We start from the raw sequence: 46,158 nt of genomic DNA on the forward strand, positions 1-46,158 counted from the left end.
CGATCTCAGCTGGGGCGCGTGGTGAGGCCGGGCGCACCATCTACATCGCAGACTTCTGTCTTATGTCTCATTCGAGCTATCCCGGCCTCATGCTGTGGGAATGACCCGCAACGCCCATCAAATACAAGGTCTCGTCGACGTGCCACCTGCCAGTGACGGCTCGCTTGCGTGCATTGAAGCGCTTCAGAAGTTCGGGCGAGTACCGGACAACCCATCTGTGAATGGTCGCGTGATCGACGGAGATCCCCCGCTCGGCCATCATCTCCTCCAAATTTCGGAGGCTGAGGTTGTAAGCCAGATACCACCGGACGCAGAGCAGGATCACCGACCGGTCAAAATGCCTGCCTTTGAACACCGTGTCCTCCACTACTGTGACCAACGTCCCAGTAGCTGAAACTCTGAGACAAAAAGTTTGCGACGGATCCATGAGTTCTGCCACTAAGGCCGAGGCCTTTCAGGCGGTAACTTAAAACAGAGCATCACCCATGTGGCACTTGTCGTCCGGAATCGCGGCGAAGCGATCGACTTTTATGTCAACAAGCTGCGCTTCGAGTTGGTGGAGGACACATATCAGCCCGAACAGGACAAACGCAGTGTTGTCGTTCACCCGCCGGGGAGGGCACGGCCCCCTGCTTCTGGCGCGCATCAACATCCAGTCGCTCCGGCAACAGGCGGCCAACTGTCTATCAAAGACCGCGAGTAAGACATACTGAGATGCGGCCGTGCAGGCTCGTTAGAGCCTGAAAGGATCTGTGAGGAGTTGCCGGACCGCGTTCTAGTGTAGGCTTGGGAAGGAGCACCCTTGGAGTAGGAAAACTCCTACCTGTGCTCGTCCTGTTCACCGACAACTGGGATGCAGCAACTGCCGCACTGGAGCAGCAACATGTCCGGCTTGTCGGCAGAACGGGTCGGTGGAGATTGGTAACTCGGGTGCCAGATGGGACTGCGTCAGCGCAGTCGAAAGTGACAAGAGAACTTCGCCAGTTTTCGCCTGAAAATATGCTCAATCGGCTGTGTCCTTAGGGAAACTTGTTGGCCTTACGGCGGCATTTTTTGAAGCAGCTTCCACCAACAATGTAGCAGCGGACGAAGGAGGCTGCTGTCTGCGGCAGCGCCTCATTCAGCGTTTTACCTATTCACGGAAGCCTTTTCCATAAACTATGGCCTACCTAGGTCATCATTTGGAATTGCTGTACCGTGGCAGGCCTGTTGACATTGCGAAGAGGCCTGCGAGCGGCGATGGCTCTGCTGAGCTTATGTCATAGGCACAAGGTACCGCAAGAATGCCGAGCGCAAGCATACCGGCGATGATGCGCTTCATCGAAACCTCCATTGATGGGAGTACCGCTCACGCGACATTCAGTTCTACATCGATGTTACCCCGTGTCGCCTTGGAATAGGGGCAGGTTTGATGGGCTTCTTCGATGAGCTCCCGGGCCAGTTCCCTATCGAGGCCCGGCAGGCTGACATTCAAACGGGCTTGCAGAAAATAGGCGCCATCCGTCGTGCCGAGGTCGACCTCCGTATCGACAGCAGTGTCCGCAGGGAGGCTCAACTTGCGCCTGCCCGCAGCAAGACCCATTGCGCCGATGAAGCAGGCTGACCAACCGGCCGCGAAGAGCTGTTCGGGATTGGTGCCCGGCGTGGCTGTGCCCGGAGGACACAGCTTGACATTGAGCTGTGCATCATCACTGCGCGCAAAACCGTCGCGCCCGCCGGTCGTGTGGGTCTTTCCGGTGTAAAGAACCTTTTCGATCGTCGTCATGGAACACTCCTTTGTTCCGTCGCTCACAGCGACATCCAGTGACAGAGAGTGATATGGATGGTCGACGTATCGGGCATATTTCTGGAAACGCCAGAAGTGTATCAAAGCGTAGCAACGAGCTGGTGAGAGATCGTCCCGTACAAGGTGCCAGGATCTCCCGTCAACGAAGGGTCACTTCAGCCACCAGCCCGCCATCGACACGATTATAGATCCGAACCGAAGCGTCGATTGTCTTCGCCAGCTGCTGGGCAATGGCAAGCCCAAGCCCTGTTCCGCCGGTCTCGCGGTTACGGGACGGCTCCAGCCGGACGAAGGGCTGCATGGCGGCTTCCAGCTTGTCTTCCGGTATACCCGGCCCACGGTCCAGTACCTTGATGACAGCGCATCCATCTCTTCGCTCAACGCCGATTTCGGCGCTGCCAGCAAATTTCAGGGCATTGTCAATGAAGTTCGTTAGAATACGACGCAGCGCATGCGGCTTGGTCACGATCGTGCCCTGCACAGCACCGAGGACGGTGACCGCCTAGCGTTGTCACATTAACTGACAGCGGGCGCATCGAGGCAAACTCGGTCACCTGACGAGCTCATGCAGCAACGCTGGTTGCAAACTTCCACTCCGCCATGGCGGTGAGGCGGTGAAGGTGGATAGAAAGGGCAGAGCGGCGGGAACGGGGCGGCACAATGAGGTTGCGAACCGCCGAGAAGACGCTGACGAACCTCTGTAGCCCTCCCGTTGATCGAAAGCCCTGCATTGCCCGCTCTCGTCGGCGCAGCGGCAGATGCGAATTCTCTGCCCGGTTGTTAAGGCCTTTGTGCGAGCGATGCTCGACCGCTGGCATGATCTGGCGCCGGGCAGCCGCGTAGGAGCCCAGCTGATCGGTGATCATTCGCCGGGGCGGACAGCCTTGCTTCTTCAACAGGCGCCTCAGTAACCGCTTAGCGGCTTTTGTATCACGTCGCGGCTGGACCATCTCATCGAGCACGTAGCCATTCTGATCGACAGCCCGCCACAACCAGTGCTTCCGGCCAGCGATGGTGATCACGACCTCGTCGAGATGCCAGATGTCGCGCCTGCTCGGCCTCTTGCGTCTGAGGCGGCGGGCATAGTCCGGCCCGAACTTCAGCGCCCAGCGCCGGACTGTCTCATAGGAGACGAGAATGCCGCGCTCCAGGAGCATCTCCTCGACCAACCGCAGGCTCAACGGGAACCTGAAATACAGCCATACCGCGTGGGCAATGATCTCAGGTGGAAAGCGGTGGCGCTTGTAGCTGACGAGTTTGGTCATGCCAGGCGATCTATACGCTTCGGCCTCATAGTCGGGTTAATGTGACATCACCCTCGCAAGGCGTCGCTGGATCAAAATCCAGATCTTCTTGGCTTGCATGACCGATGCCAGCAGAAACAGCATGACGACCGGATACAGGACCGGAACCACGAAAAATATACCAGCCCATCTGCGGGCTTTGCGCTCATAGAGCGAAACGATTGGGGCCGCGCCTCGCATTCGGCCGCCTCTACGAGTGGCTAGCGCACGAGTCGGACGATGCCACTCGGCCCCGGTGACTATGTCTTCAGGTGGGAGGTCACGGTACGCCGCCTGCATTCCGTCCCCTCGACATCGCTCGAGATGGACGTGCATCCCAAGCGCCTGCGCAAGCTCCCGCCCCCGGCTCGGCCGTCGAGTAGGAACTTCGTCCGACGGCATCGCGATGGGAGTGGTGCGGCCGAGCTTGTCAGCCGTGCCACCAGCTAGCTCGAATGAAGTCTAGGCACCGTTTCTCGCGCCACGTAGTATCCCGCCTCAGAACACGCTGAGGGTCAGATGGGTTCACAGGAGGTAAAGGTCAGCCGCCGGCTGGCAGCCATCTTCGCCGCGGACGTGGCAGCCTACTCGCGGCACATGGAACAGGACGAGGCTGGTACCATCCAGAGCTTGACCGCTCACCGTGAGGTGATGGATCGGCTCATTGCGGAGCACGGAGGCCGGATCGCCAATACCGCAGGCGACAGTGTCCTTGCTGAGTTTCCCAGCGCGGTCGACGCTGTCCGCTGCGCCATTCAGGTGCAGGAGGCTCTCGCGGCCGCAAACCTGGCCAATCCTGAGGAAAGACAACTCCAGTTCCGGATCGGACTGCATGTCGGCGACGTGATGCGACGGGACGGCGACCTGTTGGGGGCCGGGGTCAATATCGCGTCCCGGCTCGAAAGCATTGCCGAACCAGGTGGCATATGCCTCTCGGAAGTTACCTATGGGCATGTGCGAAAAAACCTGCCTCTCACCTATTCCGATCTCGGGCCACAGAGGATCAAGAACATGGAGGAGCCGATCCGGGCGTATGCCCTAAAGGCATCCTTGTTCGCCCGAGTCGGGGTAGAGGCCACCAAGCCGCCTCCCCTACCTGAGAGGCCCTCGATTGCTGTCATGCCCTTCACTAACATGAGCGGCGACCCTGAGCAGGAGTACTTTGCCGATGGGATGGCCGAGGACATCATCACGGGCCTCGCGCGTCTGAAGTGGCTGTTCGTCATCGCTCGCAACTCAACTTTCACTTATAAGGGCAAGGCGGTGGATGTCCGTCAGGTGGCACGGGATCTTGGAGTTCGCTATGTGCTCGAAGGAAGTGTCAGGGCCTCTGGCAGGCGCATCCGCATCACCGGACAGTTGATCGACGCCGAAACAGGCAAGCACATCTGGGCCGAGAAGTACGATCGGCAATTGGATGACATTTTTGCCGTGCAGGACGAGATCACGGAAAGTGTCGTGGCCGCAATCGAGCCGCATATCTACGCCGAGGAAGGCTTCCGCGCACAAAGCAAACCACCTGAAAGTCTGGATGCTTGGGGCTTCGTCATTCGAGCCCTGTCTCTCGTCTTCAGGGTCAGTCGCAGTGGGAACGCTGAGGCTCAAAGGCTGGCCCGCGAAGCCATCCTTCTCGATCCCAGCTATGCCAGGGCTTACGCTGTGCTCGCCTGGGCGGTGATGTGGCAAGGGCACTGCTTTTGGTCAGAGGATGCCCAGGCCTCGTACAGTGAAGCCCTGCAGTACGCCGAGAAATCCATCTCACTCGACACGTCCGAGCCGTGGGGACGCACCACCCTGTGCCACATCCTGAGTGCGAGGGGGCAGCACGAGCAGGCGCTTCACGAGGCCGGGGTGGCCCTGCGCCTCAATCCAAATTTTGCCCTTGCCCATACGATCTACGGATGGGCGCTTCTCCGTTCCGGCCGATTTGAGGAAGCTGTGGCCGAAACCGGGAAGGCGCTCCGCATCAGCCCGAACGACGACTTTGCAGGCTTCTACTCCGCCATCCACGGGCTGACTCTGCTTGGCGCACAGAGGTTTGAGGAAGCGCTTCCCCATATCCGCAGGTCGGTCTCGTCGATGCCGGAATTCTTTGGGAACTGGCGCACGCTTGCGAGTTGCTGTGGCCACCTCGGCTTGACGGATGAGGCGCGAGCGGCTGTTGCGCGGGCGGAAACGATCAGGCCGGGGATAACGCTGGCCATGGCGCGTAAGCATTTATGGGACTACGCCCACCGCGACATCTTCGTGGAAGGTCTGAGAAAGGCTGGGGTGCCTGAATGACGCGGGAGGTAACGGCACTTCTGCTCGCGCTGCAAACCTAGTTCCAGTAAGGCATCGTCACCTTCATCGCATTCGGGAACTTCGCGTTCATGAGCGGCTCCGCTCCCCCGAAAATGAGGCGCCTCCGAAACGCCGGTGGCGTTTCAACGATCTCGATGTCGCGAGCGGTTCCAAATTCGGTGCTGAAATAGGGCATCTTACCTCCCATGAAGGCCTCCTCCTGTGTCCACTCGGGAATCAGGAGGTTCCATCTCTGTGCAACATGCTCCCCAATTGCCCCGATCCAGGTGTCGTTTTTCCAATCCCCGGTCGGGATGGGAGTGGGATCGAGCATGACCTGTCGTGCAGCCCTGCTCTCCTCGGCGAAGAATGCCTCCATGAATGTGTACATGGCGCATCCGTACCAGTCGGGGTGACCCCTGATAGCGTCAGCCACGTCCCTTAGCGATCTCGGCTCCCGCTCAAAGGGCGGTCCAAGGCCAAAGAATCTGATGGCCTCCTCAAACTGCCAGACCTTCCTATCCACCTCCCGTTCGTGATCGCTGTAACTCACAGGCCGACTCTCGAGGTAGGGCGTGATCATCCCCGGAGGCGCTTGCCTGTCCTGATGCCATGGCGGGCAGCGATCTGGATCGCAGGCTCCATGTCCTGAAACGTCATTCCGTCCATCGGGCGTAACGTGGCCAGGAAAACCATCGGGATCATGAGTTGGGGCGGCGCCGAAACAACCCTCAGGCCCGGCTTCTCCCAAGAAGGATACATTCCGGATGGGAAGCCGCCTTCCCTGGCGATGCCGTCGCCGATGAGCCTTGGGAGAAGGCGTTCCGGCCAACCCTCCACAAGCTTGAGGTTGTTGCCTGCCCAGTCGCAGGCCTGCCGGATGGGCCCGTTCTTGCCGTCGAGGGAGATATCGATTTCTATCTTCGTGCCGTCGTCCCTCCAACCGTAGCGCAGCAGGAACGCGCTCCCCGAGCAGATCATGATCTCACCCAGGATCCTTTTCCCGCGGAGGTCTTCCCCTACGAGATCGAGCACCCTGCGGAGGGTGTCTGGATCGACAAGTGGTGAAACCGACATCGCTGGATATCCTGTCATGGCCGATCCCGGCAGAGATAGGGCGGTCGCAGGAGCGGGGACAAGACCTTGCCTTAGTCGGAAAACCTAAGTGCGGATGCGCGTGGGGCCTTCCGACCGAAGCTGGAGGATCAGGGTACTAGCGCTCCCTCGGGAGACTGGGATGCAGCGCCGCCGAATGGTCCGGATTGGATCAGGTACAGTCCGCAAGTGTTGCCGTGTGAAGGTCCGCTTACCCTCCAACTGCGTGCCCTCGGCCTACTTCGGCTTCGTGCCAGATCCAGACCTCCCGCTTGCGAGTTGTGAAGGCTTCCTTAGAGAGCCACATCGGCGAGAGGACGGTACAGAACTGCTTCGCAGATATCCTCAACTTGAGAGCAACCCAAATGGCCTAATGTTGTCCAGAATTCGCGATGCAGAAGTTCGAGCGTTCGACGTACTCCGTACTCTCCATCGGCCGCGAGACCAAGCGCAATCAGGCGGCCAAGGGCAACCGCATCCGCGCCCAGTGCGAGGGCTGTAACAACATCACTGCCCCGACGGATGCCCGAGTCGAAGATGATCGGTATTTCTCGTCCCACTGACTTGCGGATGGACGGCAAGACGTCCAAGGCTGCGGGCGTCCGGTCAACCGTGCGGCCACCATAGTTTGAGACATAAAGTCCAACCGCACCGGCTTCGAGTGCCGCGTGAGCGTCCCTAACGCTCGTGACACCCTTGACGATGCACGGGAGAGGCGCACGCGCGATAGCGCGCGCGGCTTTCTGCCAGTTCCAGCGCGGCTGCGTGAATTCTAGAAGTTCGACAAGGGCGGCTGGATCGGATCGTCCCGGCCCGAAGTTGGCAGGACCCTTCTCCCCACGAATGGAAAAGCGATCTTCCATCATCCGCTCCCGCCATTGCCTGATGGGGGAATATGTGACGCAGATGTATTTATAACCGGCGTTCTTGGCTCGCTCCATGAGATCAACGACGGCATCCTCATCGCCGACGAACGTCATCTGGAATATCGAGGCTACGGAGGAAGCTGCCGCGATATCTTCAAGCGGGAACGATGCGGCAACCGGCACCATCTGCTGAATGCCGACTGCTTCTGCCGCCCGCCCGATGGCAAGGTGTCCGTCAGGATGGAAGACCGCCTCTCCCCCAAATGGGGCTATGAAGGCGGGAAAGCTCAGCTCAAATCCCAGAACGTTCGTCCGGGTACCGGGATTGTCGATCCCGGCGAAGAGAGGAGCAACGAAGCGGTAACGGTCGAATGCTGCCGTGTTGTCCCTAAGGGTGACCTCGTCGCCAGTGCCGCACCAGAGATAATTCCATTCGACTTCCGACAAGTGCCGCTGAGCGTCGCGGTGGACCCCGCGTAAAGTCGTGTACTTCTCATTGGTCGAGTAGCGATCATCAATTCGGCTGGTCTTTTCTGCCATGCCTGGTGTCCTATGGCTCGTGTGGGATCGTGACGGCAGTCCTTAATCGATGCCCCTCAGAGAAATTGGCTGCGGACACAGGCAAAAGCCCGACAGCCAAGTCCCATTACGGAATTGACCGAAGCCCCGTCATCGTGCCGCGGTGATGATCACTTCAATCAGGCGATTGGGATCGCCGAGACTTGCAACACCGATCGTGGCTCGTGATGGGAGGTCATCCTCGGGAATCCATTCGAGCCAGGCCTTGTTCATCTCTTCCTTTTGCGCCATGTCGCTCAAATAGATCCGTGCTGCGAGGATCTTGGTCTTGTCGGAGCCGAGTTCGGCCAGGAACGTATCGAGTTTGGCGCAGACTTCCCGAGTCTGGTCCGCCATTCCCTGCGACAGGTCATTGGCGGCATGCCCTCCGAAGTAGAGCACTCCGTTGTGTTCCACGGCGCCGTGCATGATCTTGTGCTTCCGGTGACGGATGATGTCGGTCATTGGATGTCCTTTGGTTTGAATGGAGTGTGGTTCACGCCGAGGCGGGTGCGTAGGGCGCGGTGTCGGTGTCCGGCTTCTCGCCCATGCAGATCTGGGCGAGTAGGCGTCCGGCATAAGGCCCAATGGTCAGGCCGGCGGCTCCGAGGCCGTTGCCGACGATCAGTCCCTCCATGCCGGCGACACGTCCGAGGATGGGTTTGTGACCGTCGCCCGCGGGCCTGAAGCCGATCCGCGTTTCGATGATGGTCGCCGACGCAAGGCCGGGCGCGATTGCGAGCCCCGCATTGAGCACCTCGGCCTGGCCACTGGCCGTGACCCGATAATCGAATCCGGTGTTGTCCTCCCGCGTTGCGCCGATCACGACACGGGAATCGTCGAAGGCCAGCATGTAGTGACTGGTCATTGGAAGCAGCACGGGCCACGAGCGCGTTTCGATGCCCGACAGGCGCAGATGAACGATCTGGCCCCTTTGCGGGCGGACGGGATGCTCCAACCCGAGCGGCCGCAGGATCTGCGAGGCCCAGGCGCCCGCCGTGACGACTATCTCGTCCGCCTCAATCGGGCTTCCATCGCTGCGAATCCCGTATGCCTTGCCGTCCCGCAACTCGAGCGACACATGATCGTGACGGAGAACGGCTCCCGCCGCGATGGCTGCACGGGTCATGGCAGCGGCGAGAAGCCTGCCATCAACCCGTGAGCCGCCAGGAATGTAGATGCCATCGAGATCCTCTCGCAAGGGCGGGAACAGCCGCTTCGCTTCGGCGGCCGAGACGCGCCGCACGTCCCCGGCCTCGGGTGCATGGGCGATCCGGGACTGGATCCGCTGATCCGCGGCTTCCAGTTCAGTCCGATCCTCGGCCACGACAAGCGCTCCGACGCGCCCGTATCCGAGATCGGCTTCTCCGCGCCGCGTCAGCCCCTCGACGAGATTCGCGTAGTACTGCGCTCCGGCCGCGTAGAGAGCGTACCATTCCGGATCGGTGACCTTCGTGGCCCAGGGACAGACAATCCCCGCCCCAGCCAGGGTCGCCTTGCCCTGATGGACTTCATCGATCACCTCGACTTCAATGCCATTCACGGCAAGATGATAGGCGACACTGGATCCGAGAATCCCCGCGCCGATCACGACAACACGCATCTTCAAGCTCCGCATGAAGGAAATGGGCCGTGCGCCGACTTCTGAAACATGGCCCAAACGTCAATAAAATCGACGGGGAGGAACCCTTGAGTCCTCCCCGCCCGGCTCTTAAAAATCGGATCCGATCAGGGCACCGTTACGCCCGAGAAGCGGCTCGTTCCGAACACGGCTGGCACGAAGCCTGAAACCGATTTGCTGACGGCGAGCAGCGCCGAGGAGCTACCGAACAGGATAGCCGGCACCTCGTCGTTGAAGACGACTTGCGCCTGCTTGTAGAGATCCGTGCGCTGGCCTTGGTCGGTGATCTGTCCGGCCCGGGAAATCAGGTCATTGAACGTAGCGTTGCACCACGAGCCAATATTCGACGGGCTTGGTTTGCCCTGCGAATTGCAGGTGAAGTAGTTGTTCGGGATCTGGCTCGGATCCGGGAAGTCCCATATGCCTCCAAACATGGCAGTCTTGGCCTCTCCTAGGCGTGCGCGCTTGACGTACTCGCCCCATTCGTAGGTCACGATTTCTGCCTTGATGCCTACCTTAGCCCAGTCGGCTTGGATCAGTTCAGCCGCGCGGCGGCCATTCGGCATGTAAGGACGTGTGACGGGAAGCGCCCAGATCTGCGTCTCGAAGCCGTTGGGATATCCCGCCTCGGCAAGCAGAGCCTTCGCCTTTTCGATGTTGTACGAGTGGCCCTTCAGATCGGCATTGCTCCCCCAGAGAGCCGCTGGGATGAGCGCGCCTGTCACTGCGCCCGTGCCATCGAAGACGTTATCGACAAGGCCTTTCATGTTGATGGCATGCGCAAGTGCCTGACGGACGCGCTTATCCTGGAACGGCTTCTCCTTGAAGTTGAAGGCAAGGAACCCCGAGGATGCGACCGGCGTTTCAACAAGGTTGAGCTTGGCGCTGGTCCTGATCACCTCTCGGTCGGCCGGACTGGGCGCATTGGCAATGTGGCACTCCCCCGCTTGCGCGCGCTGCAGGCGAACCGGTGCATCCACCGTGATTGGCATGATAAGATCGTCGACCTTCGGTGTCCGTGAGGGGTCTTTCACCCTCTCCCCCCAGGTATCGTGGAAGGCCTTGAACCGTACGGCTGCATTCGTCTGATAGACCTGCAACTGGAACGGCCCTGTCCCGATCGGCTGCAGATCGAATTGTTCAGGCGTTCCGGCCTTGAGCAACTGATCGGCATATTCGGACGAGAGGATGACCAGAGATTGGTGAGACAGGATCCCGATGAAGGGCGCCAACGGTTCCTTGAGCGTGAACGCAACCGTATGGTCGTCGATCTTCTTCACGGAGATCAGAACGTCCGCGAGCTTAGTATTGAATGTAATGTAGTTTCCGCCGTTGACTTTGGCATAGGGATGATCGGCCTTCATCATGCGCTCAAAGCTGAAGACCACATCGTCTGCATTGAACTCACGTGACGGCTTGAACGCCTTGTTGGACTGCCATTTCACCCCGCTCCTCAACTTGAACGTATAGGTCTTGCCATCCTCGGAGATCGACCAGCTTTCGGCGAGGCTCGGCTCGAGTTCCGAACCACCAGCCTTGACCGAGACAAGCTGATCGTAGATCTGCCCCGTCACGATGCTCGTGGTCGCGTTGCTGGTCAGTTGCGGGTTGAAGGTCTCCGGGCTTCCTTCGATGCAAACGACGAGACTGCTGCTCAAAGCAGGTGACGCAGCCGACATCAAGATCGCCAACGCTCCCGCGGAAACTACTGATTTCATCACGCTCAATCCCCTTGGTTATTGTTGCCGCGGACACATAGTTTCCAAATGCTGATCTTCAGACGGGTCTCGCGCGGGCCGCCTCAGGAGAGGTTGGTGTTCGTTGTCGCCAGGCCCATCCAGCGGCATGAGGTCTACAACTCTTAAAGGATTAAAAGTGCTGATAATATGATTGTCAAATTGCTTTTCTGCTGTTCATTATAACCGAACGTCATGATCTAGAATTACATAGATAGGGCAGTGTGGTGAACATCAGGCAGATTGAAGCCTTCCATGCCTTCATGGAAACAGGCTCTGTCACGCACGCAGGCGAGAGGCTCGGCATCTCACAGCCCGCCGTCAGCAAGCTACTCAAGAGCTTCGGTGAAAGCTGCGGTTTTAAGCTCTTCATGCGCAGTAATGGACGCCTGGTTCCAACGCTGGAGGCGCGCCTCGTGGCGGCAGAGGTCGAGAAGCTGATCGCCGGCACGGAGCGGATCGAGCGTGTGGCAGCGGCGGTGCGGAACCGCGAGTGGGGTCAGGTCACGATCGCGGCCCTCCCGGCTCTGGCCTCTCGCTATCTGCCGCGGGCCCTTTCGCCGTTCCTGGCTGAACAGCGGGATCTGCGTTTGACGCTTCAAAGCCGGGCCTCCCCGCGCATCGCGGAACTTGTCATGGCGCGACAGGTCGATATCGGCCTCAGCATCCTTCCCTTCGACCATCCGGACGTGACGGCCGAGGCTGTCGTCAGATTCGATCTCATGTGCTTTCTGCCAGCACAGCATCAGCTAGCTGAGAAAGCCACAATCGGAGTGGAGGATTTGCGGAACGAGTCCTTCATCTCCCTGGAGCGGGACGACTGTTCCCTGATGACAATCGATCGGGCCTTCCAGATGCGTGGCGTCCAAAAGCGCAATCAGATCGAGGTGCCTATGTCCGAGACGGCATGCAGTTTCGTCGCCAACGGCATCGGCGTCTCGATTCTCCCACCCTTCGTCGGAATGGACTACCCATCGGATCAGTTGGTTCGTCGTCGATTGCTCCCCAAGACCTCGATGGATATCTGGCTTCTGACATCCAGCCGACGCCCGTTATCCCTTGCCGCACAGCAGCTCGTTGAATTCATCCGCGCCGCCTTGGTACAATTCCAACAGTTATGACCTGCGGCATCAATTGAGCAGCAAGCGGCTCACCGTGGAGCGCGATCCCCCATATGGAATGGCGGGAGAGTGTGCGAAGCGGCCTTGGTTTCGAGCCTCTGCCTGCGCGGAGCATCGTCACCTCGGATATGTTTCAGTCTGGCGTAAGGCACCTCAATTCCTGGAGCGGCGGCTGTTAAGGTCAGCGCGGGGTCATCCTCTGCTGGTCCCCTGACCCTGAAGAATGTCCGATGCTCCCTGCGAGAGCAGGCCTTGGGTCTCCTTCCGAGAGGTGCCACTATGCGATCTTAACGGCTTGCGTTCATTTATTGGATCGAGCCTGCCCCGATAGGAGCGCGAGTTCGTTCTTACGCCATTGTAGAGCCCTCGCACTGATCGAGAACGCTTCGGTACCTTCGCTACAGGGAGGTCACACAATCGAGGACAGGGCGCTCGGCCCATGAGACAGCACTGCGGCCAACACCCCCAGTCCTCGCTCCAGCACGGCTTGGCTCTGGGCTGCTCCGAGGGAGACACGGATCGCCTCCGGGGACGATCCGACCGCGAAGGCCTCGCTTGGCACGAGGGCAAGTCCCGACTGGCGTGCATAGAGGTTGAGGTCGGCCCGGCGCCAGCGCTCCGGCAGCGTCAGCCAGAGGTGATGCCCCTCCGGGTGAGCCTGGAACTCGAGGCCCTGCAATGCTCGGCTTGCGATGGCCTGCCGGACGGCGCTCTCCTGACGGATCGCACCCGTGACGGCTTCCAATGTGCCGTCCAGGATCGATCTTGAGGCCAGCGCCGCCATGAGCGGCGGCATCATCAGGGACATGGCCCGGATCTCGGCTGCCAGCCGTAAGGTCTCGGCCATGCCGGGCGTGCAGACGTAGGCCGTGCGCAGGGCGGGTGTCACGCATTTCGACAAGGTGGTGATGTGCCAGGTAAGGTCAGGCGCGATAGCGGCAATCGGTGCAGGCGCCTGGCGCGGCAGCGCCCCGTAGGCGTCGTCTTCGACGATGGCAAAACCGTAGAGATTGGTTAGGGGAGATGTGAGGAGTTTCGTATGTCCGGAGGTGTAAGGGCCCGTCGTAAGGCAGAACGTCCAGGAGAAATCCTGGAGGCCGCCTTTGAGGTGTTGTCATGTCTGGATGGCGCCCGTTTGGCAACGTGATTGTTGTTGACGTTTGGGCCTAGCGGGGCGGGTGCGGTCATGTCTCCGGCCTTTTAGCGCGGCATTTCATGAAGTAGTTTGGACTTAATCTGACAGACGGTGTCGTTAGGCTGAGGCATGAGCCGAGGCTGGGCGCGAAGTGGTCGGGGTGCGTAGCGCCCGGCCTCGGCGTTCACAAGGAGCACCGTCATGACCAACGAGCAGAAGATCATCCGCGCCAAGGTCGGCCTTTTGGAGCTGGCCAAGCAGCTCGGCAACGTCAGCCAAGCTTGTCACATGATGGGCTATTCCCGCGACAGCTTCTACCGCTTCAAGGAGCTCTATGAGACCGGCGGTGAACTGGCCCTGCAGGAGCTGACCCGGCGCAAGCCGCTCCTGGCCAACCGCACGCCACCGGAGGTGGAGGCCGTCATCGTTGAGCTGTGCCTGGAGCAGCCGGCCTTCGGCCAGATCCGGATTGCCAACGAGATGCGCAAGCGCGGCCATTCGATCTCGCCGGCTGGCGTGCGTGGGGTGTGGCAGCGGCACGACCTTGAGACGATGAAGAAGCGGCTCAAAGCCCTGGAAGCTAAAGTCGCACAGGAAGGCCTGATCCTGACGGAGAGCCAGGTGGCAGCCCTGGAGAAGGCCAAGGCCGAGAAGGACGCGCACGGCGAGTTCGAGAGCGAATGCCCCGGCTACTGTGGGGCGCAGGACACCTTTTACGTCGGCACCATGAAAGGGGTGGGGCGGATCTACCAGCAGACCTTCATCGACACCTACACCAAGGTGGTGTTCGCCAAGCTGTACGACCGCAAGACGCCGATCACCGCGGCCGACCTGCTCAACGACCGTGTCCTGCCGTTCTTTGATGCTCACGAGGTGAAGCTGTGTCGCGTGCTCACTGACCGCGGCACCGAGTACTGCGGCAATCCCGAACACCATGGGTACGAGCTCTATCTGGCGGTCGAGGACGTGGATCACACCCGTACCAAGACGAAGAGCCCGCAGACGAACGGCATCGCCGAGCGCTTCCACAAAACGGTGCTGGATGAGCTCTACCGTGTGGCCTTCCGCAAGAAGATCTATGGCTCGATCGCCGAACTCCAGACTGATCTCGATGCTTGGGTTCGGAGTTATAATGAGGAGCGGCCGCACCAGGTCCGGTGGTGCTTTGGCAAGACGCCGATGCAAACCTTCTTGGATGCAATTCCATTAGCGAAGGAGAAGATGATCGCCGTTTGAACACAACGTCGGACAGATGAGCCCGACCAACTCTCGGACGCCAAATGTCAGATCAAGTTCCAGCTACTACACATTACCTGGATGTTCACGACAGAGAAGGCCCGCACCAAGATGGGCCGTGCCTATCCCAAAACCGCTCCTCTCGAGCCACTCGCCAAAGGGTCATAATCCCTGGGCAAAGGATCTAGCGCATCCTGCGGGAAAGCGGATCCGGTTTTCGCTGACGCGGCCCTTCGGGTCCGCCCCGAATGATGCGCTCTTCAATGATTGGAGCACCGAACCCAAAAGTGGACCCTGGGTTCGGTGCTCTAGAACTCTAGGCAGAGACCTGAAGCTCGGAGCCAACCTGCACCACCGAGCCTGGACAGTCGGTTTGGGTCCATTTCTTAAAGCGAGTTGATCCCGAGAGGACTCATGGTCCGGCGGATCTCCAATTACAGGATGTTGATGGCATGGCTGACACCAGCTTGAGGGATTGAGCATCGGACCGAAAATGGTTCCACTTTCGGTCCGATGCTCTCGCGATGTCGTCGCGAGAGACCGGGACGGAGGCGTGCCCCGTCACGGCTCCCCGGCCCCACTTGGACCGGCTCACCTCTTATGCCGCGGCATTCTCGGCGCGGTCGGCCGCGAGTCCGTGCGCCGTGCGGATCATGTCGGCCGCGCGCTCGCCGATGACGACGCACGGAGCCATCAGATTGCCCGACGTGATCCGCGGCATGATCGACGCATCCGCGATGCGGAGATTGCCGATTCCGTAGACCCGGAGCTGATGGTCGACCACGGACATCGCGTCACAGCCCATCTTGGCGGTACCGGCCTGGTGCCAGTACGTTACCGCCGAGTTTCGAATGAACTGCTCGAGGCCAATGCGATCCCGTGGCTGCGGCACGGCTTCCCGCCGCGCGATCCTGCCAAACGCCCGGCTGTTGCCGAGTTCGCGGCACAGGTCGACGGTCGCCAGCGCAGCAGCCATGTCCTCGGGCTCGCTCAGAGCGTTCGGCTCGATCAGCATAGCGTCGCCGATGTCCGGCCCCGACAGCCGCACGCGACCCCGGCTCTTCGGCTGGGCCAAGCCGGCGAACATCGTCCAGCCGTGCGCGGGAGCCTGCAAGCCCACCTCGGCGGGCGGAGGCACGGCAAACCCGAGCTGGCAATGCAGGATGTCGGGAGATGCCAGGCGGCTGTCGCTCTTCCAGTAGAGCGTTGCCTCGCACCCGCCGCTGCCGATCTCCTGCGGCTCGAAATATTCCCACGTGCAGCCGAAAGCCACGTGGTCCTGATGGTTTTGCCCGACACCCGGGAGGTGTTGGACCACGTTGATCCCATGAGCACGCAGTTCATCCTGCGGGCCGATGCCGGATTGCATGAGAACCTTCGGCGTGTTGACGGCTCCGAGGGAGAGTATGACCTCGCAGCGTGCGGTGAGATTCAGCACCCTGCTGCCGAGCAGGACCTCCACGCCCGTCACCCGATGGCCATCGAGGAGAAGGCGCGACACATGCGCGTTGGTCAGCAACGTGAGATTCGGCTGGTGCATGCGCGGATAGGTATAGGATCGATGAACGGATTCCCGCCTCCCGTCGCGGATGCGAAGGTCGGCGATCGCCGCGCCTCCGGGCCCCTCCATCATCGCCCCGTTCGGGCTGTCGAACTCCGGGATCCCCATGAGCTTGGCGGCTTCGACCATGGCACGGGCGACCGGCCGTGGTGCCGTCGGCGGCGCCACATACACCGGTCCGCCCGATCCGCGGCGGAGCGGGTCGGCCTTTCCCTGCCAGTCCTCGATGCGCCGATAAGTGCCGAGCACGGACGCGTAGCCCCATGCCGGGTCTCTCGATTCCTCGGCGAAATGGTCCCAGTCCGCCTGGTGCCCGCGTGCCCAGACCATGACGTTGATGCTCGAGCCGCCACCGAGCCCTTTGCCCATGTTCAGGGGCAGGCGGCGCCCATTCAGATGGGAGCAGGGTTGGCTCTCGAAGGCCCAATCACGCTCCGAACCGAGATTCAGCGGCCACAGGGAGGGCTCGATGAGGGCTGGGGACAGGCTTCCGTCCCCGGCCTCCAACAGCAGCACGCGAGCATCGTGCCGCTCCGCGAGACGCGCCGCGACCACGCAGCCCGCCGAGCCGGCACCACAAACGATGAAATCGAATCCATCCGTGAGGGTGCGGGCAAGGCATGACTGGTTCTGCGCCACCGCCTGGGCGTGGCGCATGTCTTCATCGTTCTGTTCCATCGCAAAAACTCCTCGTTTCGAGATTGTCCGTGGCGGCATGGGTCATGCCGCCCGAGCGAGACCCGCTCCACCATTGCTTCAGCGGCCGGAAGGATCATTCGGCCCCGCCGGTTCGTCGTTCAGATCCTGTTGCTCGGCATCCCGGCTCTCACGGTGCGTCGCGGGTGAATGTCACCGCCCGGTCGCGGCATGAGCCTTGGCCGGTGGTCGAAACGCGCTAAAACGTCTCGCAGCACCGAGGATCATGCGGTGACCATCGGGCCGGCGCATGACGATGTCGTTGCAAGCCGCCGGTCCAGGGTTACAAATGAAACAAGGCAGGCTGGAAACGGAAGGTGCCCGGGGAGCCTCTCGAGCTTCGGCGAGAGTGGCGCGAACCACGGCCCTTTCCACGCGCGGCTCGCGTCGGCCCGAAGCGCCCCAGCATCAGTCACCGGCCTGGCTCGTTCGCAGCGGGATCCTCATGCGCCGACCTCGGCGAGATCAATCAGGAAGCGCTCGACCAGAGCGTTGAACTCCAACGAGGCATGCCAGAATGGGGCGTGCCCAGCCCTGTCCAGGCGATGGCATCGCGCCTCCCACAGGTTCGCGTAGGAAATGGAATCGACATAGTCCAGATTGATCAGCCGATCCTCGGCACCATTCACGACAGCCAGGGGAATCGGGCTTCCCTCGACAGCTCGGCGCTGGTCGCCTCCGTCCCGGCCGCCGGCCGCTTGAAAGAGGATTTCACGGAACCGTCCGTCCGCGCGCCTGATCGCCGCCTGGAGAAAGGGCTCGCTCGGCTCGCCGAATATCGCGGACGCGAACCGATCGGCCTCCTCATCTGAGAGGCTGCGACGACCCGCCAGCCCGAACCGTGGCGAGGCGACGAACCCCTCCGCCATTCCGCCCCGTCTGACGGGGGGCGTCCCCGTGATGACGAGGCCCTTCATTCCGGGAAACCGCCGCATCATCTCAATGCCGATATGGCCGCCCAGCGACCATCCCAGCACAACGACTTCGGAGATGCCGAGGCGTTCGAGCAACTCGATCGCAGCGTCCGCCAGACCAGCCAACGTGTATGTTCGCATCGGGTCCGGCGCATCGCCCGACTGGCCATGACCCGGCAGGTCGAACGCGACAAGCCTTCGCCTGCGGGAGAGCGGACTGTCGAGCTGCCGCTGGAAGATGCCACGGCACGACGAGTTGCCGTGGATCAGGAGCACAGGCGTCTCGCCCGAACCGCATTCCTCGACGACGAGCGAACCGTGGGATGTTCGAACGTCTCGGATCCAGGTGGGGTTGTTCATCGGATGGGTCCTTCCCTTCTTCTCTCAAGCACTCGGCCGAGTCCGTCCCAGCGGGTGCGGATTGCGCGCGGACCGGATCCCGCTGACCATGATCTCACCCGGTTCGTTGACGGCTTCCGCCAGAAGCGCCATGGGATCGGCGTGCGGGAATGCCAGTGCATGCGCCAGGCAGATGGATATCCCCTTCCTGCGGCCGCGGATGGGCACCTGCTCGCGATGCCGCAGGTTCCGGACAAGCCCGGGGACCAACGGGGCGGCCGCCCGGACCAGGTCCTCGCTGAGCACGATCTGCGCGCTTCTGTCCTTCGCGACTTCGAGGAGCCTCTGGGCGACATTGACCACGTCGCCCAGAGGCGTGGCCTCGTCGTCGCAGGCATGGGACAGTTCCGCCATCACGACCTCGCCGAGGTGAGCGCCGATCCTGAACCCGTCCGGCACCCTGTCCTCATCGCCTGCCGACATCCATGCCGTCATGCGCGACACCAGGTCCGTGCACGCGGCGACGGATCTCGCGGCGCTCTCATCCGGACTCCGGCAGCCGGAGAAGATCATCATCGCTCCGTCGCCGAGCCGGGCGGCAACCCGCCCGCCGAAGGCCGCCGTGGTGCTGCCGATGATCGAATGGAACCGGGTCAGCATCCTATGAGTGGCATCGAGCCCGACTTCTTCGCTCAGGCCCGTGAATCCCGTGAGATCGATGAACACGATCGCGGCCGTCGTGCGCGTTCCGGATGAGCGGGACATCGTGAAATCCCCGATCTCGTGCCGGTGAGGGACCGCCATCATAGCCATCCTCGCCACCTCGCTTCGTCGCAGGGCCTGCCAACGCGCACGACAGCCTCGATCTCCATTCGCATGAGCCCGATATCCTTGAGCATGTGATCATCGAGCCCTCTGAGCTGCTGGATCGATTGGTGAATGCGCCACTCATGGACCAACCAAGTGACCGCTGCTCTCAGGGGATAGGCCGAACCACGCCCAGGCAGGGAGCGATGATGGCCGGATCCCCGAGACGTGTTGTCGACCGCAAGTTTGTACATGGCGAGCCTCCGTGTTCATTCTGGGACGTAGGACGTCGATCAGCCGCCCTGGACCGATCGATCGTCTACGGCAGTGATTGTCGGGTTCTGCGATTGCAGAGCGATGTCGCGAGGCCGAGTTTCGTTTCGGCTGAAATGAAGCGCCGTGCCTGCGCGCCGGCCGTCCCCTCATGTGCCTGGCCGCCTGTCCTCCGGGCGCGACCACGGAATCGCCCGTCTCGCCGTGCTTCTCGACCCTGTGGCCGGCGGCGGACCCTATCCGGATGACTTGGCCGGGCTGAGCGTCGTCGAAATCGCCCATGCGAGCCGCGTGGTCGTCACGGGCTTGCGCAGGAAACGCATCCGTTCGGGAGATCGCCTGTCGATCAGGCCGGCGTTCGGGGCATCGCCGATCAGCAGGGTGGGAATCGGAGAGAAGTGCTGCGCGATCCGGGCCGGATCGGGCTCACCGGGCCACAGAGACATCTCGAAGATGATCAGATCGGCCGTGTTCTTGGGTTTGGCCAGCCAGCTGCGGAGCCTGTCCAGGCTCGAGAGCCCGATGGGCTCATAACCGAGGGCTGCCGCTTTCTCCTCGAACATCGACCGTGCCTCGTCATCGCGATCCGCGATCACTATGGTCTCCCCTGCCCCGGTGAGAACAGGTCGGTCGTTCAGGAACGTGCCGATGGCGACGGGACTTCTGTGAGTCAGCGGAAAATAGAGATCGAAGCGCGTCCCGATCCCGGGGCGGCTCTGAACATCGATATGCCCACCCATTCCGACGACGGTGCCATGCACGGCCGCGAGCCCGAGCCCTGTGCCGCCCACCTCGGAGCGGGTCGTGAAGAATGGATCGAAGATATGGGGGAGCGCCTTCGAATCGATCCCGCGCCCCGTGTCGGCGACCCGCAGGACGACATAGCTCCCGGGCGGCGCCGAACCATGGGACAGGGTCATCCTCGCGCGCAGGTCGACCGCCGAGATCGAGATCGTGATCGTCCCAAAGTCGCCACTGGCCTGAGCGGCATTCCGGCACAGGTTCAGGAGGGTTTGCTGAATTTCGACCGGGTTGCCGGTGACGGCGTGCGCCCGGGCGGGGATGTCCGTCTCAAGGGTGACCTGATCGGGAACGGACACCCGCACGAGAGGAAGGGCATCCCTCACGGTCTCGCCGAGATCGAAGGGCTCGCTGATCCGGTCGCCCTTCCGGCTGAAGGCCAGGATCTGGTCGATGACCAGCTGCGCCCGCTGGCCGCTGTAAATGATTTCGCGGATGTACCGGGTCACCTGCGGCGCTCCGCGACTGGCCTCGAGGGCCATCTCGCCGTATCCCATCATGGCGAGAAGGACATTGTTGAACTCGTGCGCGATGCCGCCGGCCAATGTTCCGATGGCTTCCAGGCGCTGAGAGTGCTCGAGTCGCATGAGAAGCGCTTCCCTCTCGTCCCGATCCCGCGCCGACCTCAAGCAGGATGCGAGACATTCGCAGGCTTGGCCGAGCAGCGCCCCGAAGGTGTCGCTCCGCCGCCGCAGGAGCCGGCCGGGTGCCACCCGCAACACCGCGTACGAGCGGGAGTCGATCAAGGCGACCGCCATGGCGGAACCCTGATCCTCCGCGAGAGCCACGGAACCCGCCCCTTCGGGAATGGAGACCCTCCTCGCCCCGGCGGCGAGGTTCTCGCGTTCCCCGCCTGCCGAAGCGCCATAAACGTGTTCGATCTGACGGCTCTCGGAATCGACGGTGACGAAGGCGCACGCCCGTGCGTCGAAGAAACGCTGGAGCGCATCCAGGGAACGCTCGACGGCGGTTTCCAGCGGTACATGTGCCTCGGAGAAGCGGTTCTTCACCTCGCTCAAGGCGCTCTCGAAATCCAGTTGCCGGGAGAGCGTCCGTGTCTGCTCCCGTAGCCTGTAGACGAACAGGGCGATCAATCCGCATAATCCCAGACAGATCGACCCGAATACCACCCTGCGCCTGGCGGAGCTGACGCTCGTGCGGCCGTATGCGTCGAGATAGAGCTGCCTGATGATCTCCGACTCCGACAGGGCGCGCGATGCCTGGATGGCCGTCATGGCCCGGTCGACGAGAGGCAGGGTGTCCAGAACGATGGTCGCGTGCGAGAGGAGCGCCCGAACCTGATGGGTCCGGCCGGCCTCGGAACCTCGCACGCGATCGAGCTCCATCCGGATGCGTTGCTCGAGATCGGACGACGGATTAGCGGCGAACCTCATCATCAGATTGCCCAGCCGTCCGGACCATTCGACCAGCTCCGGCCCCTCAGGATGGGATTCACTCTGCAACTGGCTCAGGAGCAGGCCGGAGACCTCCAGCGAATTCTGCAGAAGGGCGTTGCTCGTCTTGAACCTCTCGACAAGATCGTCGTCGGAGCCGATCTCGCCGACGAGTTTCGACCATGCGCCGTCAAGACCCGAGATGCCGTCCTGACGGCTGTCGTGAAGCAGCGTCCCGAGCTGCGCCGCGCCGTCATGCAGGCGCGACACCGATTCGACGAGCGGGTCGTAGTTTCTCAGCAGGCCGGCCCGCGCCTGCAGCACATCGCGCTGGAGGGAGGCATGCGTCGTGTCGACGACCCGCAGAGCGGTCAGGACCCTGTCGTAGGTCTCACGCCTCGGCGCGTCGCCAGCCGCGAGACAGCCGAAGGCGGCGGCCCCGACGGTAAGCACCGCGATCCGCCAGAGCTCAACGATTGTCGACCGCGACAGGGGGCGGGCCTGCGGGCTTGAGCTTGCGTCCATCATACTCACCCGTCAGCGTGTTCAGAAATGCCACGATTGCCGCGGTCTCGGCGGCGGACAGGCTTCGGCCGAGCTGGCGTTCACCCATGATCGACACCGCCTGGGGGAGGCTCTCGACCCGCCCGTCGTGAAAGTACGGCCCGGTGACGGCGACATTCCTCAGGCTGGGAACCCGGAACAGGCCCTCGTCCAGCTCGGGCCGGGGATCCGACTGCGGCTCCGCGCGGTCGTGATCCGGTCCCGACGCGGGACGCGGCGGGAAGATGCCGAATTTCTGCAGCATGTTGCCGCCGAGATTCATGCCCTGGTGACACGAGGCGCATCCGTAGCCCATGAAGATGGTGAGCCCTTCCAGCTCGGCGCGCGTCAGCGCGTCTTCGTCGCCGCGCAGGTATCGATCGAAACGCGCATTGGGGGTGATCAGCGATCGTTGGAACGTCGCTAGGGCATCGAGCAGGCCGGCCTTGTCCGGCGGGCGCTTGTAAATGCGCTTGAACCAGGATGAATAGCCTGGGCTTCGAAGAAGACGCGCCGTGAGCAGGCTCCAGTCGGCACCCATCAGGCCAGGATCGAGAAGGGTCTTCTCGTTCAGCGCTTCCAGGGATTTGAAGGCGCCTTGCCAGCCGAGAACAGAGTTGAGCGCGACGTTGTAGACGGTCGGCGCATTGAACCGGTGCTCGTTGTCGTCATCGCCTCTCGTGCGCGGCAGCCGCACCGTCCCGCCTTGCCCGAGATCGTGACAGGAGGCGCACGAGATCGATGTGCGTCGCGACAGGATGGGATCGGAGAACAGCATGCGGCCCAGAGCGACCTTCTCGGGATCGAGCGGTGTCGGCAGGGCGAGCGGCGCGAAGGTCCGGCGTTCCCTCGGCTCGGCCGCGAAGCCGGCCGCCGCCGCGCACACAAGGGCCGTGCTGGCGGCGATGAGCATGCGCAACGGCGTTGTCATGGCCTTCGACGATCGCACGGGCTTCCCCTCAATCGAGCCTGGTCGGGACGCGGTTATCGACGGCGACGTCCGTGTCGAAGATGTATCCGGCCCCACGCTCGGTCACGATGAGCTTCGGGTTGGACTGGTCGACCTCCAGCTTGCGGCGCAACCGCAGGATCAGGACGTCGATGCTCCTGTCGAAGACCTCTTCGTTGTGCACCCGGCTGGCGGACAGCAACTGCTCCCGTGACAGGACCTGCCGGGGGGAGCGAAGGAAGGCGACGAGTAGATTGAACTCCGCGGCCGTGAGCTTGACCTCCCCCAGGGAGTCCGAATGGAGCCTGCGCCGCTTGACGTTCAACGTCCAATCGCCGAAGGCGTATGTCCTCCGATCGGATTTGTCGGGCGAGGCGGGCTTGACCCTCAGGGCCGCGCGGATCCGGGCCACGAACTCCCGCAGGCCGAACGGCTTCGTGATGTAGTCCGACGCGCCGAGCTCCAGGCCCACGACCTTGTCGGCCTCGTCGAGGCGATCGCCGCTGATGATGATGATCGGAGCATCCGACCTGGTAGACAGGGCGCGGACGATCTCTAGGCCATCCTCATGACCTAGGTTCAGATCGACGATCACCAGATCGGCGGGATCGGACGCCAGGATCTGCCGGAGCTGATGGCTGTCCTTCGCGGCCGTCGCCCGGAAGGCATGCTGGGTCAGATAGTCGACCAGCATGCCCCGCAGCTTGCTGTCGTCCTCCACGACGAGGATATGCTTCATCGGACACACCCTTGCATCAGTTCGAAATCCGGCCTGCGTTCGTTCTCGGTCATGGCCCGCCCATAGGGGATGCCTTTGTTGAGGATCGAAGCAGCTTGGTCGAGGTCGCGCGAGCGTCTCGTGCGGCGCCCTCGAACGTCCCGCGACGGAGATCTCGCAGCTTCGTGTATCAGGTCTGTTTCGATTGCGGTCTTCGGATTGCAATCGAAACCAACCGTCATCCGTCGCCGTCCGCCCTTGCCGTTCGCCCTTGCCGCTCGGACATCGCGGGCGGCGGGGCCATGGCAGTCGCGCGTGCGACGTGCCTCCCGTCGCGGCGCGACAGGATGAGCTTGTGCCCGCGCGGCCGGGTCGTCCCGCCCCGGACGATCCGGGGCGATGACCTCAATTCGACAGGGCTTCGGCGGCGCTGCCGATGAGGTCGGCGACCGCATCGGGCCGGGACATGAACACGGCGTGGCTGGCCTTGACCTCGACGGTAGCGCTGCCGGCCCGCTGCGCCATGGTGCGCATCAGTCCGGGGTGGATGGCCCGGTCGTCCGACGCGACGAGCGCCCAACTCTTCTTCGTCTTCCACGCTGGCTGCTCGATCTTGGCTTCGAAGGCCGCTTTGGCCGGAAAGACCTGCGAGTTGGCCATGAACTCGGCATCGGCCGCGGGCAGGTCCGCCGCGAAGTCGGCCGCGAAGACCCGCGGGTCGAGATAGAGGAACCCGTCCGAGGTCGCGGCGATCCCGGTGGTGGCCGGCGGCGTCTTGCCGGCGAGGTCGATCAGGCTCTCGCCCGCATCCGGCTGGAACGCCGCGACATAGACGAGGCCGGCCACGGAATCGGCGTTGCCCGCCTGCGTGACGACCATGCCGCCATAGCTGTGACCTACCAGGAGCGACGGCCCGTCCTGGAGATCGAGGATGCGGCGTGTGGCGTCAACGTCATCCCGCAGGGACGTCATCGGCGGCTGGACGATCGTGACCCTGTAGCCCCGCTGCTTCAGGAGATCGTGCACTTTCCGCCAGCCGGAGCCATCGGCTAATGCCCCGTGCACGATGACCACGTTCTTGATCGGGGCCGCGGATGCCGGCGCGGCGGCCGCGAGCGCGCAGAGCATGCCGCCGGCCAGCGAAAGCGAAAGATGTGTCGGTCCCATGATAAATCTCCTTCGGTTTGATTGTGCGTCGCGTTCAAGTGGTCCGGCGCTCGGCCGCCCGGAGCGACGTGTCTCGTGTTCTCGGGATCCTGGCCGGGATCGCGGATGCCGCGCTCGCCGGAGCGTTGCCGGCCGGCCACTGCCGGGGCGCGATGAAGCGGGGCGCGAGAGGGTCGATGGTGTGTTGAAGTGCGGCCCTACCCGTCCTTGTAATAGCCGACATAGCCGTTGATGGCAGGCGCGCCGCCGAGATGGACATAGAGGATCCTGGAACCGTCGGGGAATGAGCCCTGGCGGACCAGATCGATCATGCCCTGCATGGATTTTCCCTCGTAGACCGGGTCGGTGATCATCGCCTCCGTCCGGGCGGCGAGGCGGATCGCGGCGTTCGTCTCGTCCGACGGGACGCCATAGGCCGGGTAGGCGTAATCCGGGTTGATCACGATCTCATCGTCCCGGACGGCTCGCCCGAAACCGAGCAAGTCCGCCGTGTGGTCGACGATCCGGCGAACCTGCGCGCGGGTTCGGTCGGGTGTCGCGGATGCGTCGATGCCGATCACGCGATCGGCCCTGCCCTCGGGGGCGAAGCCGACGATCATCCCCGCCTGTGTCGAGCCGGTCACCACGCAGACGACGATGAAGTCGAAGGCGAAGCCCAGCGCCTTCTCCTGTTCGACGACCTCTTCGGCGAAGCCCACATAGCCGAGGGCGCCGTATTTGTGCACCGAAGCGCCGGCGGGAATCGGATAGGGCTTGCCGCCCGCGTCCTCGACCGACCGGATGGCTTCATCCCAGCTCTCGCGGAGGCCGATGTCGAAGCCGGCATCGACGAGGCGGCTGTCCGCCCCCATCAGGCGGGTCATCAGGATGTTGCCCACACGGTCGTAGACGGCGTCGTGATGCGGCACCCAGGCCTCCTGGACCACCACGCATTTCATGCCGATCTTCGCGGCGGTCGCCGCGACCATGCGCGTATGGTTCGACTGGACCCCGCCGATCGACACGAGCGTGTCGGCTCCCTGTGCGATCGCGTCCGGCACGATGTATTCGAGCTTCCTCAGCTTGTTGCCGCCCATGGCGAGCCCGGAATTGCAGTCATCGCGCTTTGCGTAGATCTGCACGCGTCCGCCTAGGCTGGCGGACAGCCGCGGCAGAGGCTCGATCGGTGTTGGGCCGAAGGTGAGCGGGTAACGTTCGAACCTCTCCAGAAGGGACATCTTTCTGTCTCCATCGATGCTTGATGAAAGGAGAATAGGAGATTTATCGGGAAAGGTGCTCTCGAATTTCTTGCTTCTTTTATCGACTTGCGGGCGGAGATCGCGGTATATCTGCTCATCGTTGACCATTTACGGCTCCATGATGGAAGAATCTTCCAATTCCGCTCTCGATCGCACCGATGTCAGGATCCTGCGGGCCCTTCAGGCCGATGGAAGGCTGACCAACGCCGAGCTCGCCGCGCGCGTGAACGTCAGTCCCGCGACCTGTCATCGGCGGACGCAGCGCCTGTTCGACGACGGGTTCATCACGGGCGTTCGGGCGGAGGTCGCGCCGTCCCTGGTCGGGCTGGGCACGCTCGTGATGGTCGGGGTCGTGCTCGACCGTTCGACGCCCGAGAGCTTTGCTGCCTTTGAGGGCGCGGTGCTCGGCATGAAGGATGTTCTCGACTGCAATCTGGTGGCGGGCGACTTCGACTACCTGTTGAAGATCCGTGTCCGTGACATGGAGGATTTCAACACGCTGCACGGGCAGAAGCTGATCGCTCTGCCGGGTGTGCGCCAGACGCGAACCTTCTTCGTCATGAAGGCCGTCAAGGAGAATGCTCATTTGCCGTTCTGAGGGCGCGCGCACCGAGGTCCGATCGTCCGCGGAGTGGCTTCCGGCGCGAGGACCGCCATGGGGCGGCCGCGCCGTCGCTCAAGCGGTGGGAATGGTCCCACCGTCGATGACGTACTCGGTGCCGGTGATCGTCCCCGCGCGGTCCGAAGCCAGGAAGGCGATCAGGCTCGCCACCTCCTCGGGCGTCGAGGGCCGCCCGATTGGGATGCCGCCGAGCGAGCTCATGATGATGCGCTTGCCGCCCTCGTAATCGGTGCCCGCGTCCCGTGCCAGCCGCTCGGCCAGCCGCACCGACGCCTCGGTTTCGATCCAGCCCGGGGACACCCGCACCACGCGCACCCCCTTCGGCGAGACCTCCTTCGAGAGGCTCTTGCTGTAGGTCGAGAGAGCGGCCTTCGCGGCCGCATAGGCGGTCGTCGCCTCCGGCAGCGGCAGCTCCCGTTGGATGGACGTCACGTGGATGACGACTCCGCGACCCTGCTCGACCATCGCGGGCACGAGCGCGCGATCGAGCCGGACGGCCGCCATCAAGTTGAGATCGAGCTCCTTGGCCCATTCCGGGTCGCCCAGCGCCGCGAACCCGCCCGCCGGGGCGGAGGAGCCGCCCAGCATGTGGACCACGATATCGACCCCGCCCAGCCGTTCATGCGCTGCGGCCGCGAGGGCGGCGCAGCCCTCCGGGATCGTGAGGTCGGCGGCGACGAACAGGGACTCGGAGAGGCCGTCCGGCCGGGAGCGCGCCGCCGTCAGGACCCGCGCGCCGAGTTCGCGGAACAGCGCCACGGTGGCCGCGCCGGCGCCCCGCGTGCCGGAGGTGATGAGCGCTCTCTTCCCTTCGAGTGTGAGGAACCCGCTCATGCGCCGATCTCCAAACGCGCGATCCGGTCACCCTCGAGCCCGAACGCGAAGGTGAGCATCGCGGGACTGCCCGGGAATTGGCCGGTCACCCGGGCCCGGACGGTTCTGACGTCACCCTGCCCGGCGGCCTCGAGCGGCTCGATCACATGCCGATACTTGGCCTTCGCGCTGCGCCACCACAGGGAGATGGCCTGGTGCCCGGCATGGGTCCGGCCCTCGTCCGCCACCAGGGCGTCGGCCGCGAAGGCGTCGATCAGCGCGTCGCCGTCGCCTCGGCTGTCGGCGTCGAAATAGGTCTTGATCGGGAAAGGCAGGTCCATGGGGCTGCTCCTTTGGTGCGTGGGTGGTGTCCTGCTGATGTAGCCCTGGACACCTGCTCCGATAAGCGGGATAAACCTTGATGTGGTGTTTCGAAAATCAGGACAATGTACCGGCCAGGCTTGAACGATCTCGACGCGGTCGTCGCGGTCGCCCGCAAGGCCTCGTTCCGGGCCGCGGCGCTCGAACTGGGGATGTCGACGACCGCGCTCAGCAACGCCGTCGGCAAGCTTGAGGCCGACCTTGGCATCCGCCTGTTCAACCGGACGACGCGCAGCGTCTCCCTCACCGACGCGGGACGCCTGTTCATCGAACAGGTCGCCCCGGCCCTGCAGGATATTCACGGCGCCATGGAGGCGGTGCGGTTGCATCAGGCGACGCCGTCAGGCACGCTGCGCATCAACGCCTTCGCCATGGCGGCGCGCGAGATCCTCTCGCCGCTGGTGCTGGAGTTCCTGCGCCGCCACCCGAAGGTGCATGTCGATCTCGTCACCGAAGGGCGACTGGTCGACATCGTGGCCGAAGGCTTCGATCTCGGCGTGCGGGTCGCCGACCTGGTGCCCAGCGACATGATCGCGGTTTCGCTCGGGCGGCCGCAGCGCTATGCCGTCGTCGGCGCGCCGGCCTACATTGAGCGGCACGGGAAGCCGCAGGTTCCCCCTGACCTCCTCCGTCACCCGTGCATCCGTGTTCGCCTGCCCAACGGCGCCCTGTACCGATGGGAGTCCGAGAAAGGCGGCCAGAGGGTGCAGGTCGACGTGACCGGCCCGATCACCTTGGACGAAGCCAGCCTGGCCCGGACGGCCGTTCTCGAGGGCATCGGGTTCGGCTTCTTCATGGAACGGAACGTGCATGCCGAGATCGAGGCCGGACGGCTCATTCGCGTGCTGGAAGACTGGACGCCGCCTTTCGGCGGGCTCTGTCTCTACTATCCCGGGCGGCGCAATCCCTCGGCGGCCCTGAAGGCCTTTATCAGCCTAGCCCGCGAACTCAGTGCAACGTCAGGATAATGATCACCCACGCCAAAGTTGTTAGGCCGTCTTCATATGGATCAGCAGGAACGAGCGACCGCTTCCATCGCGTTCGGATCGACCGAGTTCCTGAAAATCGAGCCTTCTATAGAAGGCACGCGCACCCTCGTTTTGCTCATTAACATCGACTGTGAGAGCGCCTTCTCTTTCGCGAGCATACTGAACGAGCAGACGACCAATCCCTTTCCCATGCTGCCCTGGGGCGACAAACAAAGCATCGATCATGGCTCCTGTCATACCCATAAAGGCTACAGGAGCATCCGAGGTGTCAACTGCAACCCAGAACTCTGCATGGGGAAGTTAATCGTTGCGCACGAGGTTCGCATAAAACTCTATGTCGGCCTTACTCAGGAAGGCGTGAGTGGCCTGGACTGCTGAGTGCCAGATACTGAATAAGGTATCGAGGTCGCTGGCGCGGGACTGGCGAACAGTGAACATGGGTGGTTCGATAGACAAAACATTCCCTCATTCAATCCGGGCACCTAGCTCTTTAAGCGAGCCATATATCCGATAACGAGGCGGTATGGCATGCAAGAGCCTGCTCGGGGTCAAGGAGTAACGAACAGCGAATGAAATGAAAGTCTGCTCAGCGCTTCACGAGACGACCAAAGCGTTTTTTCCACGTCTGCCAGGAGTTGGCCTTTCCGGGGCCCAGGGTGAACCGGCCTTCAATTGCAGAGGCCACAACCGTCGCACCACCGCTCTTACATTGTGCGGTCGAGTTCCTCGACCACAGCCGAGAAAGCCTGAGCACTCTCCTGCGGCCAAAGATGACCGACACCCGGTACTTCCACGTGCCGGGCATGACGAATGCACCGTGCGGCAGCGCGTGACGGGATGGCGAAGACGGGTCTTGTCAACCTCCCGTGGACAACTGAGACCGGCATTCTCAATGTCGCGAGATCCTCACATGTGATGCTCGGTGGCGGCTCCTGAGCCATCAGGCGCGGCAGCGAGTGAAGGTTATCGCGGATGATCGCCTGGTACCCCCGGCTTTGGCGGTCTAAATAGCCCTCCCCACCGGAGCCGTCGATCATCAGGCGAGCGGCTTCTTCCATGTCGCCATTGTTTACGGCGGTGGCAATCGGTCCGTAGATGGCTTGGGCATCCCGGCCGAAGGCGGCCAGTTCCTCCGGAGCGGTGACATAACTCGGCACGCCCGGCTCGTAGACCATTACACGGCGGAACAGGTCCGGCCGGTACTGTCAAGTTGACGTAAACAGACGAAGCTATCGCTGGGGCAGTCATCACGCCAGCCCACATCAGTCGACGAGGGCAATACCAGTCGACTCGCGCCACGTAGCGAAGGCACGATCGCGAGCAGCGCGGTACTCACTGGCCGTGAGGCAATGGCGGCGGAGTTGGAAGTGGTTGTGGATCGGAGTGTGAGTGGCGAGAAATTGCTGGGCCTGCCGGACTGATTTGAACCGCCGCATGTGGCGCTCTCGTCTTCGGGTGGATTGGTGCGACACCTCACAGCGGTTGTTGAGATACCGGCTCTGCCGATGCTCAACACCCGGCAGGACCTCACGTTTCGCCGCACCATAGGATCCGAGTTTATCCGTCACGATGACCCTCGGCACGTAGCACAAGCCCTTCAGCAGCTTGCGAAAGAACCGCTTGGCCGCCTTCGTGTTCCGGCGGCTCTGGACCATCACGTCGAGCACGTTGCCATGCTGGTCAACAGCCCGCCAGAGGTAGTGCAGTTTGCCGCGGATGCGGACGAACACTTCATCCAGAAACCATTTGTTGCCGGGTTGCGGCCGACGGCGCTTCAGGGTCTTGGCGTAGGTTCGTCCGAAACGCAGGCCCCACGCGCGGATGGTCTCGTAGCTGACCACGATGCCTCGCGCCGCCAGGATCAGCTCGACCTCCCGCAAGCTCAGACTGAAGCAGTGATACAACCAGACGGCTTGGTGATGATCTCGGCCGGGAAGCCGTAGCCGCGGTACGGGTTAGACGTCGTGCTCATGCCCAGACCCTGTCACAGACCCGATCTCTGGCCAACTTGACAGTACCCTCCCGCTCCACCCCCCTCAGGCTGCGGACGCGGTGGAATCGCCTCATGGTACTCGGCGAACCCATCAGCCGGCTCGGTGGTAGCTTAAACCCGCTGAGCGACAGCAGGCGGCAGCCTCGCTGGTGGTATCGGGCGCGTGTCATGCTTGGTCTTGAGGAAGCGCCCGTTCCAGTGCGCAACAAGGCGCCGAGGTGACTGTCAGCAGTGCTGACGGTTAAATAAGAGCCGGAAGGATGTAAGCGGAGCCCATGCTCCTCCCAGCTCCCAAGCTGCTGGATTCAAAACACAAAGCTCAATTTGTTAGGTTCGGTTATGCTCGCATCGCTTCCTAACGACTAGATCTTAAGAATAAATAACTCCTAACTTGCGCATGTGTTTGCTTTTTGATAGGGTTTACCTAACAAAACATAACAACGCTTAAGGCGGCGTGGAGGAAACATCGGTGAGTAAGCACGTCGTGGCTCCCGTCACGGAATTTTTGGACGGAACCCACAGGCTGGTCCACATCAACGGTCGGACGATCGCCGTCTTCAACATCGACGGCGAGTTCTTTGGGATTGCCAACGCGTGCCCGCATCAGGGAGGCAGCCTTTGCGACGGCCATCTCGGCAGCCTCGTCACCTCCGACTCTCCCGGGCAATACCGCCTCGAGAGAAAAGGCGAAATCCTCCGCTGCCCCTGGCACGGTTGGGAATTCGACATCCGGTCAGGCCAGTCCTGGTGCGACCCAAAGAGGATCCGTACCCGGAGCTACCAGGTCGACGTGAAAGAGGGCTTTGAACTAGTGAAGGGGCCCTATGTCGCCGACACGTTTACGGTGTCGGTCGAAGACCGATATGTCGTCATCGAGGCTTGAAGCCACAAACAGGCAGGAGATTGCCTTGGACCAACGCGTCAGTTCCTACGTGCTCGATGTGCCTGAGAGGGACTTGAGAAAGTCCACCAGCAAGCGTTTCGGAAGCACATTGTCGTCTTGGGTCGACAGACACTTTGCCGTCCTGACGGTCATGCCGACGCTGACCGTCACGATTCTCGTCTTCGGCCTGCCTCTGGTCCTCTCCCTGATATTGAGCTTTCAGGGTTGGAACGCACAGCAAAGCCTGTTCGGCGGCCGCTTCGTTGGATTTGCCAACTATATCGATCTTTTCAGCGATCCCCAGTTCACCCAGGCCCTGTGGCTCACCATCGCCTACACGGTGATCACTGTCTTCCTGGAGCTGGCGATCGGATTGGGAGTGGCACTCCTGCTCAACAAGGATGTTCCCTTCGTCAAGGCGTTCCGCACCGCTCTGATCGTTCCGATGATGATCACGCCGATCGTCGCGTCAATGTGCTGGAAGCTGTTGCTCGATCCGAATTACGGTATCGTCGATTACTTCATCGGCAGCCCGCTCCTCTGGCTCGGCGATCCGACGTTGGCGAGGATTTCCGTCGGGTTCGTGAATGTGTGGCAGAATGCTCCATATGTTGCGATCCTGCTCCTGGCTGGCCTGCGGTCCCTACCATCCGAACCCATCGAGGCCGCGGCTATCGACGGTGCCACCCGCTTCCAGATCTTCCGGCATGTGACTTTCCCGCTTCTCACCCCGTACATCGTTGTCGCCCTGCTGCTGCGGACCATCTTTGAATTCCGCACATTCGATAATGTCTGGGTCATGACGGGCGGCGGCCCCGCCGATGCCACGAAGCTTCTGTCGGTCTACACCTTCATGACGTCCTTCTTTGCCTTCGATATGAGCCTCGGCGCTGCCGCATCGTGGATCATGTTGCTCATCGTCTTCGTCTTCTGCGTCCTCTTCGTCGCAGCATCCCGTCGCAAGGAGAACGCCCTATGAGCGTCGCAACGAGCCGCCGGAAACGCCTCATCGGCATCAGCCTTACTTATTTCGGGCTGATCATGCTGCTGGTCGTTTTCATTGGACCGCTCCTGTGGGTCCTCGGATTGTCACTCAAGACCCGCGCGCAGATCTTCGTCACCCCGCCGGTTCTGGTCTGGGCGCCGACATTCGAGCACTACGCCAGAGTTTTGACGCAGGCTGATTTCATCGCGTCCTTCATGAACAGCCTGACCGTGACGTCGGCATCGGTTGCCCTGTCCCTGGTGATCGGCGTCCCGGCCTCCTATGTCTTCGCACGGTTCCGGTTCTTCGGCAGCGGCGCAATGTTCTATACTCTGCTCCTCATGCGGATGCTTCCACCTGTGGCCATCCTGCTGCCGATCTTCATCCTGTTCACCCGCCTTGGATTGGCCAACAGCCGGATCGGCCTGATCATTGCCTATACGACGTTCAGTCTTCCCCTCATTGTGTGGATCATGCGCGACTTCTTCGAAGGATTGCCGAACGAGCTCGAAGAAGCCGCCTATATCGACGGAGCTTCGCGCATGACGACGTTCTTGCGCATCGTGCTCCCTCTTGCGCGGCCCGGCATCGTCACCGCATCCATTCTGTGCCTGCTTCTCGCCTGGAACGACTTCATTTTCGCGGCCATCCTGACCAACAACGCCACACGCACGTTGCCCGTTCTCATGGCGACCTATGCAGGGGCGGAGACGGGGACGGATTGGGGATCGATGACGGCCTCGGGTGTACTCGTGGTCATCCCGGTGATCATCTTCTCCCTTATGGTGCAGCGCCATCTGGTGGCGGGCCTCTCGGCCGGCAGCGTGAAATAGGCTGGCGCTCACGACGCCGGCGAAGGAGCCCGAGATGCATGCTACACTGACATCGGGTGCGATCGATTGCGATCTTCATCCGGCCGTGCCGACCATCAAGGCTCTGATGCCCTATTTGGAAGAGCATTGGCAGGATGCGTTCATCGCACGCGGCATCGATCACTTCAATCCGATGAGCTACCCGCCCAATGCTCCGCTGACCTGCCGACCGGATTGGAGGGAACCCGGTGTCTTTCCGGGCAGTGACTTAACGGCCCTGCAGAAGAACGCCCTTGACGCCTTCGGCACGCGCTATGCGATCTGCAACACCGTCTATGGCGGGCAGATCGCCACGAGCGAAACCATGGGGGCCGCCATGTGCCAGGCGGTCAACGACTGGATCAGGGCCGAATGGCTCGACCGAGATCACCGCCTGCGGGCGTCGATTGTCGTTCCCCCGCAGGATCCCGCCGCGGCCGTGGAGGAGATCGAGCGTTGCGCGGTCGATCAACGCTTCGTCCAGATCATGCTTCCCGTCGGCGTCGAGATGATGCTGGGGCGCAAGTTCTACTGGCCGATCTACGAGGCCGCTCAGCGGCACAATCTCCCGGTCGGGCTCCATGCCGGCCTGATGTACCGCTTCGCCCCGACTTCGACCGGCTGGCCGTCGCACTATCTGCAGGACTACGCGAGCATCACGCAGACATTCGAGGACCAGCTGCTGAGCCTCGTCTCACAGGGCGTGTTCTCCAAATTCGAGGATCTGACGGTGGTCCTGATCGAATCCGGTGTCACATGGCTTCCGGGCTTTCTCTGGCGCGCGGTGAAAACCTGGCGCGGAGTGCGTCCCGAAGTTCCGTGGGTGAAGGAGTCTCCTGCCGAGACCATCCGCCGACACGTCCGGCTCACGGCGCAGCCCATCGATGCGCCGGCCGATGGCGCTCAGCTCGGGCGGATCATGGATCAGATCGGAAGCGACGATATGCTGCTTTTCGCAACCGATTTTCCCCATTGGCAATTCGACGGCCGCGAGGTCCTGCCCCCGGGACTCCCGGACCGGCTGGTCGAGAAGATCATGATCGAGAACCCGTTGAGAACGTACACCCGGCTGGAGGGGACAGTTCAATGACCCTGCACTCGAACACGCTCGATCATGCGTCCGCAACCCGCAGCCGCCTCGGTGTCGTGGATTGTGACATCCATCCGACTCTGGCGCATCCTAAGGTGCTTCACCCTTACCTTTCGCAGGTTTGGCGAGATCACCTCGATCAATACGGAACATTCCAGCACACCATCTATGCCGGCCGAGGCACCTACCCTCGCTTCACGCCCAACACTGCACGGCGGGATGCCTGGCCGCCAGCGGGAGGACCTCCCGGCTCGGATCTTGCTTTCATGCAAAGCCAGCACCTGGACCCGCACGACATCGCGTTCGGCATCCTGGAACCACTGGTCGAGGCCAATGTCACCCGCAACACCGACCTCTCGACTGCCATGTGCGCCGCGGTGAACGAGTGGCAGCTCGATGTCTTCGCATCGAAGGAGCCGCGGCTGAAGGCGTCGATCCTCATCTGCGCGGAGGACGCCGCAGGGGCCGTGGAAGAAATCGAGAAACATGCAGGGGATCGGCGGTTCGCCCAGGTGCAGCTCGGCGCTCGCTCCCTCGAGCCCATTGGGAGAAAGCGATATTGGCCGATCTTTGCGGCAGCGCAAGCCGCAGGTCTTCCCCTCGGCTTCCATGTCGGCGGCCCGTCGGGGTACGCACCCTCCGCCAGCGGCTGGCCCTCCTTCTATGTCGAAGACCATCATGTCCTGATCCATGGTGCCCAGGCACAGGTGACGAGCATGATCCTGGAAGGCGTCTTCGAGCTGTTCCCGAAAACGCGGATCGTGATGATCGAGAACGGCTTCGCCTGGGCTCCTCCTCTCTCATGGCGTCTGGACCGGTTGTGGTCGCGTATGCGCAGCGAGGTCCCCCACGTGAAGCGCCCTCCTTCGGAATACATGCGTGAGCATGTCTGGTTCGCAACGCAACCGGTGGAGGAGCCGGAGCGGCGGGAGGATCTGCGGGCCCTCTTCGACTGGATCGGGTGGGATCGCATGATGTTCTCCTCCGATTACCCGCATTGGGATTTCGATGATCCCAAGCGCGCGATCCAAATGCCCATGTCGGAAGCGGAGAAAGCGATGCTGTTCCGCGACAATGCCATGGCCTTCTACAACCTCGCTGCCTAGAGACACACATCCATGAAGAAGCTGCTGAATGCGCCCACGGCCTATGTCGATGAGGTGCTTGACGGTCTCACTCTCGCTCATCCCTCGCTCGTGCGTGACGGCACTGCCGGTCGGGTCATCCGTCGCGCGAGCGGTATCCAATCTGGAAAGGTCGGCATCGCATCGGGCGGCGGCTCCGGCCACCTGCCTCTCTTCACCGGCTATGTGGGGTCGGGCCTGATCGATACCTGCGCGATCGGCAATGTGTTCGAGGGCCCCAATATCGACTCCTGCATGGATGCCATCCGCTTGGCCAATGGCGGGCGAGGCGTGCTCCGTCTCTACGGGAACTACGGTGGCGACCGCATGAATTTCGACATGGCGGGTGAGTTCCTGGAGGAAGAGGGAATCCGCACCACCACGGTGCTCGGCACCGATGACATCGCGAGTGGAACCCGGTACGAGCGACAGAAGCGCCGCGGTGTCGCAGGCCTGATCTACGCCTACAAGGCCGCAGGTGCGAAGGCGGAAGAAGGTGCCGACCTCGATGAGGTCACGCGCATTGCCCTCAAGGCGGTCGACGCGACGCGCACGATCGGCGTTGCTCTTGCTCCCTGCCGGGTGCCGACAGCCGATCGGACGACCTTCAGCCTTGCCGAGGATGAGATCGAAATGGGGATGGGCATCCATGGCGAACCAGGCATCTGGCGGGATAAGCTTAAATCTGCCGATGCGGTGGTTGACGAGATGATCGATCGCCTTCTCTCTGACCAACCCGTGACCACCGGGCGGGTTTCCCTCCTCGTCAACGGCCTCGGTGCGACGCCGCTGGAGGAATTGCTCATCCTCTACCGCCGGGCCGCCGAGCGCCTGCGGCAGGCCAGGATCGAAATCGTACAGCCACTCGTCGGCAATTATGTGACCTCGATGGAGATGGCAGGGGCTTCGATCAGCCTTCACGCCATCGACGACGAACTTGCAACGCTCCTGGCAGCGCCGGCCGATTGCCCGTTCTGGAGGGTCCCATGACCGCCATTACGATACAGCACATCGCTGCCGCCGTCAGCAGCGCGAAGGTGGCCATGGGCGACCTCGAGCAGGTCCTGAACGAAGCGGATTCCAAGCTCGGCGATGGAGACACGGGCAGCATGCTCGCCCGCCTGATCGACCGGCTCGCGGAGGCTGACACCGCGACGGAGCCTTCCATAAGCGATGCGTTCAGCAAGCTCGCCCGCGCTGCCATGGGAGCGACCGGGTCGAGCCTCGGCACTCTCCTCGCCACAGGCCTCATGACGGCATCGCGAATGACGAAGGGGCGCGAGGCGATCCCCTGGTCCGAGCTAGCCCCGCTTCTGTTGGCGTCCCGCGATGCGATGATGGCGCGCGGTGGCGCGAAGCTCGGCGACAAAACCGTTCTTGATGCCATTCACGAAGTCGCCCTCGCGGCCGAGGGACTGAACGACCGGGTGTCCGTCGCTCAGTCGGCGAAACAGGCGGGGCAGGTCGTTCTCGAGCGCTTCTTCAACGAGAGTTGCAAGGTCGGCCGCGCTCGCATGTTCGCGGAGAAGAGCGTCGGGATGCATGATCCCGGAATGCTCGCCTTCGTCAGACTCGTCGATGCAGTCGCCAGATAGCCTGGGAGATTGGCGGCACAATGGAACGAGCCACTTTCCCGGTGATCGTCACGGCTGTGACCGCGGAAACCGAGACGGTCAACAGCTACGAACTTTCGGCCGTCGACACTGACACACTCCCTGCCTTCTCGGCCGGATCGCATATCGACCTGCATCTCGGAAATGGCTTGGTCCGCAGCTATTCGCTTGTGAACTGCCAATCCGAAAGACGCCGCTACGTGATCGGGGTCCATCGCGATGCCGAGGGTCGTGGCGGATCGCGGCTCGTGCATGACAGTCTGCATGTCGGCCAAACCGTTGTTCTGAGCGGCCCGCGCAACAATTTTCCACTGCGTGAAGATGCCCGCCATACGGTGCTTATGGGGGGCGGCATCGGGATCACCCCGCTCCTTGCGATGATGACGCGCTTATCCAAGCTCGGGCGGCCCTACGAAGTTCATTATGTAGCCCGTACCCGGTCAAGCGCCCCTTTCCTCAATCGGATCGCCGAGCTCCGCAAGTCAGCAGGAGCCGATATCCGTGTCTCCTTCAGCCAGGAAGAACCCGCCACGCGTCCCGACATTGCGAGCATCGTGAATTCTGCGCCGGATGATGCGCACCTCTATTGTTGCGGTCCAAGCTCCCTGCTCGAAGCATTCAAGGAGGCGACCGCCCGACGCCCGGCAGAGTTCGTCCACCTGGAGCATTTCGGATCGGCTGAAACGCCGACGAGGGAGGGAGAATTCCAGGTTGAGCTCGCGCGCTCGGGCGTCAAGCTGGATGTCAAGCCAGGACAGTCGATCCTCGACGTCCTGATCCAGGCCGGAATGGACGTCGCTTTCTCCTGTGAGCAAGGGGTCTGCGGCACCTGCGAGGTCGCGGTTCTGGAAGGCATTCCCGATCACCGAGACACATACCTGACGCCTTCCGAGCGTGAGAAGAATGCCTCGCTGATGATTTGCTGTTCGAGATCCTTTTCAGACAGGCTTGTGCTCGACCTTTGAGATATCTGAAATCACAAAAAATGCCCGGCGACACCGGGCACTTCTGTTATATCTCTGCAGACAGGATCAGTTCTGCCCGGTGCGGACCATCACACGCTTCCAATTGGACGCGACGTTCTCCATCGCCTGCTTGGCCGTGGTCTGTCCCAGCATAGCCTGGGAGATGCCGGAGCGCAGGTGCTGCTCGAAGGCGCCCCAGTTCGGATCACGCGGATTCATGACTGCCGTCTTCAGCGAGGCGGCGGACGCAGGAGCCCAGCCGTATTCCTGAATGATCATGGGATCGTTCAGGACGGATTGACGGGCCGGCGCGTTGCCCTTCTCCATCGAACGACGCGACCATTCGGGTCCCGTGATGTGCTGGACGAACTCCCAGGCCCATTCTTTGTTCTTCGTGTCCTTCGGCACGGCGAACGCCCAGCCGCCGTTGAGGCTCTTGGACTGCTCCGAGGTATTCATGCCGGGCACCACCGTCCAGTTCCACTTGCCTGCCGTCTTGGAGGACGGATTCCGGTTCAGAGGAGTCGCCGAGGCATTGACCGTCACGGCCATCGCATAGCGGTCATTCTGTCCGTTGGCGATGATCTCGTCCCACTCCCAGGTCACGGCATCCGGCGGTACGACCTTGTGCTTGGCGAGCAGGTCGCCATAGAACTGCAGCGCCTCGATCGCTTCCGGCTTGGTGACGAAGATCTCGCCCGTCTGCGGATCGTAGAGATCGCCGCCGGCGGAACGCAGCCATGGAAGGAAATGGTCGACGATGGCACCGCCTTGGCGCGCGCATGTCCCGAGCCCGAAACGGGTCCCGTTGCCCTGCTTGGTCAATGCCACGGCGGCTTCGAGAAGTTCTGGGAAGGTCTGCGGCGGCTTCGTGATCCCAGCTTGTTCCAGTAGCTCCTTTTGGTAGTGCAGGATATAAGTCGTGCTGCGATAGGGTACGCCGACATAGCGCTTTTCCTTCTCATGAAGGTATAGCTGCTTGACGCCCTCCGGAAAGTCGCCCCAGTTGAAGTCCGGATGCTTGTCGGCGGTCTTCTTGATGAGCTCCTGCACATCCTCGAGATAGGGGCCCATCCAGCCGACCTGGGAGGCACCGAGCTGGATCACGTCGATGGTATTGGAGCCACCCATCAGCTCCGCCTTCATGCGCGTCACCATCGCCTCATTGGGTAGCTGGGTGTATTCCACCTCGATTCCGTGCTGCTTTGTGAAGGCCGGAATGGCATCCTGGATGATCGTGCCCTTCCAAGGCGCACTGTCACCGACAACGAGCAGCTTAGCGGGCTTGCCCTGAGCATACGAGCGACGCGGAGACCCGATCGCCGCGAGACCAAAGCCGGCGGCGGCGGAAGCCATGAGCGTACGCCGTGTGATCACGCCATTTCGCGCGACATATGTTTCCTTGGACATTTCTTTCACTCCCTTCATGACCGTCTTCACCGCGATCATGCTTGTTATGAGGCTGACATATGCGGCTCTTGAGTGAGATCAGGGATAAACATCCTCTCTGCCGAGCCGGGACACCGCTTCACAATGTTAGGTTTTGTTAGGCGAATTCTACCGACGCCTAATCAAATCTGGCATCATCTCAAAATTAAGCAAGCTCCTTTTGTTGAATTGGCAGGGCAAAGGAAGATATTTTGTGGCCTAGAGGGTACGATTCACCTAACAAAAACCGCAACACTCGTTCTCCACGCAGTCCCCCATTTGAATGCGATGGTCCGACGCCGGACTGATGCGCGCCTAAGGCGTCAACGCAGCAGCGATTGACCTCCGTCGATCCAGATCGGCGTTCCGGTGATATGGCGCGATCGCGGGGAGGCGAGAAAAACCACCACGTCGGCCACGTCCTCGCTCTGCCCAGGCCTTCCTCCGGTAATGGGAATATCTCCGTCGGGCCAGACGACCGGAACACGCGCCTCGTCCACATTGCGTTTGAAGGTGTTGTCCGGAATGGCCGTATCGATTTGCCCCGGGCAGACGGCATTCACGCGGATGCGATGCTTGCCGAGCTCAAGGGCGAGTTGCTGTGCGAGAGCAAGTTGTGCCGCCTTCGTGGCCGAATAGGCACTCGCACCGGCCGTGGTGAAGGTGCGCGTGCCATTGATGGAGGACATGATGATGATGGATCCGCCGCCGGCCGCCTTGAGGTGAGGCACTGCGTAATGGAGCGTCAGGTAAGTCCCGCGCAGATTGATCGCGATGGTTTTGTCCCATTCATCCGGGCGCAGATCGTCGATCGGCGCCCAAACGCCATTGATTCCAGCATTGGCGACCACAATGTCGATCCTGCCGAAAGCCTCGACCGTCCGTGCGACAGCCTCTCGCATCCCATTCTCGAGAGCGACATCGGCGACGAGGGCGATGCCGCGCCCTCCCGCCCTCTCGATCTCGCTGACGGTTTGAAGCAGTTCGCTCTCGGTGCGCCCGATTGCGGCGACAGCAGCCCCCTCCTGGGCGAGCTTGATGGCTGAGGCTCTTCCGATGCCCGAGCCTGCACCCGTGACGAGCGCGACGGATTCCTGCAGTTCCATGTTCAGCTCCCTAGACAAACCCGTGCGGCTTATGCGGCACATAAGCCTTGGTCATGTCCTCGATATCCTCGGCGGTCAGAGTCACTTCCGTTGCAGTTACCGCATCGTCGATCTGACTTTCGCGGCTCACACCCACGATGGGAGCGGCGACCGCAGGCTGTGCCATGAGCCAGGCGAGCGCGATGCTGGCGCGCGGAACGCCATGGCGCCGGGCGACGGCTGCGGCCGCATCGATGATTTTGGCATCGACCTCCTCCGTGTCGCCATAAAGCACCGGCCGCAACAGATCGGTATTTTTGCGGACGCTCTCGGGCTCGCCCTGCTCGCGAGCCAGCAATCCGCGCGCGAGAGGCGCCCAGGGGATGAGACCGACCCCTTCGGCCTCGCACAGCGGCACCATTTCACGCTCCTCCTCGCGATTGAGGAGATTGTAGTGGTTCTGCATGGATACAAAGCGCGCATAGCCCTTGCGGTCGGACAGGTAGAGCGACTTGGCGAACTTCCAGGCATGCATGGAAGAGGCACCGATATAGCGAACCTTGCCGATCCTGACGAGGTCGGTCAGCGCCTCCAGGGTTTCCTCGATAGGCGTCGTGGGATCCCAACGGTGAATCTGGTACAGGTCCACATAGTCGGTCTGGAGACGACGCAGACTGTAGTCGATTTCCGTCATGATCGCCTTGCGCGAAAGGCCGGCGCCATTCGCCCCCGGCCGCATGCGGGTATTGACCTTGGTGGCGATTACCACGTCGTCACGCTTGGCATATTCCTTCAAGGCGCGCCCGACGATTTCCTCGCTCGATCCGAGCGAATAGCTATTCGACGTGTCGAAGAAGTTGATGCCGACGTCGAGGGCCTTCTTGATTAACGGCCGGCTCACGTCCTCAATCAAAGTCCACTTTGGCTCCCCCCTGTCCGGCTCGCCGAACGTCATGCACCCGAGGCAGATGCGCGAGACCTCCAGCCCGGTCCGTCCCAACTTCGTGTATTTCATGATGTGCCTCTTCTCCCTTGTTCAACTTGATTCCGGACGAAGCTCCGCCTTGTCCACAGAACGATGCCTGCGGAGCCATTCTCGGTGGACAATCAACGGACCGACTATGCGATCGTCACGCAGCCCGATCCGAGGCCGCCAATGACCATTCAAGCCATCGAAATTCTATCCGGCGGCCGCGAGGCACCTGGCGCGCCATTTGGTCGAGGTCGCCGGTCCCGTGGACTCCCGCTCGATCAGTTCCGAGACGAGAGCAATCCGCATGGGCGGCACGGTCCGGAAATCCGGATTGAGGGCTCGGTCGGCGATGCAGCGCATCATGGCGGCGCCCAGTTCCAATTGCGGCGTCCGAACAGTCGTAAGCCGAGGCACGACTTGTGAGGCGGAAATAAAGTCGTTGAATCCGACCACGGAAACGTCTTCCGGTACCCGCACGTCGAGGCGAGCGAGTTCGGAAATGACGTTCACGGCGATGCCGTCATGAGCACAGAACAACGCCGTCGGAGCACTGCCGGCGCGAAGATGGGCGAGGAAGGCTTCACGAAACCCGACCGACTCGTCGAACACGATGTCGTGCACCGTCGCGCCTTCGACCTCGCGCATGGCGTCGCGCAAACCACGGAAACGTTCGGCGCGCCCGAGAAGCTTCGCGTTGCCGTGCACGAAAGCGATCTCGCGGTGGCCCCGCGTCATTAGAAAGCGCCCGACGGCGACCCCGGCCTCCCAATCCGTCCCGACCACATGGTCGACAGGTTCCAGCGCACCAACATAGCCCGCACAGACGACAGGCAGGCCGATCTTCGCCGCGATTCCACTCAGTTCGGCCGGGTACGGCACAGCGAGAATGAGCCCCACAACCGTGCTGTCGATGCTCGCGGGGTCATTGAGATAACGCGCCTGACGGGGCACGACCGACAATCCGCGCCGCTCCCCTTCCATTTCGGCTCCGTGAAGCAGGTTGAGCCACAATTCACTGCTGACGGGGTCAACCTCCTGCCGAATAAACAGAACCTGCCCGTTTGTCTGCGCGAATTCCTGGCTCACACGATAGCCCATGCTGTGCGCAGCGCGCAGGACCCGGTCTCGCGTGGCCTTTCCCACTCCCGGTTTACCCGAGAGAGCGCGCGAGACTGAAAACTTCGACAGACCGAGCCGGTCGGCGAGATCCTGAATTGTGACGCGGCTTGAGCTCATGGATGCCCCAGATTGCGCTTTGAAAGCGCTGTTGTGAGCAGTTGGCGGAAGAGCGTCAAGCGCCTGCCCGGCCAAGAGCCCCGCGAGACGCAGGATCAGCAGCTCCTGTTATGCGGCTCTGCTAATGACCTAACATAAGCAAACAAAAAGTCAACCAACGCAGGAAGGCGATATCCTGAGAACATACGGGTGTTTGTGAGATAGCGGGCCCGTAAATGCATGCCATGAGATTTCCTTATTGCCCGTCCTGTTTGGTTATGGTAAGCAGCAAACATAACAAAACAAAACAGATCCTAATTCTGGGGAGGAAGGCCAGCACATCGGCCATCGCGCCAACAGGTTGCACCCCGCAGCGACCGGATGATTGACCGACCTCCCCGCCGACAGGCCGAGCGCCCGCAGTTTTTCGACGATTCCGACTCCGTATTCGCGCGCGAAACGGGACCTCCACAGGAGCATGAACGTGCTACATCAGAAGCCCACTTTGAACGCCGCCGAAGCCGTGGAGAATGCTGTCTCTACGTATTCCAGCCCGAGCGACCTGCGCATCACCGACATGCGCATCGCCGTGGTAACCGGCATCTGCTACTACCCGATCATCAAGATCGATACGAACCAAGGGATCTACGGGCTCGGTGAGGTGCGGGATGGCGGCCATCCCGAGAACGCGCTTCAGTTCAAGCACATGCTCATTGGGCAGAACCCCTGCAACGTCGACATGATCTTTTCGGCGATGCGTCGCTTCGGTGGACATGGCCGCGAGGGCGGCGGCGTTTCCGGGATCGAGATCGCCCTGTGGGATCTCATTGGCAAGGTCTACGGCGTCCCCTGCTATCAGTTCCTCGGAGGCAAGTACCGCGATCAGGTCCGCATCTATGGCGACACGCCCGCGCCGGATCTTCAGACCCCGGAGAACTACGCGGAAGCGGTCAAGAGCCGGGCCGATATGGGGCTCAGCTTCATCAAGTTCGACCTGCCCCCCCGCCTGTTCGAAACAGCGGAAGGTGCCCTCGTCGGCCAACCGACGAAGCACGAATATGATCTCGGTAGGGCTTGGCGCGTTCCGGGGCGGGGGCCGGGAGCACGCCTCAGCGAAAAGGGAGTTTCCGCGGCTGTCGATATCGTCGCTGCCGTTCGCGAGAAGGTCGGCCCCGGCATCTCACTGTGCATCGATCACTTCGGCGAAGGCTTCATGACCGCCGACGAGGCAATCCGCCTGGGTCGCGCCTTGGAGCCATTCAATCTCGCCTGGCTGGAGGATCCCCTGCCCTGGCACGATATCGCAGGGCACAAGAAGGTGGCCGACGCGTTGCAGACCCCGATTGCAGGAGGCGAGGACCTTTATCTCTGGGACGGATTCCGCGAGGCCATCGAGACAAATGCCTTTGACGTCCTGCATCCTGATCTCCTGACCTCCGGTGGGATGCTGGAGACGAAACGCATCGCCGATTACGGCGAGCGCTACGGCGTTGCCACGGCCCTGCATTGCTGCTGCTCGCCCATCGGCTTCATGGCCAATGTCCATTGCGGTGCGGCCATACCAAGCCTTCTCGCCGTCGAGCACCATGGCCTCGACATCCCGTTCTGGGCAGATCTCGTGACCGGCCTCGACCCCAGCTACATGGTTGATGGGTATGTCAAGGTTCCGGATGCCCCGGGGCTTGGCCTTGATCTCAATCACGAGGTCATCGAGGAGAACCTGCGCGTGAAGGGCACGATGTTTGCGCCGACCGATGCGTGGAACGCCAAGAAGCTCGGTTTCGAACGGGTGACGGCACGCTAGGCCCGTGCCGGAAATCCCAAAGCTCCTGAACATCACGTCGAAAATGAGGATACGCCGCCAATGATCGAAACAAAGGACATCAGCCGCCCTCCCAAGGAATGGTGCGAGGCGCTGGCCGAGATCGGTGCCGCAACCGCGAGCAGCACCTTGAGCCGGATGGGCATCCGCAACTCGCATATCTTCGGTCCGAAGGCCTGGACGAAGGGCAAGGCGATCGCCGGTCCCGCTTTGACTCTCCAGTTCATGCCGAAGCGCGAGGACCTTTACGGAGCCGATGAATATGCGGAGCCGGAGAAGCAGCTCCACCGTCATGTCCTTTACCACACTCAACCTGGCGACATTGTCGTGGTGGATGCGAGAGGCGACATGCGCAGCGGCATCTTCGGAGAAATGATGATGACATTTTTCCAGGGACGCGGTGGACAAGGGATCGTCGTCGATGGATGCCTGCGCGACATGCCCAACACCAAGCATCTTGATCTCGGCCTATGGATCAACGGCGTGACGCCGAACTTTCACACCCAGACCGAACTCATGCCGTTCGGCGTGAACGTTCCGATCGCATGCGGCGGAGTGCTGGTCATGCCGGGCGACATCATCGTGGCTGACGACGACGGTGCGGTGGTGGTGCCGGTCAAACTTGCGCCTGAGCTGATCAAGCAGGCCTCCCATCATCATGAGTGGGAGGAGTTTTCCAAAATCAAGCTTCTCCAGGGTGGCGACCTCAGGCGCTACTACCCGCTCTCCGAAGCGGCATGGCCGGAATACGAGGACTGGCTGCGGACGAACGGCAGGGCCGCTGATCCCGCATAAGATCAAGAGAGCAGAATGCTCCGTCGAACCGAGGAAACCCCAACAAAGGAGACGACGCCATGGCATCGGTAGTCATTCGCGACGCTAAGAAATCATATGGAGCCATGAACATCCTGCACGGGGTCTCCGTCGACGTCAAGGACGGCGATTTCGTTGTCCTGGTGGGTCCGTCCGGTTGCGGGAAGTCGACTCTGCTCCGCATGATTGCGGGCCTGGAAGATATCACATCAGGCGAGATCCGCATCGGACCCCAGGTTGTGAACGAGGTCCCCCCCAAGGATCGGGACATCGCCATGGTGTTCCAGAACTACGCGCTCTACCCGCACATGACGGTGGCCGACAACATGGCCTTCTCGCTCAAGCTCAAGCGGGCGCCCAAGAGCGAGATCAAGTCGCGGGTCGACCGCGCGG

At 62.0% G+C, this 46,158-nt stretch carries 44 protein-coding genes and 3 pseudogenes; 17 read left to right on the top strand and 30 right to left on the bottom strand.

All coding sequences use genetic code 11. The features are described 5' to 3' along the window. Positions 1-127 precede the first annotated feature (127 nt). Positions 128-355, bottom strand: a pseudogene (locus tag OCW50_RS25860) (IS6 family transposase); the annotation flags it as partial. A gap of 132 nt (positions 356-487) precedes the next feature. Here OCW50_RS25860 and OCW50_RS33660 point away from each other — a divergent pair. Further along, a complete protein-coding gene (locus OCW50_RS33660; protein ID WP_262299541.1) occupies positions 488-703 on the top strand; it encodes a VOC family protein in 216 nt (71 codons plus the stop codon). Positions 704-1,177: 474 nt separating this feature from the next. Here the strand turns inward: OCW50_RS33660 and OCW50_RS25870 are convergent, their stop codons facing one another. The 4 genes and pseudogenes from OCW50_RS25870 to OCW50_RS25885 form a co-directional block, all read right to left on the bottom strand. Next, entirely contained in the window at positions 1,178-1,321 is a 144-nt protein-coding gene (locus tag OCW50_RS25870) for a hypothetical protein (protein ID WP_262299542.1), read from the bottom strand. Positions 1,322-1,348: 27 nt separating this feature from the next. Next, complete coding sequence (locus OCW50_RS25875) at positions 1,349-1,765, bottom strand: organic hydroperoxide resistance protein (protein ID WP_262299543.1); 417 nt, start codon at positions 1,763-1,765, stop codon at positions 1,349-1,351. Between the two features lie 160 nt (positions 1,766-1,925). After that, positions 1,926-2,288 (bottom strand): annotated as a pseudogene (locus OCW50_RS25880) (ATP-binding protein); the annotation flags it as partial. Positions 2,289-2,349: 61 nt separating this feature from the next. Next, complete coding sequence (locus OCW50_RS25885) at positions 2,350-3,051, bottom strand: IS6 family transposase (RefSeq protein ID WP_262265784.1); 702 nt, start codon at positions 3,049-3,051, stop codon at positions 2,350-2,352. Positions 3,052-3,588: 537 nt separating this feature from the next. On the opposite strand from OCW50_RS25885, the gene OCW50_RS25890 reads away from it, so the two are divergent. Further along, the gene (locus OCW50_RS25890) at positions 3,589-5,352 is read left to right on the top strand and encodes an adenylate/guanylate cyclase domain-containing protein (RefSeq protein ID WP_262299544.1); all 1,764 of its coding nucleotides are present in this window, start codon (positions 3,589-3,591) and stop codon (positions 5,350-5,352) included. Positions 5,353-5,389: 37 nt separating this feature from the next. Here the strand turns inward: OCW50_RS25890 and OCW50_RS25895 are convergent, their stop codons facing one another. From OCW50_RS25895 to OCW50_RS25920, 6 genes are all read right to left on the bottom strand, one after another. Then, positions 5,390-5,905 carry a hypothetical protein gene (locus OCW50_RS25895; protein ID WP_262299545.1) on the bottom strand — a complete coding sequence of 172 codons (516 nt, stop codon included), beginning with the start codon at positions 5,903-5,905 and terminating at the stop codon, positions 5,390-5,392. A gap of 26 nt (positions 5,906-5,931) precedes the next feature. Further along, positions 5,932-6,429 carry a hypothetical protein gene (locus tag OCW50_RS25900; protein ID WP_262299546.1) on the bottom strand — a complete coding sequence of 166 codons (498 nt, stop codon included), beginning with the start codon at positions 6,427-6,429 and terminating at the stop codon, positions 5,932-5,934. A 311-nt stretch (positions 6,430-6,740) separates the two neighbouring features. Continuing rightward, positions 6,741-7,853, bottom strand: a complete 1,113-nt coding sequence (locus tag OCW50_RS25905; protein WP_262299547.1) for an alpha-hydroxy acid oxidase — start codon at positions 7,851-7,853, stop codon at positions 6,741-6,743. A 129-nt stretch (positions 7,854-7,982) separates the two neighbouring features. Further along, on the bottom strand, positions 7,983-8,336 hold the full coding sequence (locus OCW50_RS25910) for a RidA family protein (RefSeq protein WP_262299548.1): 354 nt from the start codon (positions 8,334-8,336) through the stop codon (positions 7,983-7,985). Positions 8,337-8,367: 31 nt separating this feature from the next. Next, the gene (locus OCW50_RS25915) at positions 8,368-9,474 is read right to left on the bottom strand and encodes an NAD(P)/FAD-dependent oxidoreductase (RefSeq protein ID WP_262299549.1); all 1,107 of its coding nucleotides are present in this window, start codon (positions 9,472-9,474) and stop codon (positions 8,368-8,370) included. Between the two features lie 125 nt (positions 9,475-9,599). Further along, positions 9,600-11,171 carry an ABC transporter substrate-binding protein gene (locus OCW50_RS25920; RefSeq protein WP_262299550.1) on the bottom strand — a complete coding sequence of 524 codons (1,572 nt, stop codon included), beginning with the start codon at positions 11,169-11,171 and terminating at the stop codon, positions 9,600-9,602. A gap of 284 nt (positions 11,172-11,455) precedes the next feature. Between OCW50_RS25920 and OCW50_RS25925 the strand changes: the two genes are divergently transcribed. Further along, on the top strand, positions 11,456-12,349 hold the full coding sequence (locus tag OCW50_RS25925; RefSeq protein WP_262299551.1) for a LysR substrate-binding domain-containing protein: 894 nt from the start codon (positions 11,456-11,458) through the stop codon (positions 12,347-12,349). Positions 12,350-12,758: 409 nt separating this feature from the next. Here OCW50_RS25925 and OCW50_RS25930 read toward each other — a convergent pair whose 3' ends face one another. Next, on the bottom strand, positions 12,759-13,238 hold the full coding sequence (locus OCW50_RS25930; RefSeq protein WP_262299552.1) for an aminotransferase-like domain-containing protein: 480 nt from the start codon (positions 13,236-13,238) through the stop codon (positions 12,759-12,761). Positions 13,239-13,685: 447 nt separating this feature from the next. On the opposite strand from OCW50_RS25930, the gene OCW50_RS25935 reads away from it, so the two are divergent. Next, positions 13,686-14,720: an IS481 family transposase gene (locus OCW50_RS25935; RefSeq protein WP_262299553.1), complete on the top strand. Its 1,035-nt coding sequence runs from the start codon at positions 13,686-13,688 to the stop codon at positions 14,718-14,720. 598 nt (positions 14,721-15,318) lie between these two features. Here OCW50_RS25935 and OCW50_RS25940 read toward each other — a convergent pair. The 9 genes from OCW50_RS25940 to OCW50_RS25975 all read right to left on the bottom strand — a co-directional run bounded on the left by OCW50_RS25940 (position 15,319) and on the right by OCW50_RS25975 (position 26,099). Next, entirely contained in the window at positions 15,319-16,938 is a 1,620-nt protein-coding gene (locus tag OCW50_RS25940) for a GMC family oxidoreductase (RefSeq protein WP_262299580.1), read from the bottom strand. Positions 16,939-17,420: 482 nt separating this feature from the next. Further along, positions 17,421-18,251 (bottom strand): alpha/beta fold hydrolase, encoded by an 831-nt coding sequence (locus OCW50_RS25945; protein WP_262299554.1) that lies wholly within the window; start codon positions 18,249-18,251, stop codon positions 17,421-17,423. Positions 18,252-18,275: 24 nt separating this feature from the next. Then, positions 18,276-19,034: an adenylate/guanylate cyclase domain-containing protein gene (locus tag OCW50_RS25950; RefSeq protein ID WP_262299555.1), complete on the bottom strand. Its 759-nt coding sequence runs from the start codon at positions 19,032-19,034 to the stop codon at positions 18,276-18,278. Next, entirely contained in the window at positions 19,034-19,291 is a 258-nt protein-coding gene (locus OCW50_RS33475) for a DUF1127 domain-containing protein (RefSeq protein ID WP_373371513.1), read from the bottom strand. Before OCW50_RS33475 ends, OCW50_RS25950 begins: the two co-directional genes overlap by 1 nt. Before the next feature lie 255 nt (positions 19,292-19,546). Next, positions 19,547-22,030 carry a two-component system VirA-like sensor kinase gene (locus OCW50_RS25955; protein WP_262299556.1) on the bottom strand — a complete coding sequence of 828 codons (2,484 nt, stop codon included), beginning with the start codon at positions 22,028-22,030 and terminating at the stop codon, positions 19,547-19,549. Then, positions 21,975-22,997 carry a cytochrome-c peroxidase gene (locus tag OCW50_RS25960; RefSeq protein WP_262299557.1) on the bottom strand — a complete coding sequence of 341 codons (1,023 nt, stop codon included), beginning with the start codon at positions 22,995-22,997 and terminating at the stop codon, positions 21,975-21,977. The genes OCW50_RS25955 and OCW50_RS25960 overlap by 56 nt, the downstream gene beginning before the upstream one ends. A gap of 10 nt (positions 22,998-23,007) precedes the next feature. Beyond that, positions 23,008-23,736 carry a response regulator gene (locus OCW50_RS25965; RefSeq protein ID WP_262299558.1) on the bottom strand — a complete coding sequence of 243 codons (729 nt, stop codon included), beginning with the start codon at positions 23,734-23,736 and terminating at the stop codon, positions 23,008-23,010. Between the two features lie 384 nt (positions 23,737-24,120). Further along, positions 24,121-24,843: an alpha/beta fold hydrolase gene (locus OCW50_RS25970; RefSeq protein WP_262299581.1), complete on the bottom strand. Its 723-nt coding sequence runs from the start codon at positions 24,841-24,843 to the stop codon at positions 24,121-24,123. A gap of 236 nt (positions 24,844-25,079) precedes the next feature. Then, positions 25,080-26,099 (bottom strand): 1-aminocyclopropane-1-carboxylate deaminase, encoded by a 1,020-nt coding sequence (locus OCW50_RS25975; RefSeq protein ID WP_262299559.1) that lies wholly within the window; start codon positions 26,097-26,099, stop codon positions 25,080-25,082. 142 nt (positions 26,100-26,241) lie between these two features. On the opposite strand from OCW50_RS25975, the gene OCW50_RS25980 reads away from it, so the two are divergent. After that, positions 26,242-26,718, top strand: coding sequence for an Lrp/AsnC family transcriptional regulator (locus OCW50_RS25980; RefSeq protein WP_262299560.1), 477 nt, complete (start codon positions 26,242-26,244; stop codon positions 26,716-26,718). A 78-nt stretch (positions 26,719-26,796) separates the two neighbouring features. Here the strand turns inward: OCW50_RS25980 and OCW50_RS25985 are convergent, their stop codons facing one another. Continuing rightward, entirely contained in the window at positions 26,797-27,576 is a 780-nt protein-coding gene (locus OCW50_RS25985) for an SDR family oxidoreductase (RefSeq protein ID WP_262299561.1), read from the bottom strand. Further along, a complete protein-coding gene (locus OCW50_RS25990) occupies positions 27,573-27,896 on the bottom strand; it encodes a nuclear transport factor 2 family protein (protein WP_262299562.1) in 324 nt (107 codons plus the stop codon). The genes OCW50_RS25985 and OCW50_RS25990 overlap by 4 nt, the downstream gene beginning before the upstream one ends. A gap of 105 nt (positions 27,897-28,001) precedes the next feature. Between OCW50_RS25990 and OCW50_RS25995 the strand changes: the two genes are divergently transcribed. Further along, complete coding sequence (locus tag OCW50_RS25995; RefSeq protein WP_262299563.1) at positions 28,002-28,904, top strand: LysR family transcriptional regulator; 903 nt, start codon at positions 28,002-28,004, stop codon at positions 28,902-28,904. 21 nt (positions 28,905-28,925) lie between these two features. Here OCW50_RS25995 and OCW50_RS33480 read toward each other — a convergent pair whose 3' ends face one another. From OCW50_RS33480 to OCW50_RS26010, 3 genes and pseudogenes are all read right to left on the bottom strand, one after another. Then, entirely contained in the window at positions 28,926-29,168 is a 243-nt protein-coding gene (locus tag OCW50_RS33480) for a GNAT family N-acetyltransferase (RefSeq protein ID WP_373371514.1), read from the bottom strand. A 461-nt stretch (positions 29,169-29,629) separates the two neighbouring features. After that, positions 29,630-30,082 carry an alpha/beta fold hydrolase gene (locus OCW50_RS26005; protein WP_262299565.1) on the bottom strand — a complete coding sequence of 151 codons (453 nt, stop codon included), beginning with the start codon at positions 30,080-30,082 and terminating at the stop codon, positions 29,630-29,632. 105 nt (positions 30,083-30,187) lie between these two features. Further along, a pseudogene (locus OCW50_RS26010) lies at positions 30,188-30,897 on the bottom strand (IS6 family transposase). Positions 30,898-31,387: 490 nt separating this feature from the next. Here OCW50_RS26010 and OCW50_RS26015 point away from each other — a divergent pair. From OCW50_RS26015 to OCW50_RS26050, 8 genes are read left to right on the top strand one after another with little or no spacing between them, the layout of a single operon-like run. Next, a complete protein-coding gene (locus tag OCW50_RS26015) occupies positions 31,388-31,801 on the top strand; it encodes a Rieske (2Fe-2S) protein (RefSeq protein ID WP_262299566.1) in 414 nt (137 codons plus the stop codon). Positions 31,802-31,826: 25 nt separating this feature from the next. Next, on the top strand, positions 31,827-32,780 hold the full coding sequence (locus OCW50_RS26020) for a carbohydrate ABC transporter permease (RefSeq protein WP_262299567.1): 954 nt from the start codon (positions 31,827-31,829) through the stop codon (positions 32,778-32,780). Beyond that, positions 32,777-33,619 carry a carbohydrate ABC transporter permease gene (locus OCW50_RS26025; RefSeq protein WP_262299568.1) on the top strand — a complete coding sequence of 281 codons (843 nt, stop codon included), beginning with the start codon at positions 32,777-32,779 and terminating at the stop codon, positions 33,617-33,619. The genes OCW50_RS26020 and OCW50_RS26025 overlap by 4 nt, the downstream gene beginning before the upstream one ends. A gap of 34 nt (positions 33,620-33,653) precedes the next feature. Further along, positions 33,654-34,727 (top strand): amidohydrolase family protein, encoded by a 1,074-nt coding sequence (locus OCW50_RS26030; protein WP_262299569.1) that lies wholly within the window; start codon positions 33,654-33,656, stop codon positions 34,725-34,727. Next, on the top strand, positions 34,724-35,833 hold the full coding sequence (locus tag OCW50_RS26035) for an amidohydrolase family protein (protein ID WP_262299570.1): 1,110 nt from the start codon (positions 34,724-34,726) through the stop codon (positions 35,831-35,833). The genes OCW50_RS26030 and OCW50_RS26035 overlap by 4 nt, the downstream gene beginning before the upstream one ends. A gap of 12 nt (positions 35,834-35,845) precedes the next feature. After that, positions 35,846-36,841, top strand: coding sequence for a dihydroxyacetone kinase subunit DhaK (locus OCW50_RS26040; protein WP_262299571.1), 996 nt, complete (start codon positions 35,846-35,848; stop codon positions 36,839-36,841). After that, complete coding sequence (locus OCW50_RS26045) at positions 36,838-37,446, top strand: dihydroxyacetone kinase subunit L (protein WP_262299572.1); 609 nt, start codon at positions 36,838-36,840, stop codon at positions 37,444-37,446. Before OCW50_RS26040 ends, OCW50_RS26045 begins: the two co-directional genes overlap by 4 nt. Before the next feature lie 20 nt (positions 37,447-37,466). Continuing rightward, entirely contained in the window at positions 37,467-38,429 is a 963-nt protein-coding gene (locus tag OCW50_RS26050; protein ID WP_262299573.1) for a PDR/VanB family oxidoreductase, read from the top strand. Positions 38,430-38,495: 66 nt separating this feature from the next. Here the strand turns inward: OCW50_RS26050 and OCW50_RS26055 are convergent, their stop codons facing one another. The 4 genes from OCW50_RS26055 to OCW50_RS26070 form a co-directional block, all read right to left on the bottom strand. After that, entirely contained in the window at positions 38,496-39,839 is a 1,344-nt protein-coding gene (locus OCW50_RS26055) for an ABC transporter substrate-binding protein (RefSeq protein WP_262299574.1), read from the bottom strand. Positions 39,840-40,180: 341 nt separating this feature from the next. Continuing rightward, a complete protein-coding gene (locus OCW50_RS26060; RefSeq protein WP_262299575.1) occupies positions 40,181-40,963 on the bottom strand; it encodes an SDR family oxidoreductase in 783 nt (260 codons plus the stop codon). Positions 40,964-40,973: 10 nt separating this feature from the next. After that, positions 40,974-41,957: an aldo/keto reductase gene (locus OCW50_RS26065; protein ID WP_262299576.1), complete on the bottom strand. Its 984-nt coding sequence runs from the start codon at positions 41,955-41,957 to the stop codon at positions 40,974-40,976. Positions 41,958-42,122: 165 nt separating this feature from the next. After that, a complete protein-coding gene (locus OCW50_RS26070; RefSeq protein ID WP_262299577.1) occupies positions 42,123-43,226 on the bottom strand; it encodes a LacI family DNA-binding transcriptional regulator in 1,104 nt (367 codons plus the stop codon). Between the two features lie 388 nt (positions 43,227-43,614). Here OCW50_RS26070 and OCW50_RS26075 point away from each other — a divergent pair, with 388 nt between their 5' ends. From OCW50_RS26075 to OCW50_RS26085, 3 genes are all read left to right on the top strand, one after another. Further along, positions 43,615-44,934, top strand: coding sequence for a mandelate racemase/muconate lactonizing enzyme family protein (locus OCW50_RS26075; protein WP_373371515.1), 1,320 nt, complete (start codon positions 43,615-43,617; stop codon positions 44,932-44,934). Between the two features lie 60 nt (positions 44,935-44,994). Next, the gene (locus OCW50_RS26080) at positions 44,995-45,747 is read left to right on the top strand and encodes a ribonuclease activity regulator RraA (protein WP_262299579.1); all 753 of its coding nucleotides are present in this window, start codon (positions 44,995-44,997) and stop codon (positions 45,745-45,747) included. Positions 45,748-45,806: 59 nt separating this feature from the next. Then, a partial coding sequence (locus OCW50_RS26085; RefSeq protein WP_315974479.1) for an ABC transporter ATP-binding protein occupies positions 45,807-46,158 on the top strand: 352 nt, incomplete at its 3' end.

It is taken from the genome of Microvirga sesbaniae (assembly GCF_025460805.1).
Taxonomy (GTDB): Bacteria; Pseudomonadota; Alphaproteobacteria; order Rhizobiales; family Beijerinckiaceae; genus Microvirga; species Microvirga sesbaniae.

Bases quoted from the DNA above. Each gene is read 5' to 3' on its own strand.
- OCW50_RS25995 (WP_262299563.1), top strand. From the start codon at position 28,002: ATGTACCGGCCAGGCTTGAACGATCTCGACGCGGTCGTCGCGGTCGCC.
- OCW50_RS25875 (WP_262299543.1), bottom strand. From the start codon at position 1,765: ATGACGACGATCGAAAAGGTTCTTTACACCGGAAAGACCCACACGACC.
- OCW50_RS25940 (WP_262299580.1), bottom strand. From the start codon at position 16,938: ATGCGCCACGCCCAGGCGGTGGCGCAGAACCAGTCATGCCTTGCCCGC.
- OCW50_RS25975 (WP_262299559.1), bottom strand. From the start codon at position 26,099: ATGTCCCTTCTGGAGAGGTTCGAACGTTACCCGCTCACCTTCGGCCCA.
- OCW50_RS25955 (WP_262299556.1), bottom strand. From the start codon at position 22,030: ATGGACGCAAGCTCAAGCCCGCAGGCCCGCCCCCTGTCGCGGTCGACA.
- OCW50_RS25890 (WP_262299544.1), top strand. From the start codon at position 3,589: ATGGGTTCACAGGAGGTAAAGGTCAGCCGCCGGCTGGCAGCCATCTTC.
- OCW50_RS25970 (WP_262299581.1), bottom strand. From the start codon at position 24,843: ATGCTCTGCGCGCTCGCGGCCGCCGCGCCGGCATCCGCGGCCCCGATC.
- OCW50_RS25915 (WP_262299549.1), bottom strand. From the start codon at position 9,474: ATGCGTGTTGTCGTGATCGGCGCGGGGATTCTCGGATCCAGTGTCGCC.
- OCW50_RS26060 (WP_262299575.1), bottom strand. From the start codon at position 40,963: ATGGAACTGCAGGAATCCGTCGCGCTCGTCACGGGTGCAGGCTCGGGC.
- OCW50_RS26045 (WP_262299572.1), top strand. From the start codon at position 36,838: ATGACCGCCATTACGATACAGCACATCGCTGCCGCCGTCAGCAGCGCG.
- OCW50_RS33475 (WP_373371513.1), bottom strand. From the start codon at position 19,291: ATGTACAAACTTGCGGTCGACAACACGTCTCGGGGATCCGGCCATCAT.
- OCW50_RS25935 (WP_262299553.1), top strand. From the start codon at position 13,686: ATGACCAACGAGCAGAAGATCATCCGCGCCAAGGTCGGCCTTTTGGAG.
- OCW50_RS25905 (WP_262299547.1), bottom strand. From the start codon at position 7,853: ATGGCAGAAAAGACCAGCCGAATTGATGATCGCTACTCGACCAATGAG.
- OCW50_RS25990 (WP_262299562.1), bottom strand. From the start codon at position 27,896: ATGGACCTGCCTTTCCCGATCAAGACCTATTTCGACGCCGACAGCCGA.
- OCW50_RS25980 (WP_262299560.1), top strand. From the start codon at position 26,242: ATGGAAGAATCTTCCAATTCCGCTCTCGATCGCACCGATGTCAGGATC.
- OCW50_RS25985 (WP_262299561.1), bottom strand. From the start codon at position 27,576: ATGAGCGGGTTCCTCACACTCGAAGGGAAGAGAGCGCTCATCACCTCC.
- OCW50_RS26065 (WP_262299576.1), bottom strand. From the start codon at position 41,957: ATGAAATACACGAAGTTGGGACGGACCGGGCTGGAGGTCTCGCGCATC.
- OCW50_RS25965 (WP_262299558.1), bottom strand. From the start codon at position 23,736: ATGAAGCATATCCTCGTCGTGGAGGACGACAGCAAGCTGCGGGGCATG.
- OCW50_RS26055 (WP_262299574.1), bottom strand. From the start codon at position 39,839: ATGTCCAAGGAAACATATGTCGCGCGAAATGGCGTGATCACACGGCGT.
- OCW50_RS33480 (WP_373371514.1), bottom strand. From the start codon at position 29,168: ATGGGTATGACAGGAGCCATGATCGATGCTTTGTTTGTCGCCCCAGGG.
- OCW50_RS25885 (WP_262265784.1), bottom strand. From the start codon at position 3,051: ATGACCAAACTCGTCAGCTACAAGCGCCACCGCTTTCCACCTGAGATC.
- OCW50_RS26050 (WP_262299573.1), top strand. From the start codon at position 37,467: ATGGAACGAGCCACTTTCCCGGTGATCGTCACGGCTGTGACCGCGGAA.
- OCW50_RS26040 (WP_262299571.1), top strand. From the start codon at position 35,846: ATGAAGAAGCTGCTGAATGCGCCCACGGCCTATGTCGATGAGGTGCTT.
- OCW50_RS26025 (WP_262299568.1), top strand. From the start codon at position 32,777: ATGAGCGTCGCAACGAGCCGCCGGAAACGCCTCATCGGCATCAGCCTT.
- OCW50_RS25870 (WP_262299542.1), bottom strand. From the start codon at position 1,321: ATGAAGCGCATCATCGCCGGTATGCTTGCGCTCGGCATTCTTGCGGTA.
- OCW50_RS26035 (WP_262299570.1), top strand. From the start codon at position 34,724: ATGACCCTGCACTCGAACACGCTCGATCATGCGTCCGCAACCCGCAGC.
- OCW50_RS25920 (WP_262299550.1), bottom strand. From the start codon at position 11,171: ATGTCGGCTGCGTCACCTGCTTTGAGCAGCAGTCTCGTCGTTTGCATC.
- OCW50_RS25910 (WP_262299548.1), bottom strand. From the start codon at position 8,336: ATGACCGACATCATCCGTCACCGGAAGCACAAGATCATGCACGGCGCC.
- OCW50_RS25945 (WP_262299554.1), bottom strand. From the start codon at position 18,251: ATGAACAACCCCACCTGGATCCGAGACGTTCGAACATCCCACGGTTCG.
- OCW50_RS25900 (WP_262299546.1), bottom strand. From the start codon at position 6,429: ATGTCGGTTTCACCACTTGTCGATCCAGACACCCTCCGCAGGGTGCTC.
- OCW50_RS26030 (WP_262299569.1), top strand. From the start codon at position 33,654: ATGCATGCTACACTGACATCGGGTGCGATCGATTGCGATCTTCATCCG.
- OCW50_RS25950 (WP_262299555.1), bottom strand. From the start codon at position 19,034: ATGGCGGTCCCTCACCGGCACGAGATCGGGGATTTCACGATGTCCCGC.
- OCW50_RS26080 (WP_262299579.1), top strand. From the start codon at position 44,995: ATGATCGAAACAAAGGACATCAGCCGCCCTCCCAAGGAATGGTGCGAG.